Origin of the sequence: Alloprevotella sp. OH1205_COT-284, assembly GCF_003859795.1 — a bacterium.
Lineage (GTDB): Bacteria > Bacteroidota > Bacteroidia > Bacteroidales > Bacteroidaceae > Alloprevotella.
The window spans coordinates 1-54,109 of record NZ_RQYI01000014.1 but is presented as its reverse complement, the minus strand read 5'-3'; the positions used below and the strand labels follow the sequence as shown (position 1 = coordinate 54,109).

38 protein-coding genes and 3 tRNA genes are annotated in these 54,109 nt (G+C 49.1%); 9 read left to right on the top strand and 32 right to left on the bottom strand.

The window, feature by feature from the left end:
- Positions 1–1,051: 1,051 nt before the first annotated feature.
- From rpmA to EII14_RS05035, 10 genes are all read right to left on the bottom strand, one after another.
- Entirely contained in the window at positions 1,052–1,315 is a 264-nt protein-coding gene (rpmA, locus tag EII14_RS05080) for a 50S ribosomal protein L27 (protein ID WP_124931477.1), read from the bottom strand.
- A gap of 20 nt (positions 1,316–1,335) precedes the next feature.
- A complete protein-coding gene (rplU, locus tag EII14_RS05075; protein ID WP_124931476.1) occupies positions 1,336–1,653 on the bottom strand; it encodes a 50S ribosomal protein L21 in 318 nt (105 codons plus the stop codon).
- A 264-nt stretch (positions 1,654–1,917) separates the two neighbouring features.
- Positions 1,918–2,655: a hypothetical protein gene (locus tag EII14_RS05070; protein WP_124931475.1), complete on the bottom strand. Its 738-nt coding sequence runs from the start codon at positions 2,653–2,655 to the stop codon at positions 1,918–1,920.
- A 178-nt stretch (positions 2,656–2,833) separates the two neighbouring features.
- Positions 2,834–3,610 carry a response regulator transcription factor gene (locus EII14_RS05065; RefSeq protein ID WP_124931474.1) on the bottom strand — a complete coding sequence of 259 codons (777 nt, stop codon included), beginning with the start codon at positions 3,608–3,610 and terminating at the stop codon, positions 2,834–2,836.
- Positions 3,607–4,971 (bottom strand): sensor histidine kinase KdpD, encoded by a 1,365-nt coding sequence (locus EII14_RS05060; protein ID WP_124931473.1) that lies wholly within the window; start codon positions 4,969–4,971, stop codon positions 3,607–3,609. Before EII14_RS05060 ends, EII14_RS05065 begins: the two co-directional genes overlap by 4 nt.
- A gap of 87 nt (positions 4,972–5,058) precedes the next feature.
- Positions 5,059–5,502 (bottom strand): energy transducer TonB, encoded by a 444-nt coding sequence (locus tag EII14_RS05055; RefSeq protein ID WP_158608330.1) that lies wholly within the window; start codon positions 5,500–5,502, stop codon positions 5,059–5,061.
- A gap of 343 nt (positions 5,503–5,845) precedes the next feature.
- Positions 5,846–6,610: an ABC transporter ATP-binding protein gene (locus tag EII14_RS05050; protein ID WP_124931471.1), complete on the bottom strand. Its 765-nt coding sequence runs from the start codon at positions 6,608–6,610 to the stop codon at positions 5,846–5,848.
- Positions 6,611–6,671: 61 nt separating this feature from the next.
- Entirely contained in the window at positions 6,672–8,447 is a 1,776-nt protein-coding gene (locus tag EII14_RS05045) for a SulP family inorganic anion transporter (RefSeq protein ID WP_124931470.1), read from the bottom strand.
- Between the two features lie 970 nt (positions 8,448–9,417).
- Positions 9,418–10,233: a zinc transporter ZupT gene (gene zupT, locus EII14_RS05040; protein ID WP_124931469.1), complete on the bottom strand. Its 816-nt coding sequence runs from the start codon at positions 10,231–10,233 to the stop codon at positions 9,418–9,420.
- Between the two features lie 503 nt (positions 10,234–10,736).
- Complete coding sequence (locus EII14_RS05035; protein WP_233569374.1) at positions 10,737–11,738, bottom strand: helix-turn-helix transcriptional regulator; 1,002 nt, start codon at positions 11,736–11,738, stop codon at positions 10,737–10,739.
- Positions 11,739–12,232: 494 nt separating this feature from the next.
- Between EII14_RS05035 and EII14_RS05030 the strand changes: the two genes are divergently transcribed.
- Together EII14_RS05030 and ccsA are read left to right on the top strand one after the other, a co-directional pair.
- Positions 12,233–13,378 (top strand): Rid family hydrolase, encoded by a 1,146-nt coding sequence (locus EII14_RS05030; protein WP_124931468.1) that lies wholly within the window; start codon positions 12,233–12,235, stop codon positions 13,376–13,378.
- Positions 13,356–15,467: a cytochrome c biogenesis protein CcsA gene (gene ccsA, locus EII14_RS09620; RefSeq protein ID WP_305000283.1), complete on the top strand. Its 2,112-nt coding sequence runs from the start codon at positions 13,356–13,358 to the stop codon at positions 15,465–15,467. The genes EII14_RS05030 and ccsA overlap by 23 nt, the downstream gene beginning before the upstream one ends.
- A 934-nt stretch (positions 15,468–16,401) precedes the next feature.
- Here ccsA and EII14_RS05020 read toward each other — a convergent pair.
- From EII14_RS05020 to EII14_RS05000, 5 genes are all read right to left on the bottom strand, one after another.
- A complete protein-coding gene (locus tag EII14_RS05020; RefSeq protein WP_124931467.1) occupies positions 16,402–18,537 on the bottom strand; it encodes a GEVED domain-containing protein in 2,136 nt (711 codons plus the stop codon).
- A 21-nt stretch (positions 18,538–18,558) separates the two neighbouring features.
- Complete coding sequence (locus EII14_RS05015; protein ID WP_124931466.1) at positions 18,559–20,076, bottom strand: alpha-L-fucosidase; 1,518 nt, start codon at positions 20,074–20,076, stop codon at positions 18,559–18,561.
- A gap of 299 nt (positions 20,077–20,375) precedes the next feature.
- Complete coding sequence (locus tag EII14_RS05010; protein WP_124931465.1) at positions 20,376–20,864, bottom strand: metallophosphoesterase; 489 nt, start codon at positions 20,862–20,864, stop codon at positions 20,376–20,378.
- 8 nt (positions 20,865–20,872) lie between these two features.
- Complete coding sequence (locus tag EII14_RS05005) at positions 20,873–21,517, bottom strand: AAA family ATPase (protein WP_124931464.1); 645 nt, start codon at positions 21,515–21,517, stop codon at positions 20,873–20,875.
- A gap of 300 nt (positions 21,518–21,817) precedes the next feature.
- A tRNA-Thr gene (locus EII14_RS05000) sits at positions 21,818–21,890 on the bottom strand.
- A gap of 233 nt (positions 21,891–22,123) precedes the next feature.
- Between EII14_RS05000 and EII14_RS04995 the strand changes: the two genes are divergently transcribed.
- Positions 22,124–22,211: transfer RNA gene (locus EII14_RS04995), tRNA-Ser, on the top strand.
- Positions 22,212–22,303: 92 nt separating this feature from the next.
- Here EII14_RS04995 and EII14_RS04990 read toward each other — a convergent pair.
- From EII14_RS04990 to EII14_RS04980, 3 genes are all read right to left on the bottom strand, one after another.
- Positions 22,304–23,389 carry a hypothetical protein gene (locus tag EII14_RS04990; protein ID WP_124931463.1) on the bottom strand — a complete coding sequence of 362 codons (1,086 nt, stop codon included), beginning with the start codon at positions 23,387–23,389 and terminating at the stop codon, positions 22,304–22,306.
- The gene (locus EII14_RS04985) at positions 23,377–25,494 is read right to left on the bottom strand and encodes an ATP-binding protein (RefSeq protein WP_124931462.1); all 2,118 of its coding nucleotides are present in this window, start codon (positions 25,492–25,494) and stop codon (positions 23,377–23,379) included. Before EII14_RS04985 ends, EII14_RS04990 begins: the two co-directional genes overlap by 13 nt.
- Before the next feature lie 728 nt (positions 25,495–26,222).
- A tRNA-Met gene (locus EII14_RS04980) sits at positions 26,223–26,296 on the bottom strand.
- Between the two features lie 170 nt (positions 26,297–26,466).
- On the opposite strand from EII14_RS04980, the gene EII14_RS04975 reads away from it, so the two are divergent.
- Genes EII14_RS04975 through EII14_RS04965 form a run of 3 tightly spaced genes read left to right on the top strand, consistent with a single transcriptional unit; the run spans position 26,467 to position 29,650 of the window.
- Complete coding sequence (locus EII14_RS04975) at positions 26,467–27,750, top strand: O-acetylhomoserine aminocarboxypropyltransferase/cysteine synthase family protein (RefSeq protein WP_124931461.1); 1,284 nt, start codon at positions 26,467–26,469, stop codon at positions 27,748–27,750.
- 48 nt (positions 27,751–27,798) lie between these two features.
- Positions 27,799–28,731 (top strand): tRNA (adenosine(37)-N6)-dimethylallyltransferase MiaA, encoded by a 933-nt coding sequence (gene miaA, locus EII14_RS04970; protein ID WP_124931460.1) that lies wholly within the window; start codon positions 27,799–27,801, stop codon positions 28,729–28,731.
- Positions 28,721–29,650: a diacylglycerol kinase family protein gene (locus tag EII14_RS04965; protein WP_124931459.1), complete on the top strand. Its 930-nt coding sequence runs from the start codon at positions 28,721–28,723 to the stop codon at positions 29,648–29,650. The genes miaA and EII14_RS04965 overlap by 11 nt, the downstream gene beginning before the upstream one ends.
- A 272-nt stretch (positions 29,651–29,922) precedes the next feature.
- On the opposite strand, the gene EII14_RS04960 is transcribed toward EII14_RS04965, so the two are convergent.
- From EII14_RS04960 to EII14_RS04940, 5 genes are all read right to left on the bottom strand, one after another.
- Positions 29,923–31,113, bottom strand: coding sequence for a pyridoxal phosphate-dependent aminotransferase (locus tag EII14_RS04960; RefSeq protein ID WP_124931458.1), 1,191 nt, complete (start codon positions 31,111–31,113; stop codon positions 29,923–29,925).
- Between the two features lie 102 nt (positions 31,114–31,215).
- Positions 31,216–31,938, bottom strand: coding sequence for a Bax inhibitor-1/YccA family protein (locus EII14_RS04955; RefSeq protein ID WP_124931457.1), 723 nt, complete (start codon positions 31,936–31,938; stop codon positions 31,216–31,218).
- Between the two features lie 30 nt (positions 31,939–31,968).
- Positions 31,969–33,183, bottom strand: coding sequence for a bifunctional 3,4-dihydroxy-2-butanone-4-phosphate synthase/GTP cyclohydrolase II (locus tag EII14_RS04950; RefSeq protein ID WP_124931456.1), 1,215 nt, complete (start codon positions 33,181–33,183; stop codon positions 31,969–31,971).
- A gap of 62 nt (positions 33,184–33,245) precedes the next feature.
- Positions 33,246–35,180: an LptF/LptG family permease gene (locus EII14_RS04945; protein WP_124931455.1), complete on the bottom strand. Its 1,935-nt coding sequence runs from the start codon at positions 35,178–35,180 to the stop codon at positions 33,246–33,248.
- A gap of 559 nt (positions 35,181–35,739) precedes the next feature.
- Complete coding sequence (locus tag EII14_RS04940; protein WP_124931454.1) at positions 35,740–36,093, bottom strand: helix-turn-helix domain-containing protein; 354 nt, start codon at positions 36,091–36,093, stop codon at positions 35,740–35,742.
- A gap of 156 nt (positions 36,094–36,249) precedes the next feature.
- Here EII14_RS04940 and EII14_RS04935 point away from each other — a divergent pair, with 156 nt between their 5' ends.
- Positions 36,250–37,137: a radical SAM protein gene (locus EII14_RS04935; protein ID WP_124931453.1), complete on the top strand. Its 888-nt coding sequence runs from the start codon at positions 36,250–36,252 to the stop codon at positions 37,135–37,137.
- A 187-nt stretch (positions 37,138–37,324) separates the two neighbouring features.
- On the opposite strand, the gene EII14_RS09320 is transcribed toward EII14_RS04935, so the two are convergent.
- The 6 genes from EII14_RS09320 to EII14_RS04910 form a co-directional block, all read right to left on the bottom strand.
- A complete protein-coding gene (locus EII14_RS09320; RefSeq protein ID WP_158608329.1) occupies positions 37,325–37,474 on the bottom strand; it encodes a hypothetical protein in 150 nt (49 codons plus the stop codon).
- Between the two features lie 515 nt (positions 37,475–37,989).
- The gene (locus EII14_RS04930; protein ID WP_124931452.1) at positions 37,990–39,513 is read right to left on the bottom strand and encodes a PepSY-associated TM helix domain-containing protein; all 1,524 of its coding nucleotides are present in this window, start codon (positions 39,511–39,513) and stop codon (positions 37,990–37,992) included.
- Between the two features lie 77 nt (positions 39,514–39,590).
- Entirely contained in the window at positions 39,591–41,663 is a 2,073-nt protein-coding gene (locus EII14_RS04925) for a TonB-dependent siderophore receptor (protein WP_124931451.1), read from the bottom strand.
- Positions 41,641–42,396, bottom strand: coding sequence for an HmuY family protein (locus EII14_RS04920; protein ID WP_124931450.1), 756 nt, complete (start codon positions 42,394–42,396; stop codon positions 41,641–41,643). The genes EII14_RS04925 and EII14_RS04920 overlap by 23 nt, the downstream gene beginning before the upstream one ends.
- 12 nt (positions 42,397–42,408) lie before the next feature.
- Positions 42,409–42,990 (bottom strand): hypothetical protein, encoded by a 582-nt coding sequence (locus tag EII14_RS04915; protein ID WP_124931449.1) that lies wholly within the window; start codon positions 42,988–42,990, stop codon positions 42,409–42,411.
- 167 nt (positions 42,991–43,157) lie between these two features.
- Positions 43,158–43,964, bottom strand: a complete 807-nt coding sequence (locus EII14_RS04910; protein ID WP_124931478.1) for a DnaJ domain-containing protein — start codon at positions 43,962–43,964, stop codon at positions 43,158–43,160.
- Between the two features lie 393 nt (positions 43,965–44,357).
- Here EII14_RS04910 and htpG point away from each other — a divergent pair, with 393 nt between their 5' ends.
- Positions 44,358–46,415 carry a molecular chaperone HtpG gene (htpG, locus tag EII14_RS04905; RefSeq protein WP_124931448.1) on the top strand — a complete coding sequence of 686 codons (2,058 nt, stop codon included), beginning with the start codon at positions 44,358–44,360 and terminating at the stop codon, positions 46,413–46,415.
- Positions 46,416–46,475: 60 nt separating this feature from the next.
- Entirely contained in the window at positions 46,476–47,438 is a 963-nt protein-coding gene (locus tag EII14_RS04900) for an N-acetylmuramoyl-L-alanine amidase-like domain-containing protein (protein ID WP_124931447.1), read from the top strand.
- A 623-nt stretch (positions 47,439–48,061) separates the two neighbouring features.
- Here EII14_RS04900 and EII14_RS04895 read toward each other — a convergent pair.
- From EII14_RS04895 to EII14_RS04885, 3 genes are all read right to left on the bottom strand, one after another.
- The gene (locus tag EII14_RS04895) at positions 48,062–51,199 is read right to left on the bottom strand and encodes a M60 family metallopeptidase (protein ID WP_124931446.1); all 3,138 of its coding nucleotides are present in this window, start codon (positions 51,197–51,199) and stop codon (positions 48,062–48,064) included.
- A gap of 163 nt (positions 51,200–51,362) precedes the next feature.
- Positions 51,363–52,070: a response regulator transcription factor gene (locus EII14_RS04890; protein WP_124931445.1), complete on the bottom strand. Its 708-nt coding sequence runs from the start codon at positions 52,068–52,070 to the stop codon at positions 51,363–51,365.
- A 34-nt stretch (positions 52,071–52,104) separates the two neighbouring features.
- The gene (locus tag EII14_RS04885) at positions 52,105–53,610 is read right to left on the bottom strand and encodes a HAMP domain-containing sensor histidine kinase (RefSeq protein ID WP_124931444.1); all 1,506 of its coding nucleotides are present in this window, start codon (positions 53,608–53,610) and stop codon (positions 52,105–52,107) included.
- Positions 53,611–54,109 lie beyond the last annotated feature (499 nt).

The window sequence follows — 54,109 nt, the reverse complement described above, 5'->3', positions numbered from 1 at the left end:
TAGCTATATATAAAGGACTTTGAAAAAAGCATTTTAGCGAAATTCTTATTCGTTTATACCTCCATCACTCCAAATTCCGGATGAACCATTCTTATTCGTTTATACCTCCATCACTCCAAATTCCTGATGAACCTGATTTTCTCGCAAATCGTCGAAAAACATACACAATCCCTTCCATTCCACTGAATTTCAGCAAAATGCAAGTGTATATGGCAGTTTGCCGATCTACACGAAAAGAAGTTAAGTCGATGATAAACAGACCAAAAGGAATGTAGAGAGTTTTTCCCAAAACCTACACTGCCTACATGAGTGTGATTTCGGACATCTGCAAGCCTTCCCGATGCAGGGTGTAGGTTGTAGCGACGAATGTAGTTATTTCTCCGCATTGTCTACATTCGCAACGGCTTATATATCTGTGTTTTAATAGAGAGAGTGTAGACAATGTAGATAAAAAGAAGAAAAATCCTTGTAGAGGGGGGAAATTGCTTTTTTCACGAAGAATGGCCTCACCTTCTCTTCGGTTTGTCGGGATATACTTTCATACATCGGAACGCTTCTTAGTCAAGGAGTAGAGAAAACGGAGTAACGAGTAGAAAAATCTATCACAGACCTAAATTTCACAACTGCCCACCAAGTTCTCTTTTCAATGACTCGGACTTTCGACATTGTCCTACAAACTCCTTTCCGAAATATAAGTGCCCTTTGCCATTGAGAATGGCATGTCGTCGCGATTAAACACAGATCTTCTCGCTCCGGCCTCGCCTAAAACGGCCGACAGACAAGTTCGATGTTTTCAGCAGTGAATTTTGCAGCGTTTCGATCTGCGGGGTTATGAAATAGCAGATTATCCCGACGCAGTTCCTTTTGCAATCAGAAACAGAGGTTTCCCCAACCACAAAAAAAGACCCTCCGCAACGGAGAGTCTTTTTAGGTTCTTTACAGAGGCGTATGCGGGCATTTTCCACGAGGTGCGAAACTCGACATTGAGTTTGCACCCTTGACTTATGTCGCATCTGTCCCTCTTAACGAAAATGCGTTATTGAGATTGTGTTTAAGCCTCAGCCTTGGGTTCAACGGAAACCACGCTGCGATCGCGCTGACCGCGCTTAAAAGTCACAACTCCGTCGGCAAGGGCATAAAGCGTGTGATCGCTACCCATTCCGACATTTTTGCCGGGATAGTGAACTGTTCCGCGTTGGCGAACGATGATGTTGCCAGCGATGCAGGTTTGACCACCCCAAATCTTAACGCCCAATCGTTGTGAAGCCGATTCACGGCCGTTCTTAGAACTACCTACACCTTTTTTATGTGCCATTGTCTTCTACTTTTTAGGGGTTAAGCAATAACTTCCTTAACGGAAATCTGTGAATATTGATGGCGATAGCCATTGAGCTTGCGATAGCCTTTGCGACGCTTCTTGTGGAAGATGAGCACTTTGTCGCCCTTTACGAGGGGATCGATAACTTCGCAAACCACTTTTGCGCCGGCCACGGTGGGCGCGCCTACGGTGATTGCACCATTGTTGTCAATCAACAACACTTTTTCAAACTCAACAGTTTGGCCGCTTTCGGCGGATTGGATGTGGTTTACAAAGAGCTTCTTGCCTTGTTCCACCTTAAACTGCTGACCGTTAATCTCTACGATTGCGTACATTTTTATGGATATGTAAAACGGTTTTTTCCGGGAGGCGGACGAGTTTCCCGATTATTGCGCCAAACGCGGCTCGTCACTTATTTTGCCCCAACGGACTCTAAAATCGGCAACAAAGATAGCGTTTTATTCCCGACAAACAAAAGGTGGCGTGAGAATTATATAAAAAACAAGAGTTGCCGATTGGAAAATGCTACTTCCGCAGGGCAACTCACCGTTATTTTTCAAAATCACTCTTTTATTTATTCGGATCGACGTCACACGTTATCAATAACTTCCGCGCTTATACTTCGGCCGCTCCATGAGAGGCGTGATGTCGTCGGTGTCATACTTTTGCCAGTCTACACTGACATTGAGCAAAGCATGCTTTCCGAGTTTGATTTCGGCCGCCGCACCCACTCTCGTTTCGGGTGTTCTCATGCCATAGGGGTCGAAAAGGAAAGCCGTCAAGGGAGAAGAAGAGGAGGAAGTGATTTTTTGGGAGGCGTAGCCATACAGATTCAGCCACTCGTTGGCGCGATAGCGCACAACGGCCGAAACGCCGGCATCCTGCTGCGAAAACTGTCCCCAGTCGAGATTGTAGCCATAAACTCCGACCGCCACCGACCAACGGGTATTCAACGTCTTGGCATAGGCCAAGGCTATGTTTTGGCCGAAGCCGACGCGATTGGGAATATTTCGACCGGAGAAAGAAGACATGCTTAAATCGACCTTTGCATTAAAGCCCTCGTGAAGCTGCCAACCGCCGCTCCAACCGTATCCGTGCCACGGCAACAAACCATAGCCTCTCCAACCGTAAGGATAATACCAACACGCTGTCGGGGGCATGGGCAAGACAAGCGGCAACGATAGTGCGGACGACTTCATCTTGCAACTATCGACAGCATCGACTACGGCAATGGAATCGGCGTCAAACGAGGGTGCGGAAATTTCCTGCGCCAGCATTTGCTTGTTTCCCAAAATGCCGAAAGCCGTAATGATTATCCATGCAAAAAACATCTTCATGTCGCAAAAATAAAAAGTTATCTCCAAAGCTCCAACCCTTTTACGAAAATTCATCGGAGATTAGTCTTTCTTAAAAAGAGGAGATCCGACACCGGATGTCGGCAAACAGGAAGCGGTAGTGTACCGGTTTGTGATCGGCAGGTGCAAACAGACCTGCGGAAAGTTCCCTTCGTGCTCCTCAATGCTCGACACTGAGCTTGTAGCCCACACCATGAACATTGAAAATACGAATCGAAGGATCTTGCGACAATTTCGTTCGCAATTTTGAAATAAAAACATGGAGCGACCGCGCATTGCAAGCGGTGTCTTGCCCCCACAGTTCGAGCAGCAATTCGTGCGAAGTCACCACTTTTCCGGGAAACCGAAAGAGCCGATACAATATTTCGCTTTCGCGATAAGTAAGGGTCACGGAGTTGCCGCCGTTGAATGTCAGGTTCTGCCGATCGGCATGCAACACAAACCCACCGACACCGGCCACTCGATCTGTCGGCTCGGTGTTTTCGTCTGCCTCCGCCCCACTCTTTTTCTCCGTTTCGACCGGTTGTTTTTGCAGAGCATCGGGAGCCGGCCGACTGTCGGGAGCGTTGTCGCTTCGGGCGAGCAAGGCCTCTATGCGCACAATGAGTTCTCTCATCGAAAAGGGTTTCCGCAAATAGTCGTTCGCCCCCATTTTGAAGCCACTCACCACATCGTCCGTTTCCGTTCGGGCGGTGAGAAAGATAATGGGCGTGTTTTTGTCGAAAGCACGCAGCCGCCGCACAAATGTGAAACCATCCATGCGCGGCATCATGACATCGGTCACAACGATGTCCGGCCGATGTTCCCGATAGCATTTCAGAGCTTCCTCGCCGTCGGCGGCTATCAGCAAACGATAGTCGAGCATGGAGAGGGTGTCGCGAATGATAAAAGCGAGGTCGCTTTCATCTTCAACAAGGAGTATTACTTTTTTGTTCATGGCGAAAGAGGAGTTTCGGGCAATCCGAAAGTGAAAACAGAGCCTTTTCCCGGCGTGCTGTTCACCTCGATATGCCCACCATGTCGTTCGATCATCATGCGCACATAGAAAAGTCCGAGGCCGCACCCTTCGACGTCGTTCAGTTTTCCCTCGGATATCCGAAAGAACTTCTTGAAAATCCGTCGGCGGTCGCTCCGTTTGATACCCCGCCCTTTGTCGGCCACGGAAAAGACGATTTGTTTTCGTGCGGCATCGTGCCCAACGGAAATGTCTATTTCGGCACGCTCATGCGAATACTTCACTCCATTGTCCACAAGGTTGCCCAAAATATGATAGAGATGAGTGGCATCGGCCTCGACGGAGATCTTCGGCGACTCGACATGCAAAAAGATACTCACCGGCTTATCGGACTTCAACTCATGCTCGTCTTGCAGACGTTGGAGAAGGGGAAGGATTTCCACTTTTTCGTAGCGCAAAGCCACCGTTCCCGCCCTCCGCCACACAACCAACATTTGCTCCACGAGTTCGGAGAGCTTAACCAGTTGTCTGCGCGATGTCGCCAACAAAGTCGAGCGACGAGCCACATTGATATCGGCTCCGAAATCGACCAGCGACTCATAAGCCGCAAGGGCTACGGCGATAGGTGTTTTGAGTTCGTGCGCAATGTTGTGTGTAAATTCGGCAGACGCTCGTTCCGCCTCTTGTTGGCGCACCCAGAGCCGCAACACCACGGCCGACACGCCGATGATGACCGAAAACAGCAGCAAGGTCGGAGCGGACCGTTCGAGCAACAGCGGAACGACACTTTCGCGAGAAACGACATAGGCCATCGAATTGTCGGAATGGTGAAGCAACGTGTCGGCATGCACATGCCGCTGTATCTGCATGGCTCGCGGCTGCCACCAACGCCGCACGTCATGACGGATGCTGAAAACGGTGTCGCCCCGTTCGAGATCGACTTGCAAAAAGCGATAGTCCAACAAGATGCCTGCGGCGAGCAGTGCGGAGTGAAACAGGCTGTCGGCTCTCCTCGGCTCTACCTTCACCCACCAATCGAGGGTGCCGTGGAGGGAGCGTTGCATTTCGAGCGAGAGTTCGCGTGTCGGAGCCTGTTGTCGCAAAAGAGAATCCAACTCCGAGGTGGTGGGAAAATAGAAGAGCATATTGTCGGACGCACGACGGTGGGAGGTGCGCACGAATATCTCTTGCAGATCGGCCGCGATGAGTGCTTCAAGAATCTGACGCTCGGTTTGTTGCTTCTTTTCCGAAAAATCGCGCCACCACCACACGGCCAACAGGCTCGGCATCGCAAAGATACCGAGCACAAGAAAAAGCGTGAGTTGGCGAAGGGTGAATTTCATGACGGAGTGCAAGAGTCACGTTGAGGCAGATGAAGCAAAACCGGAAATTATTCAGGAGCACGCAGCAAACCTACATACGGCAGGCGATCATTGTATCATAAATCGGAAAGGCAAATTGAATGAGGTGGCAATTTTACGGCCTTTCTTGTCAAGACCGGGCTTCCACTTTCCGGGGATCGAAGAAGCCACGCGAACAGCCTCAGCATCCAAATCTTTATTGCCCGAAGACTTCAACACGTGCACTCCCCGGATGCGCCCTTTCGTCGTGACGGTAAACCTTACCACCACCCTGCCCGTCACTTTCTTTTTGACACATGATGCGGGATAACGAGTGGCCTTTTGGACATAGGTCAACAGTTGCTTTTCTCCTCCGACATATTGGGGAGGCGTACCGACGACTTCGTTGTGGTGAGTATAAACAAGCGTGTCTTGTTCGATCTTTACGGTTTCGGAAGAAACGGGCGTACAAGTCGCCACCGACGGCAGATTAAGGGTGACGAAAAGAAAAGTAAAAGAAATCAAGAGTTTCATGGCTTTGCGTTTTAGGGGATTAAACTCTCTTGCATGCAAGGTGGAAAATGAATCGATCGATGTCGAACGCGAACATTGTCGACACTGCGAAAGTAGACCTTTTCCCGTAGCACGCAAAGCTATCGTGTTTCTTTTTCCACGCTGTTCCTCAAAAAATAAGTTTTCGGCAAGCATTGATAAGCCTTGTTAGGCTTTGAAAAGGAAGGTTTCCTCGTTTTTCAAATCCGCAACAGCCGTTCGCACCGCAAAAGGAGGGGCATTCTCCCCTGTTTCCGCAGTCCGAACGGCTGTTGCCTCACCGCATCGTGCCCAATTCATCGACACGTCGGCGCAAAGGCTTGTTTTATGAAAATGCAGCATAATCAAATCGAAGCGTCGAGGCGTCAAGGCGTATCTGCGGCGTGGCCAACACCTGCTCGATGCTTCCGTCGGCCGCCAACTGCCCCGGCCGACCGTCGATGATCCGTTCGGGCGTGAGCAACCACAGCCGGTGGGCAAGCTGAAAAACGATTTCAAGATCGTGGGTGGAAAGGAGAATGGTTTTCTGTTCCTCCCGCGTCATTCGGAGCAAGAGCGAAAGGATGTCGATTTTGGCCGGAAAATCGAGAAAAGCGGTAGGTTCGTCGAGAAGGATGCACGGAGTGTCTTGTGCCAAGGCGCGGGCAATCATCACCCGCTGCCGTTCGCCGTCGCTCAAACTGCCGATCTCCCGTTTCCAAAAATCGCCGATCCGGCAAAACTCGGTCGCGCGTTCCACGGCCATTCGGTCGGTCGGCGAAAATGTGCCGACAAACGACGAGTAGGGCGTTCTGCCCATCTCCACCACCTCGCGCACCGTGAGGGAGGAAGCGACAAAACGGTCGGTGAGCACAACGGCCAAACGGCGGGCGCGACTGCGAGGAGAAAAGGCCGACAAATCACGACCCTTCATCAACACTTCACCCTCCAAAGGCGGATGCAACCCGGCCATGGTGCGCAAAAGCGTGCTCTTGCCCGCTCCGTTGCGACCGACAAGAGCGGTAAGACACCCCTCCGCAAGCGTTGCATGCAGTTGGGCGGCGAGCGGTTGGCGGCGATGCCCGATGGTGAGATGACGGAGTTCGATCATGGAATTGGGGTGGAAAAAAAGATGAAGGGGAAACGGAAATCGTCGGCGTGCTTCGACGCCCTCAACGATCGGACGCCGGCGCGTTCGGTTCTTGCTTCGCCAAATCGGCCGCCCGTTCGAGTGCCATGTTGATGTTGGGGCAAATGTTGGCCTCTCCGATGAGTTCGCAAAAGCCCGATTTCTCCAACACCACACGCACATCGGGCAACACGCCCGAAAGAATGATCTGCGTGCCCTCCTGATGACTCATTCGACAAAGGTTTTCGAGATTGTGTACACCGGTCGAATCGATAAACGGCACCTTGCGCATGCGTATCACGCGTATGGCCGGATGCGTCTGCATCTCGGCTGCCATTTCCTCAAAGCGATTGGCCACGCCGAAGAAGAAGGGGCCGTTGATTTCGTAGACCTCGACGCCTTCGGGAATAGAGAGTTTTTCCTCATGAAGTTCGAGATCGACGCTTTCGTCTTCATTGGGGTCGATCTCTTTGGTGAAAACGGAAAGGCGAGTGGCTTCGGTCATGCGCCGCATGAACAGCAGGCAGGCCAACAGCAGCCCGATCTCAATGGCTACGGTGAGGTCGAAAATGACGGTCAGCCCAAAAGTGAGCAACAAGACCGACACATCGCTCTTGGGACGGCGGATGAGCTCGCGAAACGTGCGCCAACCGCTCATGTGATAGCTCACCACCACCAACACGCCGGCCAAACAAGCCATCGGGATGTAGGCGGCCAACGGCATGGCAACCCAAAAGATGAGCAGCAGCACAACGGCGTGAACGATGCCTGCCACGCCCGTGGCCGCACCATTGTTGATGTTGGTCATCGTGCGGGCAATGGCTCCGGTGGCAGGGATACCGCCGAAAAAAGGAGAAACGATATTGGCAATGCCCTGCCCGACGAGTTCCTGATTGGAATCGTGATGTTCGCCCGTGACACCATCGGCCACCGTGGCCGACAACAAACTCTCAATCGCGCCAAGCACGGCAATCACCAACGCCGTGGGAATGAGCGAATTGATGGTGCTCATCGAAAAACGACCGGCAGAATCGGCAAACAGCCCTTGCCAATCGACGGAAAAGGCCGTGATCGGCGGCAGAGAGGCGGTGATGGCACCGAAACGGTCGCCAATGGTTTCGATGTGGGTCAAACCGGTGACATTGCCGATATAAACGCCGAGCGTCATCAGCACGATCGCCGCGAGCGAACCGGGAAGTTTTTTCCACAAACGAGGAGAAAAAACGATGATCAAAATCGTCAGCACTCCGACAGCGATCGTCTGCAAATCGAAAGTGTGCAGATGCTTGACGTAGCACACCCATTTATCCAAGAAATCGGCAGGAATACGCCCGTCGATGCGAAGCCCCAAGAGATCCTTGACCTGCGTGGTGAAGATGGTGACGGCGATGCCCGAAGTGAACCCCACGACAATGGGATAGGGAATGAACTTGATGATCGTGCCCAGACGAAACACGCCCAACAATACCAGAAACAAACCGGCCATGATCGTGGCGATGAGCAAACCCGACAGACCAAACTCGGCCATCACACCGTAAATAATGACGATGAAAGCTCCCGTCGGCCCGCCGATCTGCACACGGCTGCCGCCGAAAGCAGAAATCAAGGTGCCGGCCACAATGGCGGTGATGATACCGGCCACAGGGCCGATCGTGTGCTCGACATCGCCACCCGGAGAGGCGGCAATGGCAAAAGCAATGGCGAGAGGCAGGGCAACAATGCCCACGACCACACCGGCCAAGAGGTCGGCAGCAAACTTGGTTTTGGAATATCGGCGCAAATCGCGCGTCAAACGAGGAGCGAAGCGAAAGGATTCCATGCGGAAGATCTAAATAAAAAATTGGACAAAAACATTGCCGAAAACAATCGTCGGCCTCCCCAAAGGGAGAAAGATAAAAAGCAAAGTTAACACAGATATTCCGCGCCACAAAAGCATTGTTTGCCTTTTGGGCGAATTATGCGCATGCCTCCACACTTCGACAACCACAGATGACAAAAAGAGGTGCCTCTTCTTCGGAGAGCATGTTGATGAGAAGAAAGAGAAGAAAAAAGCGACGCTGCTTTTCGAGTTGCCGACAACACTCTGTTATCCGTCGGCAGAAAATCGGATAGAAAGAACAAGACCAAACTACCTCTGAGCTGAGAAATTCTACCTTTGAGGTAGAATTTCTCAGCTCAGAGGTAAGAATATCTGCCTCCTATCCGCGCGAAAAAACGGCCTTTCTCGCGCGCACGCGCGTATTCTATGATGATTGCATTTTGCTTTCACTGCCTTCGCAAAAACGTCTTATCAACTGAATATCAAATAGTTTCTTGCGAAGGCAAGTGAAGGCAAACTGAAAGAAGGAACCACAAACACCTGAATATCATGGCATTGTCTTGTATTTTTGCTTTCAGTCACTCTAAAAAGCCGTATTTCGTCTTTCGTCAGCGAAAGCAAGTGAAAGCAAACTCCGCCGTTTGCCTTCACCGTAAGTATTCTCATTTTCAAACGATTGAAAAACCACTTTAACCGTTTGCCTTCACTTGCCTTCGCAAGGAATGCGCTGAAATTCAGCTGACAAGGCGTTTTAGCGGAGGCAAAACGGCAAAAAATAAAATATAGGGGAAGAAAACGCCGAAAAAGAACGGTTTCATCGGAAACGCGACGGTGGGCGAAGCCGACACCGGCATGCGGACACTCAACGGGAAACGACGAGTTCGAAGAGGGAGGGCGGAGAAAAACCCCGAACGATCGGCGGCGACCATTCGGGGAAGTGGAAATCGGCTTTGGAAAAACGGCTCGCAGACTATCCCAAAAGCAGCAAACTGAACGCCATCACTGCCATGCCGGCCGTCAGCCCGAAAACGGCTTGGTGGTGTTTTCCGTATTTTTCGGCAGAGGGCAGCAACTCGTCGAGCGAGATGAAGACCATGATGCCGGCAATGACGCCGAAGATGATGCCAAACACGTTGTCGTTCAAATAGGGGGCTAACACCAAATAGCCGATGATTGCCCCGAAAGGTTCGGCCAGACCGGAGAGAAACGAAAGCCAAAAGGCTCGTTTACGGCTGCCGGTGGCGTAATAGATAGGCACCGAAACGGAGATGCCTTCGGGAATGTTGTGGAGAGCAATGGCCAAGGCAATGGGAACGGCAATGCTCACATCTTGAAGACCGGCCAAAAAGGTGACCATGCCTTCGGGAAAGTTGTGAATGCCCAACACCAAGGCCGTGGTCAGCCCCACGCGCATGAGATCGGGACGAAGATTGGACTTGGGACGGACCACTCCTTCCATTTCTTCCACACCATGGATTTCGTGGGGGTTGCCATAGTCGGGCACCAATTGGTCAATGAGCAAAGTGAGAAATATCCCTCCGAAAAAAGACAACACGGCATAGAGCGTGCCGTTTGAACGGCCGTGCAATGCGGTGAGCGAATCGACAGAGGAGGCAAACAACTCAACAAACGAAACGTAGATCATCACTCCTGCCGAAAAACCCAATGACACGGCAAGAAAGGTGGTGTTCGTTCGTTTGGCAAAAAAGGCGATCGCGCTCCCGATGCCGGTTGAAAAACCGGCAGAAAGGGTCAGTAAAAAGGCTATGAGGACGTCGTGAGACATGGTGGTTTCTGTTTATAAATCAATAAGAAAAAACGAAATTTGAAAGACGGTACACCTGCAACGCTTGAATGACGTTTCGCTCTCGATCTGTCTTCAAAAAACAGATGTCCGACACAGAAAATCGGGCTTCGGGGAGGACTTCGATTTTCATTCAGGCAAAGTTCGCTACTATTCCCCTCTGAAACAATACCTCGAAGTGATGATTTTCAAACATTTCCCTCACCGGGTATATGCCCTTTCGCCGATTTTCGACAATGTTTTTCCGATCTTTTTCAAATCGGCATTATTTTCTGCCTGCAAAGGTAATATATATGGGGAAAAAAGAAAACTTTTCTGAGATTTTTCTGCGACGAACGGTGATGTCGATGTATTGATTTTATGGAAGGTCCACACGTTCCACGGCCTTCTTTCGGAAAAATCCGACACCAAACGCATCAAAAAAACCGCAACCTCGAAACGGAGATTGCGGCAGAATGAGCAATAAGTCTGTGTTCCCCTCCCCTCTATTGCAAGGTGATTTCATCCAATTTGACAATACCGTTGACAATCGCATAAATGGTCAGCCCGCTGACGGAATGGATGTCGAGCTTCCGGGAGATGTTTTTGCGATGAGTGAGCACAGTGTTAATGGAGATATAAAGATTGGCGGCCACCTCCTTGTTGGTCATGCCTCGCACGATGCAGGAAACAATCTCTTTCTCGCGATCCGAAAGGCTCTCCTGAGGCGGATCGGACTTGGCGACGACACCTTGCTCGATGGCTTGAGCGGCCACTTTTTCTTCGAGCAACTCCACGGCAGGGAAAAACAAGGCATCCTCCATTTCGCAATGCGCACGCAAATCGGCCTCGCAGTTGTAGATGCTGAACAGCACATTGCAGAGCAAATCGGACGACGTGCCCTCGGAAGGGGTGTAGTATTTAATGATGATGTTTTTGAGCTCCTGCAACTTCCGATCCATGCCGTCGTGACTTTTTGAATACTGCTTGATGCGGAAGTCGGTGACATTCTCGCCGGCAATGAGCCGCTCGACATGCACAAAAATGCGGCGGTTCTCATATTCCATGTGCTTGCGCACCTCGCTCATGTATTCGTCATAGAATTTGAGTATCAGAAAAGCCACTTCGTTTTGCCTCGAACAATCTATGGCTTCAAGGAGCTTACGACGAATGTGCAACAACTGGAAATCGAGAAAAAACTCATGCGCCACTTTGAGATGTTTGACCATGGTGGTCATATCGATCTTTTCCACATAGAAAGGGGCAACGGCCATGCCTTGTTTCATCACATTGGCCACGGCTAAGAAAGTAGTGGTATCCACATTGGCCGCCTCACAAACTTCGCGGACGGTTTTATCTCCGACTCCCAATTGGATGCCGAAACGGCAAATCATTTGAAGCAGAGAGGGCTGGGACGAAATGACATCGCTGATCTTGTCATATTCGGTATAGCTGACGGACATATTCATCATAGGCAGAAGGGGCACAGCATAAAATTCTGCGCACATTTAACCGGAGTTTCTTACTCGAAAACAGGCACAATCAGGCAACAATCGGAGCGAGCAAAGAACTACTGACTGCAAAGTTACAATTTATTCTCATTCCGAAATATCACCACACGTGGGTATTTTCTCTTAAAAATACACTTTCCCCTACTTGAAAAGCAACCTTTTGCCCACTCAAAACTACCCAAAAGTAGTTATGGCAAAGCAAAAAAGAAGAATGCGCATCTGCAAGTGCTATCTTTATTCTCACGCCTCGAACGACGGCTATGAGCAAGAAATTCATTAACTTTGTCACCCAATAGCCAAGATTGGCAGCAGCGGCGTGCGACACCGCGAACAAACAACAACGAAAACGATCTGAAATATCCGCACCTTGCACAGTCATCGCCTTGACAACGGTGCTTCAAAATATTATGTCTTGCTTCCCGCAAGATACCCCCCTAAGAGTCGGGCACGGCCTTTCGGTTCGGCACGACCTTATATTCGTATGCACGACCATGACCTTTGACAAAATTCAGTACGACAACCTCGGCGTAACGGTCGAAATCTCCACTTTCGCCCCGGCAGGCGGCGTGGTCGAACACCACATGATGCTCCACGTTGCCCCACGCGGAGAGCATTTTGACCACCAATGGGCACGCTTGTCCGCTGCGAAAGAGGCGTTGCTGCAACGTCCTCTCTTTCGAGATGCTTCCGTGGTTTTCAAACGCTACTTCCTCAGCGATGCCGCCAATCAAGCCCCTCTCATGCAACCCTCGGAGAGCGGGGCGGTTTCCGTCATTCAGCAACCGCCGCTCGACGGCAGCAAAGTGGCCGCCTGGTTTTATCTTCAAACCGGCCCCCAAGTGAAAGGCAAGGCGGCAGGCACGACTTTTGTCGAGCACAACGGCTATCGGCATATTTGGCATGCCGGACTGCACGCTACCTCCGGAAATTCGGCCGAACAAACCGAACAGGTGCTCAACAGCTACGAAACGTTCTTGCGACAACAAGACGCCACCATTGCCGAACATTGCGTGCGCACATGGTTTTTCGTGCGCGATGTAGATACCCAATACGCCGGACTGGTGAAAGCCCGCCTTGACAACTTCCTGCAACAAGGCCTCACCCCCGACACACACTACATTGCTTCGACGGGCATCGGCGGCCTGCCTGCCGACAGACGCTCAATCGTATATCTCGACACCTACGCGCTCACCGGCTTTTCTCCCCAACAGCAACGCCACCTCCACGCCCTCACGCATCTCAATCCGACGATAGAATACGGAGTGACTTTCGAACGCGGAACGGTCATCGAATACGGCGACCGCGCCCATGCTTTCATCAGCGGAACTGCTTCCATTGACAACAAAGGGAAGGTGGTACACGTGGGCGACATCGAGAGGCAAACGCACCGCATGTGGGAAAACGTGGAAGCCCTGCTCAAAGAGGCCGACATGACTATCGGGCAGCATGCGATGCAAATCATCGTCTATCTCCGCGACATGGCCGACTATGCCACGGTGCGCGACCTTTTCGCCAAACGCTTCCCCCACATTCCTACCCTCATCACCCTTGCTCCCGTCTGTCGGCCGGAGTGGCTCATCGAAATGGAATGTATCACCGCTGCCCCTCGTCGTCATGAAAACTTCCGCGATTTCTAAACTTCCGTTTCTGCTGCTGTTCGTCATGACATCGGTGTTGATGACCGCCACCGTCGTCGAACACTTTCACGGCAGTTCCACCGCCTACGCGCATATCTACGGCTCGTGGGCTTTTCGTATTTTATGGGCATTCATATCGGTTTCGGGCATTGTGCTGCTCGTGCGTCGCCGCTTGTGGCGAAAACCGACAGTGTTCGCGTTGCATCTTTCATTTTTGTTCATTCTCTGCGGAGCACTCACCACGGCACTCACCGCCGTCAATGGCAGCATTCACTTGCGAAAAGGCACACCCGCCCGGTTCTTTCTCACCGACAACGGCGAGGTGCGAGAGTTGCCTTTTGAATTGACCCTGCACCGTTTTGAAGTGCAACACTATCCCGGCACTTCCGCTCCGTCCGACTACGTCAGCACTCTTTTTGCAGACGGAAAAGAACATACCGTTTCGATGAATTGCATCTTCAAACGCGACAACTATCGTTTTTACCAATCTTCTTTCGACGACGACTTTTCGGGTACCACGCTCTCCATTAATCACGACCCCTACGGCATCGCCCTCACCTACTCCGGCTACTTGATGCTTCTGCTCTCGATGTCAGCTTCTTTGTCGGTTCGCAACGGCACTTTCCGTCGTTTGCTGCGCCATCCGGCACTGCGCCGGTCGGCTTGGACGGCAAGCGTGTCGGCCGGATTGCTTATTCCATACGCTGCCCCGGCTCATTCCAATCAATCCAACCTTTCCCACCTTGCCGTTCATTTCAGTCATTCTGCTCATTCCGCCCTTTCCGTTCTTTCCTCCACTCAATCCCCCACTCATACCTCTTTGCCGACACTCCGACGAACATTTGCCGACAGCGTCGGTCGTCGGCAAATTGTCTACAACAACCGCGTCTGCCCGCTCAACACACTGGCCACGGATTTCGTCAAAAAACTATACGGCCGAGCCACATTTCGGGGATTGACTTCGGAACAGGTGCTGCTGTCGTGGCTCTCCTATCCGGAGGCATGGAACGACGTCCCGATAATAAAAATCAAACACGGAGAACTGCGCCGACGACTGGGCGTGAGCGGAGAATATGCCGCCCTCGGACAGCTCTACACAGGCAACGAGTATCGACTTCAACGACTACTCCAAGCCGACAACAACAATTCCGCTCTGACGCGTGCCATTCACGAAACGGACGAAAAAGTCGGCCTCATCCTCATGCTGCACAAGGGAACGCTGATACGCCCTCTATCGCCCGAAGACACCCACGCACGCCTTTCTCCCCGACGTGTCCGACTCGAAATCATCTACAACCGCCTGCCCATTGTTCGTGTAGCTTTCATGGGCAATCTGCTGCTGGGCATCATCGCCTTTTTTGCATTGACCATGAGGGTTCGCTCTCGTCGCTTGCAACTCGCATTTCGCACCGCCCTCTTTCTGTCGCTCCTGTTATTGGCAATTGCATTTTGTATTCGGTGGTATATCGGCGGTTTTATCCCGATGAGCAACGGTTTTGAAACGATGCTCTTCATGTCTTTGTGCTCGCTCTCTTTGAGTGCGCTGCTGATGCGCCGTTTTCCCTTTGCCGTTCCCTTTGGTTTTCTGTTGGCCGGTTTCTCATTGCTCGTGGCGCATCTGTCTGACATGAATCCGCAAATCACTCCTCTCATGCCGGTGCTTTCTTCTCCTCTGCTATGTCTTCACGTCACGATCGTCATGTTGTCTTATGCTCTTTTCGCTTTCATGTGCCTGAACAGCCTTTATGCCCTTTGGCTTCTCCGAGGCGACAACGCCGCCCAAGTGTCGCAGCTCTCCACCCTCAACCGTCTTCTGCTCCACCCGGCCGTTTTTCTGTTGGCCGGCGGCATTTTTGTGGGAGCGGTGTGGGCAAACATTTCATGGGGTCGCTATTGGGGCTGGGATCCGAAAGAAGTGTGGGCACTCATCACGATGCTCATCTATTCCTTCGCTCTTCACACCGTTTCGCTCCCTGTCTTTCGCCGCCCTCGTGTGTTCCACTGGTTCATGGCATTGGCTTTTCTCTGCGTCGTCATGACTTATTTCGGAGTAAACTTCCTGCTCGGCGGCCTGCACTCCTATGCCTAAACGAACGTGTTCGTGCGAAAACGTCCCCAAAGACCGTACGGCATCTCCGAAGGAAGACAAAGAGAAAGATTAAAAAGCGAAGCGCGACACATTCCGAAACCGCTGCAAATCCGCCCCTTATTTTCCCAGTAATGTACTCGAACGCACCTTTGGCTACTATCAAATGTTTTTAGGGGGCAGGATTGCCCGTTATGCGGGCTTTCCCAAGATTCTTTTCGTAAAAACGTCGAAAAACATACACTATGCCCTTCATATTGTTGAATTTCAGCGACATGTAAGTGTACATGACGATTTGACAACATACACAGGAAGCGGTTAAGTCCATGATACACAGATAAAAATGAATGTAGACAAATTTTCCCAAAACCTACACTGCCTACATGATCAGGGGGAGCGGACATCTGCACGCCTTCCCGATACGGCGTGTAGGTTGTAATGACGAATGTAGATAATTCCCCGTATTATCTACATTCGCAACAACCTATATATCTGCATTTTAATAGAGAAAGTGTAGAAAATGTAGATAAAAAGAAGAAAAAGTCCTTGTAAGGGGGGGGAAGTTGCTTTTTCACGAAAAGGCCTCATCTCCTCTTCGGTTTGTCGGGATATACTTTCATACATTGGAACGCATCTTACCCAAGGAGTAGAATAAACGGAGTAACGAGTAGAAAAATCTATCACTGACCTAAATTGCGCCAACCCTTCATTAGCCTCCTCCCGGTGATTTGGATTTTCGTAATCGTCTAAAAGGTCTTTTCCAATGTATGGATGCCCTTTACCGTCAAAAACGGAATGAAACGTTTGCAAAGGTTTCATTCTTGTTCTCCGCCAAACACAACAAACTCCGAATTCCGTTTGTCGGAGCGTATGCTTACCGCCAATCGAGAATTCGGAGTTTGTTTGTTCTCTCAAACCAAGGAGAGAGAGTGCCTTTTTATCGGCGCGATTTCAATAATTTCTTTCCGTCCTTAACACACACTCCTTGATACAAGGGAGCGGCAGGACGCCCGTCGAGATTATAGATTGTGGCGTCGGCAGCGGAATGTTGTGCCGAGATATTCGCTATGGCCGTAGGAGAGGTTTTTCGGGCAAAAGTGACGGTGAGCGTAGAACCGGCATCCGCTCCGCCGCTCCAAAAGGCGAGTTTCTTGTCACGATTGTTGATTTTGTGAGCAGGATACCCTTTCTGATAAAGATAGGCGTAGTTGCTTCCCGTTCCCAAATCTTCGGAGTCTTGAAACATCCACACGTCAATATAATCGTTGGGCACTTCGTCTGTGGAGTGCATAACCGGATAGGACTCTCCTCCTTTATTGCCCTTCATGGTGACGGGAGCTGCCAAAACTTTTCCGGCTCCGGCCTTGCAGTTGTAAATCCGATAACCTTCCGCCTCATCGCCAACGAAACACCAAAGTTGAGCCGCGTTATCGGTATCTATTTGCGTTCTGTTGAGCACGATGGGCTTAGTTTGATTTTCCGAAAGGACATAACCCTCCTTACCGATTTGCAAGGTGTACCACGGAGTATCCTTGGAGAATTGGCCGTCTATGATCTTGGTGGTTTCATAGCGAGTGGCTGCGGGAGTATACGTTCCTTTCTCAATAAACAAGCCTTCGATCTCAACATTGCCCTCCATGTATTTTCCGGGAATGACAAAAGTGTGATCATCTTCATTGAATTTACTTCTGGAAATACGCACTTTCTCCCACTGCACGTTGCCTTTGACAATGCTGTCGCCGGAGAGGTTGTAGCCGTATTTGACGATGATGCCGGAGTATTCAAAACCGTTTTCAGGATTCATCTTGATCTTGAAGGCTTTGCCGAAAGGCACTTTCATGCTGACAAGACGATTGCCCTCGGCATCCGATACATATCCGTTGCGGTTGGCATCATTGACCGTGACTTCATCGGTGTGTACGTTGAGTCTGACGTCTACAAATCCGCCGCCGTTTTTCAGCAAGTTGTTTTCCGACTTGACTTCTCCGGCAGGATCGGCATTATCCCAGTCCACCTTGTAGCGCAAACGATAGTAGCCGGGAGTGAGATTTTCGGGAATGGTGAATTCCGGCATGGCGAGAGTGTTTCGGGCATTTCCCGAAATAACCTGCCCCGCACTGTTCTTTCCGACCGTGGGATTAGAGGGATTGTCGGAAAGATAAGAATAAGACAACAATTCTTTGGGGTTATTCTCCGTGAACAAGCCGTCGTTGTCGGCATCAAGATAGCAATAAGCGTGCATCCAACTGCCTTTATACTTCACTGCGGCAGTAACTTTCTGACCGGCTTTTACGGGGAAAGTTTTTTGGACTTCCGTGTAGATCTTTTTGGTATCGGAGATGCCTGCCTCCTGTTTTCCGTCAGGAGTGGTCAGGCTCACCCCTTCGATATAACGGTCGTTTCTGACGTGGGTTTGTTTTTTGTCGAAATTAATGTAGTAGTAGTCATTGACCAGTTGGGGCGTGGGGCTCAGACTGACACTGACGTTGTCGATATAGGCAATGAAGTCTTCTTGGAGGTTGTGCGGGCTTTCGCAATCGGGCACAACGACCAGACTGTGAATGTCGATACCTCCGTTTCCTCTGAAAGGCAACACGACTTCTTTCCAACTTCCACCTTCGATTGCGCTCGTAGACATTGCCCAAAACTGTTCCGTTTCGGAACTTTGTCCGGCTCTGTCTTTTCGTTTTCCAAGACCGACAACCATCACCCTGCCCTTCTTGGGACGATGAATCCAAACGTGGACATATTGGGTGGTGGGCGTCAGCTCAAAGGTTTCTTTCAAATCAATACGCGCACCGAAAGTGTTGGAACCATAGCGTGAACGCTGAACGGCCAAGACCTTATCGGAGATATTGACATTCTTTTTGGTAATGGGATCGATTTCCGTTTTTGTAGGGTTGTTGATAACGGCCACGTTGCCTTTGAGCAATTTCTCGCGGAAAGGAGATTGCTCCCAAGTGTCATATACCCCGATTCCTGTCCAAGTCTGCGTTTCGAAATCGATGCTTTGTGCATGGTTTATTCCGGGCAGCAAAGCTACGGCTGCCAAGAGGATATGTTTGGCTTTCATTTTCTGAAAAGATTTGAGGCGTTAGTAGATGGAAATACGGTGAAGAAGCGGACAGGCTTTGGCGTCCATAATGGTGATGCGCAAGGCTTTGACATCATAAGCGTTGGAATAGCTGTGTTCCGTCGAACCGTTGAGCGGAATGATGCGCTTGTAGCCGATGGTGGTGGTTTCTTGGCGTTCGGCACGCTGTGTCCATTCGTTGCCATCGGCGGAAGTTTCGATCTTGAACTTCTTGACACGTTGTCCTTTGGCGATGTATTCCATCAAATCCACGTATCTCACCTTTTGAGGCGTATCCCACGTAAAGGTAATGGTTGCCGAGGTGGTACCGTCGGGTGCGGCCCAATAGGTATTTTTATCGTTGTCGGTGAGGTTTTCGGCAACATATTTTTTGTTCAAACCGGCCGTACGAGTGACACTTGCTTTGACCTTCGCATTTGGAGCAAGGTCTTTGGAAAGACGCTGTGTGATCAGCTCGCCCATGCGAGTCACGGCAGTGACTGTGGCCGGAGGCAATACTCCTGCTTTATTGGGGGGCAGGTTGAGAATGAGGGTGGAGTTTCGACCGACGGTTTCGAGATACATTTGGAAGAGGGTTTCCGGGCTGAGAGGTCTCTCGCCATCGTGATAGAACCAACCTCCGCTGGTACCCTTGGCATCACTCTCGCCGGGCAACCAGAACCATCCGTTTTCGTTGCCATACATTCCGTTGTTTTCGGGAGCATAACCTCTGTTTTCGGGGCTCCAATTGGTTTGTCCAGCCCAACCTTCCTCGTTGCCGATCCAGCGGGCTTCACCGCCGACACCCCACAACACGCAATCGGGACAAACCTTGTGTACGGTGTCGCGCAGATTGGGCACGTCATAGTAGGTTTCGCGATCTATGCTGCGATTTTCTTTCGCACCGCCATAGTAGCCGCCACCGCCGTTGGCACCGTCAAACCACATTTCAAACTGATCACTTCCATATTTGGCAAGTTCGGCCGATTGACGCAAAAAGACTTCTTTCACATAGCGATCCGTTCCGTAGAGAGCCGAGTTGCGATCCCACGGAGAAATGTAGAAGCCATACTTCATTTCCAGCTCCTTGGCCGCTTTGGCGAAAGCTTCGGGAATATTGAGTGTCTTGGCATACGTATTGTTGGAGTTTTGGCAATGGTGGTCGGTCGTTTCTGTCGGCCACAGACAAAAGCCATCGTGGTGCTTCACCACTGCGATGCCACCTTTCATACCCGCTTTTTTAGCCACTTCGAGCCATTGGTGAGGATTGGGAAGTGCAGTGGGGGCAAAAGTATTGAGGTTTTCGTCGCCGTATCCCCACTCCTTACCGGTGTAAGTGTTCATGCCATAGTGAAAAAAAGCATAAAACTCGGTTTCCTGCCATTTCAGTTGGCGCGGATGCGGCACGGGATGCACCGGTGCCGGTTCGTTTTCGGGATTGGGAAGATCTTCGTTGATCAACCGAAAGTCTTCTTGCGCCCATGTCATGACGGGCGATGCCAAAAGCAGCAGCGCAACAAAATGTTTGAGTGTTTTCATGATGAATAATGTGTTTGAAGACAGTGTCCTCCCAAAGGGAAGCGGACGCTCGACAATTAAATGTCCGAAATATAGAATGCGATTGAATATTAACGGGAGCAAATATAAATAAAACTTTTGACATCCACCTCATTTGTGGTGCAAAATATGGACAAATCGATCAAAAAATCATATTTTCAACAATCGTCGCGTTCCTTTCCTCTCTCATTCAAAATCAGCGTGAAACACCACCTCGTCGTCCACTCGCTCGTTTCGGACAGGTTGCCGACGATGTCGCACAGGGGAATATGCCGTTGCGGTCAAGCCAATTCTATGATTTCGACATCTTTGATTTTTGCGCCATCAATGGAAAATCGCACCAACGTACGCACTGCGTGCCAGCCATGCCGGCCGGCCGCTCCGGGATTAATGTGCAACAATCCCAACGACGGGTCACGCAAAATTTTGAGAATATGACTGTGTCCGCTGATAAAAAGATGCGGAGGGTTTTGTCGCAACATCCCGATCACAGAGCGGTCATAGGCTCCGGGATAGCCGCCGATGTGTTTGATGAGCACTTCCGTCTCTTCACATCGAAAACGGAGCGTTTCGGGAAAACGGCGGCGCAACACCCTGTCGTCAATATTCCCGAAGACGGCGCGCAATCGACCGATTTCCTCCAAACGGTCGGCCACCTCGGGAGTGCCGATGTCGCCGGCATGCCAAATTTCGTCGCATTGGGCAAAATGTTGCGCAAATCGCGGATCATAACATCCGTGTGTGTCGGAAAGAAGACCAATTCGAACCATTTGTCTTTTTAGCGTAGCTCCACCGGCTCAATGCCGAGTTTCTCAATGGCAAACTGTGCGATATAGTCGGCCGTCCGCTCAATACCAAGCACCGACGAATTGATGCAAAGATCATAGCTGTCGGCCGCTCCCCATATGCCGGAAGAGTAGAAATTGTAGTAGTCCGACCGCCGTTCGTCGCACTCTTCAAGAATGCTTTTTGCCGTTTTTCTATCCACCTTTTTACGCTCCATTATCCTTGCAGCTCGATCATCGAGATCCGCCGCCACAAACACATCGAGATGACGAGGATGATGACGAAGAATGTAGTCGGCCACCCGTCCCATGAAAATACACGAACGCTCGGAGGCCACTTTTTGTATGACACGACTTTGAAGAACAAAGAGATTTTCTTCGCTCAACTGATTGTTGTAAAAATCACCGCCGCCCCCGATAAAAGGCTGTACTACGCCGATGAAAGAACTAAAAAAGCCCTTGCGCCCCTCTTTTCGCTCAAACACATCGGGGCCGAGGCCACTTTCTTGTGCCGCCATCGAAAGAATTTCCTTATCATAGCAGGCTATGTCAAAGCGTTCGGCAAGAAGACGACCGATTTCGCGACCGCCACTGCCCGATTGGCGCCCGATCGTAATGACAAACGGAGTTTGGTTCATGTGCAGAGAGATTTTGAGGTTTCGGAAAAATAAAAAAATAAAGAAAGTTTGTCGTTGCAAATGTACAAAGAAAAAGCCGAAATACTTTGGCTTATCTCCCTATCTTCGTCATACGGACACACATTTATTCAAAACAAGAACCGGCGAAGCCCTCAAAACAAGGCAAAAAAGAGATTTATTTGCTATTCGGAAGCGCAAACATTGATTATCCCCATCGAAAAATCGGATCTACTTTATGGCATTCATCCATGAGAACATAAAAAACAAAGGATGCGTCTTTCTTGACACATCCTTTATTTGAGCCGAAAACGAGACTCGAACTCGTGACCTACGCATTACGAATGCGTCGCTCTACCAACTGAGCTATTTCGGCGAGGTTTTCTTTGTAAAAGCGGTGCAAAGATAGGAAGTTTTACGTAAAACTCCAAATTTTACTCGTTTTTTTACCTGCTTATTTCCAAAACAGGTAGAATTTATGGGGATCAGATGATTTTTCTCGCAAAAGGACTTCTCTATTCAAAAAAAAGACATACCTTTGCACTCGCATTCGGGAAAATACCCGTATAACATTGAGAGAAAACGTTCTCTCGACTTTAACCCCACCAAGGAGAGGTGCTCGAGTGGTTGAAGAGGCACGCCTGGAAAGCGTGTAAACGTCAAAAGCGTTTCGGGGGTTCGAATCCCCCTCTCTCCGCAATCAAAGGTGCAAATCGGCAAACAGCTTGATTTGCATCTTTCTATATAAAAACTTATGAGAAAAAAAACGACTTTTGCGGCATTGAAATATCAAATCCGTTCTGAGATAGAAGCCAAATCCACAAAATCAATATAACACCAATGCTGTCTTATTTTAATGTGTCCATTTTCAAGTACGCCAAGTTGAGTAAGGATATCGCGTTTTAATTTACTAAATGGTCTATTGAGATTTTCTTTCGGATCTAACTCTGTGCCAAAAAACATTCTATAGATAGAATGTTCTGTATAATCATATATTTTTAAGGTATCATTTAGTAAATGTGAGAGATATGAGCTTGTATTTTTCTCAAAGAATAGCAAAATATCTCTAACCTCAAGTTCTCCATGATACGCATAGAGTTTTTCAATTTCAAAAGCTTTGAGCATATTCTTTTCCTTTTCATCACTCACATTTTCACAAATCACCGAATATGTCATATCTTGTTCTAATTTATACTTAAACTTAAAAATTGGCTCTTGAGGGGTAGAATCAAGGTATGGATGTATATGGGTATCAAGTTTAAAAATAGCATTCCCTTTTATTGAACTGTTGCATATTGAACAGCAGGGAATTAAATTGTATATGTTTAGTGACAACAAAGGATATAATTCTTTGGAAAACCAATGATCTAATTGTGGACGGGCGATTCGTTCACTGTTGTTTTTCCCATCAATGGTGATAATATATTGACGATTACAATATGTACAGGTATTATGTCCCTGTTCTATTGACAGCTTATATGATCGTGATTTATTCCTTGATAGTTGGCCGTCGTACTCAAATACATCAAGTAGTTTTTTTAGCACATTGGAATATTTTCGGTATAAAGCGTCTTGTTCCTCATCGCGTCTGTCTCCTTTCTTTTTTGCTTCAAGATATGATTCGAATTCATTTTCATTGTAGCCAAGAACAATCTGTCCCATTAAATCATTACATAATTCATGTGACTCATCAGGCTTACCAATCAACAACTTTTCTAATATAGCTCTATCATGACTCTCTTCATTCGTAGGTATAAGAATATCTTTTATACGCTGTTCTAATGAAGAACCATTTATTCGACCATATAATCCTTCAAGCATCAAATCTTTATACCATGTGATTAGTTCGGATGACGGTGCTTTTAATTTCCACATATTAGTTCATCTATTTGACGTTGCAATTCTTTTATCTTCTGTTCTTTATCTGTTTCAGGAAAAACTCTGTGATATTCCTCTAAAAGAACATTCCTTATAATGGGCTCATCAATTAGCATAATCCTCTCATGAATCTTTTTATCATCAGCTTTTCTATTTTTCTTTTCATCTTCCATTTCTTTAATAATGCTTTTGATGATAAACTCCGCATATGCACCAATAGCCCCCTTCGTCAGAAAGAAACTATCTTTGAGTATATCATGAATATTGGCTCCAAATGTGCTTAAATGAGTTTTTTCTGTATCATCCGTATCATTAGAGTTTAATTTTAATGCTAAGATATTACGGCTCGGAATATCAGACAAAACGAAAGGAGAATGCGTAACAAAGCATATATGAATACTTCTGATATTAGAAATATGCATTTGTTTGATTCCTTCAAGAAGATTCTTGATATATGTTCGTTGTAATTCCGGATGGAAATATAATTCAATTTCCTCCATTACAACATTAATATGTTTATAGGCAACACGTTGTTTGTTTGTATCTTTCCATACAGAATCAAGATTGGAAAGATGATACAAGAGGGCACTAATAGAATATGTTTGTTGCCTTTCTCCAGAACTTAGAGTTTCAAATAGAACGGGATTCTTATTATATATATCTTGAAGTTCTATCTGAATGTCATAAAATGGAGGCGGAACTAATTCTTCTACAGAATAAATAAACTTCTTTCCTATACCAGTTTCTGCTTTCTGCTGTTCTTCTATATCCTTTATACCCTTAGAGATTTTATTGATAGCAAAGGTACAAGAATCTCTATCGTTATCATATATTCCATAAACAATATATGATAATGTCTGACGTATCTTTCTTGTAATATGAGAATGGTCTTTACTCATACGTATAATTAACTTGCGAAGAGCTTCCTCGTCAATTTTATATCTTATAGTATGATGCTTTCGAAAGAAATTATTGTATTGCTTATATTTTTTTGATATTTTCAAGGTTTTATATACCAAATAGCCAACAGCGGCTTCATAATGTTTACGCTCCTTGGAGAAGCCTTCTAATTTTTCAGCTATCATCTCGCCCCAATATTTCACTATGGAGGATTTGAATTTATCAAAACCTTTTTGCTGTAGCCGTAATCCAAGATGCCGGTTTAAGTATTTCGCATTATACTCTATTCCTCTATTGGACAACTTAAGTCCAGTAACTTTAAGATGACCATTAATAATGCGAAATTGAGATTTGGGCATTATCAATAGAGTGATTAATCGTTCTCTGGATAGTTTATTTTCGGTGTTAATATCAATATTTCCTTCAGTCCTAAAGGGTGATAATACAATAGGAGTTTGATAGCCATCGTTTTTATGAAATATGCCATTCAACCAATTTCGATACTCCACATCATATATCTTTTTCTTGTCCTGTCTGATTAATGCCTCTCTTTCATTACTATTACATTCTTGGTGGTAGTCGGTTGTATTATATGCGTAAATGCTATAGTTCGATATATAGGTGTAGAAAAAACTACCATATAAACCATTTAACGAATTATCATCCTTCGACTTTGATATACCCTTCATCGGTGATTCGCTCATTTCGCTATTTATATTTTTTTCATCAAGTAAGACATACTTACGCATCCCTTTTACCTCTTCCTTTATATCAGAATAGCGCCCCAATAGTACCTTTCGGCTTTTAATTGTTAATCTATATGGTATTCCATCCATCATATAATAGTATTCACCTGCAATATTATCTATGTAATGCAAATGTTGAGAGCCGGGGTTAGTTTGGTACTCTCCTAATGTGGCTGCTGCAAAGTTATTCACCAATCGCATATAAAATTCAACTAATGAACTTTTTCCTGAGCCATTCTCACCAACAATCGCAGAAATACTTATATCCGGACTACCTGGATCAGAGAATAATTTCTGAAAAACAATATCCTTTTCAAGACGATAGGGAGAAACGCATAAATCCCCTTCTCTTGTAATCTCAAAACCGTCTAACAAATAATATACTTTATTTGTTTTCAGTTTCCTTTTACCGACACTGTCGTCTGATAATACTCTAAGTGCTATAGGCGTCAACATATTTATTGTATTTTTCTCGCAAAGTTAACAATTATCTGTGATTCAAAATAATATTCACTTTCTTATTATAAAATCCCTGTAAAAGTTTCTTATAACACTGTCCATTCCATTTTTTTCGGATTGGATATTCTTTCTCTCGAAAAACATCTGTACATCAGTAAATTATCAGAATTTATACATTTTAATCCGCAAAACAATTTTCCGGATTTTAGGTTTGCCTTATGGGCGCACATTTCGCTTACAAAATCAGTATTATTGCTCTCCGATAATGGTTGATTTGTTTGAATATGCCTATTCGAACATCCATTGTTCGCAACGCATCCGCAATGTCAAAAATCGGGCTCCCCTCTCCACTATCGGCATCTGTCAGACACTGAAATTCCCATTAATCGATCTGCTCTATTACTTCCGTTTCTGCAGCCTCCGCACTTCCGATAAAATCGCTCTTTTTGCCCGTTTCCCTACCTCTATATTTTATTTTTGCCGTTTTGCCTCCGCTAAAACGCCTTATCATCTGAATGTCAGCGAATTCCTTGCGAAGGCAAGTGAAGGTAAAAATCGCTCATTAGGGTAACGCGTGAGCGCGTGAGAGATTGCAAGAAGACAGCGAAGCAGAGAATCGTCACGACCTCCTATGTGGAATTTTCTACTTCCCATGTAACGTTTTCCATCTCTGAGTTAAACAAAAAAAAGAACGTTCGAAGCTGTTGCTTTCGAACGTTCCAAAGTAGCGAGGCCGAGGATTGAACTCGGGACCTCAGGATTATGAATCCTGCGCTCTAACCATCTGAGCTACCTCGCCGTGGTTTTAATTTCGAGTGCAAAAGTAGGAAGTTTTTTCTAAACGGCAAAGCTCATGGGGAAAAAAGTTTTGAAAAATCCGTTTCATTGCGCATTTCCGGGCATCAGATGCAGTTGTTTCGACAAAATCAGCTATTTTTGCCATTGTAAAACCAACTCATACATATGACAATGACTAAACAACCCAATACCGGAACACTTTGTGTTCAAGCAGGGTGGACTCCCAAAAATGGAGAAGCACGGCAACTGCCGATATATCAAAGTACGACTTTCAAATATGACAGCAGCGAACAGATGGCGCGCTTGTTTGATTTGGCCGAAAGCGGTTATTTCTACTCTCGTCTGCAAAATCCCACCTGCGACTCCGTGGCCGCCAAAATCGCCACGCTCGAAGGGGGAGTGGCGGCCATGCTCACGTCGAGCGGACAAGCTGCCAGCTTTTTTGCCGTATTCAACATTGCCGAAGCCGGCGACCACATCATCGCTTCCAACACCATCTATGGCGGAACGTTCAATCTTTTTGGCGTGACGCTGAAAAAAATGGGTGTGGAGTGTACGTTTATCGACCCCGAATGGAGCGACGAGCAAATTCAAGCCTGTTTTCGTCCCAACACGAAATTGCTGTTCGGCGAAACAATCTCCAACCCTGCCGGGCATGTTTGCGACATTGAGCGGTTTGCCCGCATTGCGCATGAAAACGGCGTGCCGTTGATCATCGACAACACTTTTGCCACTCCCGCACAGTGTCGTCCTTTTGAATGGGGGGCAGACATCATTGTGCATTCCACCACGAAATACATGGACGGACATGGTGCTGCCGTCGGCGGATGCGTTGTGGACAGCGGTCGTTTCGATTGGGAGGCCTACGCCCATAAATTCCCCGGACTTTGCACGCCCGACGAGAGCTACCACGGACTGACCTATACGAAGGCTTTCGGGCAGGCGGCCTACATCGTGAAAGCCACGGCGCAGCTCATGCGCGATTTGGGTTGCTGCCAAAGTCCTCAAAATGCTTATCTCCTCAACTTGGGGCTCGAATCTCTTCATCTGCGCATGAACCGCCATGCCGCCAACGCTCAGGCCGTGGCCGATTTCTTGGCTGCCGATTCGCGTGTGGCATGGGTGAACTATGGCGGACTGCGTGACAACAAGAACTATGCGCTGTCGCAAAAATATCTTGCAAATGGCGGATGTGGCGTTGTATCTTTCGGATTGAAAGGCTCTCGCGAAGACGCCGTGCGCTTCATGGATGCATTGCGTTTGATCAGCATCGCAACCCATGTGGCCGATGCAAGAAGTTGTGTACTCCACCCGGCCAGCCACACTCATCGACAACTGACGGACGAACAGCTGAGTGCAGCAGGCATTGCGCCCGATCTGATCCGTTTGAGCGTCGGCATTGAAGATGCGGACGACATCATTGCCGACATCCGACAAGCCCTCGACGCCAAATAATCGGGAACTGTTCCGCCCCCGAAACCACCATTGCTTTTCAAACAACGTATGGATCTCATCACCATTCTCGGCCCTACGGCTTGCGGAAAAACAAGTTTTGCCGTTTCGCTCGCCCAACGGTTGGAGGCCGAAATCATCAGTGCCGACTCACGCCAAGTGTATCGTCGCATGGACTTGGGCACGGGAAAGGATCTTTCCGAATATTTGTTGCCCGACGGAGGAAGCGTGCCTTATCATCTCATCGACATTGTCGAACCGGGCACGAAATATAACCTTTATCGGTATCAACAGGATTTTCTTGAAGCCTACCGGAAAATTCGGGCGGTCGGAAAGAGGGTGCTGGTGTGTGGCGGAACGGGCTTGTATTTGGAAAGCATCATCAGAAGCTACAACATCAGCCATGTGCCGCAAAATCCGGAGTTGAGAGCCGAACTCGAAGAAAAAAATCTCGAAGAACTCACCGCCATGCTGGCCGAACTGAAAGCGCGAGCGGGAATGGAAATGCACAACTCGACGGACGTGGATTCGTGCAAACGTGCCATTAGAGCCATTGAGATCGAAACCCACAACCTGCAAAAAAATGCAGGAGAAAGAGCGTTTCCCACCTTTTCATCTTTCAATATCGGGCTGAGCATCGATCGCGAAACCCGACGTTCGAGAATTTCAAAACGTCTGCGCGAACGACTTGATCAAGGCATGGTTGAAGAGGTGGAAGGATTGCTCGACGAGGGGATTTCGGCAGACGACCTCATCTACTACGGCCTCGAATATAAATATCTCACGCTTCATGCCACCGGAAAATTGAGCCGTGACGAGATGTTCGTGCAACTCGAAACGGCCATCCACCAATTTGCCAAACGGCAAATGACGTGGTTTCGAGGCATGGAGAAACGCGGTTGTACCATTCACTGGATAGACGCCCTGCTGCCGATGGAAGAAAAAGTGGAACTTGCGCTAAACATGATTGCCTATGAAACATGAACGCTGGGGCGTGATTTATTGCCCGACGGAGGGCAACCGCAAACGGCAACGACGCTGGAAACGCATTCGAGATTATCTCGAACACAGCGGGCAGGCCTTCGACTTCGTGCAGAGCGACGGAGCAGACAGCGTGGAGCGGTTGTCCGGTATGTTTACCCTCAACGGCTACGACACGATCGTCGTCGTTGGAGGAGATGCGGCTTTGTGCGAAGCACTCAACGGGATGCTCAAAGCAACTCCGAAAGGAGGAGAATATCCGAAGTTGGGTGTCATTCCGAATGGTTTGATCAACGACTTTGCACGCTATTGGGGCTTTCGCCCGTCTGCGCCCGAAACCACGATCGACGCCCTTCAAAAAGGACGCACGCGACTGGTGGATGTCGGACGCGTGCGGTTGCAAACGATCAACGGAGAGATCATCGAGCGCAGTTTTCTCAACTGTGTCAATGTCGGTTTGGCGGCTTCCATTATCAAGCTCCGCCGCCGTGCGCATAGTTTTTGGCGCGGCATCGGGTGGCTTCGGGAGTTGAGCAGTGCTTTCATGCTGTTGCTGCATCGGCACTCCACCCGAATGACACTGCATATCGGGAGCGGGGATTATTCGCAGCGCATCACCACGCTGTGCATCGGTTCTTGCACGGGCTATGGGCAAACGCCGTCGGCCGTTCCTTACAATGGTTTGTTGGATGTTTCGGCCGTGAGGCGTCCCGAATTGTTACAGGCTTTTGCTGCGCTTGTTTTGCTGTTTCGGCGGCGGTTTCTTTCTCAAAAAGGCATCAGCGTTTGGAGAGCGGCGGCCGTGGAGGTGAAGCGCATCGGACGCGTTGCGGTAAGCGTGGACGGACGGGCGATACACCGACATATCACCGCCCTCTCTGTGGATATACGACAAGAGGTCATACCGTTTCTTATTCCTTGACAGATCCGCAAAACAACTTGCGTGCCTTGTTGATTTACAGCTTCCGCAAAAATGTTGCAGCCGTCGAAAACATTGTGTTTTCGGCGGCTGCAACGATTTGTCGGGACGATGATACCTCGAATGGACGAGGTGAGTTTTCAGTCGGAAGAAAGATGGCGGGCAAACGAGGTGAAAAATATGGCTTTCGCCTGACATCGCACCACTTCTTTCGGAATTTATAGTTTTGCCTCTTTCTTTCAGACTTTATTTTGCCCACGCTTCTTTTAGAGCGTTTATTGGAGTTTTTCACACGCTTCTTTGATGCGGCGCATGGCCTCTACGATGTTTTCATCGCTTGTGGCATAGCTCATGCGAAAGCATTCGGGACTTCCGAACGAATCGCCGCCCACGGTGGCAACGTGCGCTTCTTCGAGCAGATAGAGTGCGAAATCGTCGGCCGTGCGAATGGTTCGTGTGCCACAGCTTTTGCCGAAATAAGAAGAGCATTTCGGGAAAAGATAGAACGCGCCTTCGGGATCGTTCACCTCAAATCCCGAAATCTCTTTGGCCAGTTGCACAATGAGATTCTTGCGACGGAGGAAAGCCTGACGCATTTCTTCGACGGGGCGTTGGTCGCCGACAAAGGCCTCTACCGCTGCTTTTTGAGAAACGGAGCACGGTCCCGAAGTGTATTGGCCTTGCAACTTGTTCACCCCTTTGGCCAAGTCGAGAGGAGCGGCCACGAAACCGATGCGCCAGCCCGTCATGGCATAGGCTTTCGACACGCCGTTGATGAGAGCGGTGCGCTCTTTCATGCCTTCGCAAGAGGCAATGGAGGCATGGCGACCGACGTAGTTGATGTGTTCGTAGATTTCGTCGGCAATCACAACCACCTGTGGGTGTTTGCGAAGCACGGCGGCCAAACCTTCCAATTCCGCTGCGCTGTATACCGAGCCTGTGGGGTTGGAAGGAGAGCAGAGAATGAGGGCGCGGGTGCGGGGGGTGATGGCGGCGGCGAGTTGTTCGGGAGTGATTTTGAAGTTTTGCTCAATGCCGGCTTCGACGATGACGGGAGTGCCGTCGGCCAAACGCACCATGTCGGGGTAGCTTACCCAATAGGGGGCGGGAATGATGACTTCGTCGCCTTCATTGACAAGGGCAAGAATGACATTGCAAACCGCTTGTTTCGCGCCATTGCCGACAACGATCTGCGTGGGGGCGTATTCCAAATCGTTTTCGCGTTTGAGCTTGTCGCAGATGGCTTGTCGCAGATCGAGATAACCGGGGACGGGACTGTAACGCGACCAGTTTTCGTCCACTGCCTTTTTGGCAGCTTCTTTGATGTGGTCGGGCGTGTTGAAGTCGGGTTCTCCTACGCTGAGATTGATGATGTCTATGCCTTGCGCTTTGAGTTCGGCACTTTTTTGAGACATGGCAAGCGTGGCGGAAGGTGCCAATCGGTTGAGGCGAGCGGAAAGTTGCATAAGAAAAGGTTTAGAAATGTTGATAGTCGATGTGGATGAACCAAGGCCAAAGGCAGAGCGTCGAATATCTCTGCCCTTGGCCTTGGCGGTCGGGAGCTTGGGTTAGTCACGGCTGCTGCCGAAGAAACGGAGCAAATAGAGGAAGAGGTTGATGAAATCGAGATAGAGCATAAGACTTCCGAGAAGTGCAAGTTTCATAGTGGTTTCGCTTTGCTCTTCGCCGTATTGTTGGAGCATGTTTTTTATTCTCTGCGTGTCGTAGGCGGTCAATCCGGTGAAGATGAGCACGCCGGCATAGTTGCAGAGCATCATAATGGTCGAATTCTTAAAAAACATATTGACAACCGTGGCGATGATCAACCCGATGAGTGCCATAAACAAGATGCGCCCGATGGCCGAAAGGTCTTTTTTGATGAATAAGCCGACGGCACCCATTGCGCCGAACGTTCCGGCCGTCACAAAAAAGGTTTGGGCGATGCTCTCCATGGTGTAAGCCAGAAAAATGCCCGAAAGCGTAATGCCGTTTAACACGGCGTAAATGCCGAAAGCCAAACCGGCCGAAGCAAAGGACATCTTCATGATGCGTGCCGACAGATAGAACACCAAGCCCAGCTCTGCCAAGATCAGACCGAAAAAGAGGGCTTTGTTGCCGAAGATCGTTGCGACGAGTTGTGGCTGTGTGGCCACGGCCATGGCCGTCAGGCCGGTCATGGCGAGCGCCAGTGCCATCCAAATATATACGTTTTTCATCACGGCGGGAAAGGAGAGGGAACGTCCCTGCCCGGGAATGGTGTAGGTGCGATTGTATTGCTCTTGTGAATACATGGTGAAAAAGGATTAAGGGTGTAACTTCTTTTATTTCAAATTATGGAGCGAATGGTGCATACGGTCTTTTTTCGTACGAAGATACTTTTCGTTTTCTTTTGTAGGACAGATTTCCATAGGCACATTCTCCACGATTTCAAGACCATAGGCTTCGAGGCCGACACGTTTTACGGGATTGTTGGTGATAAGGCGCATCTTTGTCACACCGAGCGAACGGAGGATTTGTGCCCCCACTCCATAGTCGCGCTCGTCGGGGTCATAGCCGAGGTGCACGTTGGCGTCAACGGTGTCATAACCCTCTTCTTGCAATTTGTATGCCGCAATTTTGGCCATCAGCCCGATGCCGCGCCCTTCTTGGTTGAGATAGAGGATGAGCCCTTTTCCCTCGCGTTCTATCAGTTTCATGGACTGATGCAGCTGTTCGCCACAATCGCACCGGCGACTGCCGAAAATGTCGCCCGTCACGCAGCTCGAATGTACACGCACGAGCAACGGTTCGCCCGGCTCCCAGCTTCCTTTGAAGAGCGCCACATGTTCGAGACCATTGCTTTTCTGCCGAAAGGGGATGAGGCGGAACGAGCCATGATCGGTCGGCATATTAACCTCTTCACCTCTTTCTATAAGGCTTTCTTCTTTCAGACGATGGGCGATGAGGTCTTTGATGGTGATGATGTTGAGCCCCTCGCGGCGTGCAAACTCTATGAGCTGGGGCATGCGTGCCATGGTGCCATCTTCGTTGAGGATTTCGATGAGGCAGGCCACGGGTTGCAGTCCGGCCATTCGTGCGAGATCGACAGCAGCCTCCGTGTGTCCGGCTCTTGCCAAAACGCCGCGATCTTGGGCATAAAGCGGATTGATGTGTCCGGGGCGGCCGAACCATTCGGGGCGTGCGTCGGGGTTGGCCAAGGCACGAATGGTGGCGGCACGGTCGTGGGTGGACACTCCCGTCGTGCAGCCTTCCAAAAGGTCGATGGTCACGGTGAACGGTGTACCCAACACTGAGGTGTTGCTTTGCACCTGATGATCAAGTTTGAGTTGTCGGCAGCGTTCTTTGGTAATCGGAGCGCAAAGTACGCCGCGCCCATGACTGAGCATGTAGTTGATCTTTTCGGGGGTGATGAGTTCGGCGGCAGTGATGAGGTCGCCTTCGTTTTCTCTGTCTTCGTCATCGACGACGACAACGAACTTTCCCTCTCTGAAATCGGCGAGGGCTTGGTCTATGGTGGCTAATTGAAGTTTTTTCATGATGAAACGTTGATTAAGAAAAGTTCCACAAGAGGATTGGCGCGATCTCTTCCCATATTTTTTCAGTCGGAGACAGCCGAAGTGTGTGGTTGTATTTGTTGGCGGATTTGCTGTTCGAGTCGCTCGCCCGATTTCACTATCTGTCGTAAGTCTTTAAGCAGACGCAAACGGAAACGCCAAATGCGCAACCACAACAACACACCCAAGGGGAAAAGCAGGCCGAACGTCCAGTTGTAGCGTTTTCGCGAGAAAGGCGTGGTGTGTGAATGGACATGAATGAGTGGCAGCTCGTTGAGGGTTTGCAACACATGGAAGTCGGCAGTGTTGGCCAAATCCTCCACGAGATTTTCGAGGTTTTCGCTCAGTTGCTCCACCTGCTCATCGGGGCGTGTCCGGAAGAAGATGCGGAAGTAGTTGGGGGCGAGCCAAAGGCGGTTTTCCTTGGTGTAGGCTTCGGCCTGTCGGATGAGCGTATGCAGATGTTGAAGATCGTTTTCGTAGTCGGGGGGGGTGATGATCACTTCTTTGCGGTGCAGATGTCGTTTCGTGCGCAAACCCAAGACCTTGCGGAAGAACGCCTTATAGGCATCCAGATTGAACACCACCGAATCTCGGTTGGCCATAAACGTGAGATAAGCTCCGGCGGGAGTAAGCACGGCGGTCGAAATCCACATGCCCAAAGTCATGTTGATCGTGCCGTCGCGTGCGGTTTTCATTCCCGATGTGTTGATGATGTAGTAAAGAATGAAAATTCCCACTGAAATGACGGTCGGCATTCCCAAACCGCCCTTGCGAATGATTGCGCCCAAGGGAGCACCGACAAAGAAAAATAACAAACAAGCCAGTGAAAGCGTGAGTTTCTGATGCCACTCGATTTGGTGACGGCGGATTTGATATTCCTGTTCTTTGATACTCTCGCTTCGCCAATCGTATTCGGCACTTTGCATTTGCAGCCGGGAAGCCGCCTGCGCTTCGGCCTGCTTGCGCTGTTCGGCAGAAAACCGTTTCAAAATTCGGTCGAAGGTGATCGGGCGGGCTTTGAACTTTTTCAGTACGGCCATCGAATCTTTCTTACTCAACGATTGCCCGTCCCACGTCGAACGATCCACCAAACTTTTGTGGAAATCAAGAGCGGAAGAGTCGATCGCACGGTTCATCGAGTCGATGTCGTGTACGATCTGTCTCATGTTTTTGGCCTGCGGCATAGAACGGAGCTGGTCGGCTTCGAGCTGATTGAAGTTGGAGTCGAAGTCGATGAGCAACTGCTTGTAGGAGAACGTTTCGCGGTCGTAAGGCACGCTTTGCGAATTGAACACCGACATGTTGTCGGATTTCAGGTTTTGAAACTGCTCTCCCGACCAAAGCGTCAGTCGCAAGTGCAGTTTGTCGGCCGTCAGTTCGAGGCGTGCCGAGTCGGCCAACACGATTTGCGCACGGTCAAAACCTTGATCGGTCTTGTAGATAATGGTGCGATACAACATGCCCGTTTCCGCATTCTTGCGCTCTACAAAAAGATTGAGGTTTTCCACCCCTCCGTAAAAAACGCCTTCGGGGATTTGCAAAGCCGGTTGCGATATTTTGATCGAAGTGGCCAGCGTGCGAAGCGCACGGTGAGCATTGGGGGCAATCGAGTTTTGAAAATGAAACGAAACCGCCACAAGCGGCACAACGATCCACAAAATCGGAAGCATGACGCGCACCAACGGTACCCCGGCTGCCTTCATGGAGAGCAGTTCGAGATTTTCGCCCATGTTTCCAAACGTGATCAGCGACGCCAGCAGCACAGCCAATGGCAACGACATCGGCACCAACGTGATGCCCATGTGCCAAAAGAACTGTGCCAGAATATCCGGAGTCAGTCCTTTGCCCACAAGGTCGTTGATCCAACGCCATGTGAATTGCATCATGAAGACAAACAGACATATGAAAAATGCCCCCACAAAAAGTTGCAGGAACTTGCCGAGGATGAATGTATCAAGACGCTTGACGATCAGCATGCGGAGAAAGGACTTATTCCGTGCAAATGTACGACTTTTTTTTCACCTTTCCGATACTCCTTGTCAAAAATGAAGAGATGCGTCGGAGCAACCATTCCGAAACGATTGGTGTCGAATAAAATAAGGGTTGCCCTTTGAATGGCTTTGTGATAAAGTTTCTTGCTTCCGAATCGTGCCTTGAAAGTCCTCACTCTGCTTTTCGCGGTCAATATCGGCACCCTCCTCTTCTTTTCCCCCTGTCTGTTCCGATTGTGTCGAAGGCATTTGGGAGGGAGCAGGCGTTTTCCCCGAAAATATCACCGCCATTTCTCTGCCGATCCTCCTCCGTCATTCTTTTCCCCTGAGAGTTTTTTATCACTATATCAAAGCCTTAGGGGTACAACTGAGGTTACAAGAATAACGTTTTTCTGCCATCTTTTGGCTGTTCCTTGTCTGCCTAAAATACGGTTCTAAGATACAGCTTTCTTTTGACATAGGCAAATCATTGAAAACAAGCCTTCTGCGGTTATTGCAAGATGCAAGTTATATATAGATATATACTTGCGCCTTGCACTAAATTTCAATACTTATTTTTCCGTCTGTTCTCCATTATCGTTTCAAAATTTTCCTGTCCCCATTGTTTCAACTGCTCTAAATGAGGGATTAAAGTTTCTCCAAATTCTGATACATGATATTCCACTTTGGGTGGAACTGATGGATATATTTTTCTATTTACCAATCCGTCCGTAACCAATGACCGTAAAACAGCAGATAGCATCTTTTCCGATATAGAGGGGATTGTTTTATATAGTTCATTGAAACGTATTACTCCATTCTCGTGTAGCTTCAATAAAACGACCAAAGCCCATTTGTCACCCATCCATTCCAGTATAGGGGAAGCAGAACAATAATTATAATCTAACTTTTTTCGCATTTTTCCGTCTTTGAATACATTGATATAGAGAAAAACTAACTCCAACGTAAGTAACTGACAGATAGCGCAGTTCTTCTTTATTCAAAAAGAACGCCCTAACTTTGTATCACAAAAATACATAAAAGAATCAATTCCAAGTGCTTAATTTGCAATTATATGAAACTATTACATTTTACGGGACAAGTATGGCGACCACCCTACGAGGCAAATTCCCAACTCTTACAGGTAACTGCCGGATGTACTCACAACAAGTGCAAATTTTGTAGTTTGTATTACGGAACAAAGTTTCGTCTATCTCCTATTACGGAAATCGAAGAAGATTTGAAAGTGATACAAAGTTACCAGTCCAAAGCTCGGCGAGTGTTTTTAACGGGGGGAAATCCATTTGTATTAAGTTATAACAGGTTGCTGGATTTAGGTCTTTTAATTAGGAAATATCTTCGCTATTGTGAAAGCATCGGTATGTTTGCCCGTATTTCAGATATTAAATCGAAAACAATAGAGGAATTGAAAAACCTGCGTCATTTAGGTTTCGACAGTATCAGTATCGGAACTGAATCGGGTGATGATGAAACATTGGCCGTCATGAACAAGGGATATACGGCTAATGATATTGTCGAGCAATGCAAGAAGTTGGAAGAAGCTAATATCAGATATAACTTCGTATATCTGACAGGACTTGCAGGCAAAGACAAGGGTGAGCAGAACGCTATCAATACTGCAAATGTCTTCAATCAGTTGCACCCTTTTACCATAAACTTTGTATCGCTAACAGTATTTCCCGAATCAGACTTATACATAGAAATACAGCGTGGCAATTTTATAGAGGCGACTGAACACGAACGGTTGTTAGAACTACGGACTTTCATTTCAAAGCTCTGTATAGAAACAACTTTGTTAGGAAATACGGTATCAAACACAGTCCCGTTTATCGGAATGATACCTAATGATAAAACTCGACTACTTAATGAATTAGATTTGGCAATAAAAAATATTGGAGAGGAAGAATTAAGACGATATAGAGATAGCATTAAATCACTGTAACAGTTCATTACATAAAAGAATTATGTAAGTCATTTAATAGCTATCTGATTTATCTTTGGGGCTTTTGCAGAGGTTTCCTCACTCTGCTTTCCGCGGTCAATATCGGTACCCTCCTCTTCTTTTCCCCCTGTCGGTTCCGATTGTGTCGAAGGCATTTGGGAGGGAGCAGGCGTTTTCCCCGAAAATATCACCGCCATTTCTCTACCGAATCTCCGTCATTCTTTTCCATTGCCGTTCGGTCGGGCATTGGCGTCATGCGGAAAAACACGCCTGCCTGAGAGGTGGGCATTTCTACCTTGGGAGTAGAAATTTCTATCTCAAAGGTAGTGAAAGCCATCTCCCGTCGAAACGAGAAAAGCAACCTTTCTCGCGCGCACGCGCGCGTTCCATAGAATTATGTTTTTGCCTTCACTGCCTTCGCAAAACGACCCAACGACATGGTTTTCAGAGATTTCCGGTGAAGGCAAGTGAAGGCAAACCGAAAGACGAAATTGCAAACACCTGAATTTCATGATGTTGGGGCGGATTTTTGCTTTCACCCACTCGAAAAAGCCATTTTTCGTCTTTCGTCAGCGGAAGTAAGTGAAGGCAAACCCCGCCGTTTGCCTTCACCGTAAGAGTACTGATTTTCAAACGATTGAAAAATCACTTTGACGGTTTGCCTTCACTTGCCTTCGCAACAAACACGCTGACAATCAAACAGAAAAGGCATTTTGCGAAGGCAAAACGGCAAAAAACAAAATATTGGGGTGAGAAACGGCTCAAAAGGGCGGTTTCATCGGAAATGCGACGAAGCCGGAAGCGGAAATCATGGGACAGCTCCCTTCAATGGAAAACGGCGCAACGGAGGGTTCACTTTCGAGAAGCCTCGGAGCAAGAACGACGACGAAATCTGATTGCCCAACCGCTCCACAACACGAGAATAGAAAGCAAGCCGGCCAAGAAGATGTAAAATCCGGCCGATTTGCCCAAGAAGGTATAGAGGCGGCCGTTGTGCAGTTCGAGAGCGGCATGCCACAAAGACATCGGCAAGAAACGGAAAGATTCGGGCATGGCTATGAGAGAAGTGCCGGCACGGTGCTGCACGACGCAATCTATCGGTGTGCCGTCGGCAGCGCAGAAATCACGACTGTATCCCGACACGGGCATTCCGCCGAAAGGCTTTGGCGAAGCCGCCTTTGCCACGGTCGCTCCGGTGGTGTAATCGTAGGCTTTTCCGCCGGCTCTGTCCCACTCGTAAAATCCGCTGAACGAACCGACCTGCCATTTCCCTTGGGGCGTTTGAGCAAGCACATTGAGCCCCATGACACTCACGGGAGGGGCATCGGCAATGGGGCGTGGCACGTCGGCAAAGTCTTTGAGGGAATAAAAGCCGTCGGAGGCAGACAGCAACCAGTCGCCCATCCGTTCGTCGTAGCGCAACATTCTCAGCCGTTCGTGCCAAGGGTTGGGTTGATCGAGCGCGGTGTAGGGAATGGGCGGTGTTTCCAATGAAAACAAAGCGATGAGCAACGGCGGACGAAGACACCAACCGGTGAAAACGAGGAGAAGGGTGAGCACAATGGTCTTGCGCCCGAAGAGGTCGTGATAGCGTATGTTTTGCTTCATTCGGCGGGCAGCGGTGCGACGGCGGTGCAACGGCAATCGGCGCAGATATTTCGGAAACAGCCAGTGCATGATGCCCGTGAGCGAAAGTGCGATGAGCACCAACGCCACGGCGTCCATGAGCAAACGGCCGGGCAACCCGAAAAGCTCTCCGCTGTGCAAGAGCCAAACGGTGCGAAAGAGAGAAACCTTTCCGGTGTGATCGGAGGGCGCGGGGAGCACAACGCGTTTGAAATGCCGATAGGGCGGACGCGACACGTAGAGGGAAGAACGGCCGACGGCGATGAGCGTATCGCCGTGCAACACAAGGTCGCTCCAACGCTCTTCTTCAAAATCGAATTTCACTTGTTGCCATTGGCGCGTCTGTCCGTGGCACACGTCTTCGGGAGGAAGAAGGACATAGAGGTGAAACAAGCCCATGGCATAGAGCCGTCCGTCGGGCAGCGAAACGACAGAGCGGATGTTGCGGTGATCGCCATGGGGCAGACCGGCGTTGAAATCGACAACGGAAGTGCCCATGGTGTCGGCCTGAAAAATGCCGCCGCTGCCATAGACAATGATGCTGTCGCCATGTCGCAAAGTGCCCCGCAAGAGGCCTTGGTTCCAGTCTTTATATCGGAAAGTTTCGGGAAGATAACGACGCGAAACGGTGCTGTCGGCAAAAAACGAACGATGATTGAGCACGATGCCCGAAAAGCAAAACATCAGCAGGAAGAAGCAAAAGAGCAATCCGATCCATTTGTGACATTTTCTCCAAGCGGAAAGTTTCATAGCCTAACAAGAGTTTTGGGAAGTGAGCGGTTGAGAGAGGGTTGAACGAAGCAGTCGGCGACGGGGAGGCGAACGGTTCAAAAACGCAGGGCGTGGAGATCAAGACGCACCCCGGCGGTGAGGGTGATGCCGGTTGTGGGCGGCGAGTTGTAGAGATAGACCCGAGGGCGATAGTCGAGCAGGTTGTCGATCGTGGCATAGAGTTGCACACCGCGGCCGAATTGCTGACGGAGAGAGAGTTTGAGCAGGAAATAGGCCGGATAGCGAAACGGGCGCGCCTCATGGGTGAGAGCGTTGTATTCTTCGCCCCGAATGGCAGAAAGAAACCGACCGCTCAACACGCCGTCGAAGGCATTGGTCGAGGCATGCCGATAGTCAAGACGAGCGGTCAGACTGTGTGGGCGCGCAGGCATATAGGGCGTGAGAGTTTCTCTCTCACGGGCTTTTTCGTGGGTAAAGGCATAGGCCAAACGTGCCGTGACGATATGGTTGCGGTGGCGGCGGCGATGTTGTGCAGTCGTTTCAACATTAAACACTTCAAAACGCGGCACATTGACATAGTCCACATACGGAAGTCGGCTTTTGGGATCACGCTCGTCGGAAGGGCGGGTAGTAGTGATGCGTCGGGCTATGCGCTGATAGTCGGTTGAGGTTTCAAGCGACCAACCGTTTTTTGCCCATTCGGCCGAGAGATGCAAACCGCGGCTCTTTTCGGGACGCAGATTTTCGTTGCCGCGTATGATGAACAGGTCGCGCAAGTGAAAGTGCATAAATCGCTCTTTGAGCGTCGGCACACGATACCCGCTGCCGCAACCGGCTCGCAGCGTGAAAGCACCGCGCCGATAGCGCGCCGACAGTTTTCCCGTGGGGTGTCCTTGCTTTGTGTCGGTGAGATAGTCGTAGCGCGTGGCGGCCACAACACTCCAATGGCGGCCGAGCGTCCAATCGAGTTCCGCAAAGACATCGGCCGAATAGCGATGACGGATGCCGTTTTCTCCCAACTGACGGGAGGAGAGATAGTCGCGCTGCCCATCGCCGCCGAGCAGGAGAAGGGCATGGGAGTGTTCTTTGGAAAGAGCGTTCAACGGCCGGGCATAAAGGACACGGAAGGCGTGCAACACGTTGCTGTAATCACGCAGGTCAAGCCGCTTCTCACGATGAAAATCGCTTTTGTCATATTGGTCAAAAGCATAGGACAGTTCCAAACGTCGCTCGTCGGAAGGAGTCCATTCCGCTTTCAAACCACCCGAAAAGTCCCGATAGCGTTGGTCTTCGCCGGCGTCGTGGGCATGTTGCCGAAAGAAATAACCGGCGCGTGCCGACAGACGGAGTTGATCGGTGGGGCGAAAGACGAAACGCTCATTCATGTTCCATGTTTTTTCGCCGGAAATGCGATGAAGCACGTATTTCCCATAGAGGGCGGCATCGGGCGGATTGGGCAAGAAGTAGGTGTCGTGAGCGGTGTGGTGCAACTGCACGGTGTGCGCCCAACGGCGGCGGTTGAGGGTGTGGGAGGTGCCGACTTTTCGGTCGTTGTGAGCAGATTTTCTCCAATCGATCTGCCATGTCCACGGTTGAGGACGCTGTTGTCGCGTGATGACGTTGATCACCCCGCCGGCAGCGTCACTGCCATAGAGGGCGGAGACGCCTTTGACTATCTCGATGCGCTCGACATCGGCCAGATTGATGCGGGAGAAATCGACGTTGCCCATGTTTTCACCTGCCAACCGCTCGCCGTTGATCAAAAACAGCAGTTGTTGTCCGCCGAAACCCGAAAAGTTCAAGACGGTGTGTTGGCTGAGGGCTTTGCTGAACTCCACTCCCGGCAGTTCGTGTTGCAGCAGTTGGCGCAGATCGAAGGCATCGCTTTTTTTGATGTCGTCGGCCGTAATAAGACGTGTGCGGACAGGCGTGTCAGCCAGTGTTTTCCGAGTTCCGGTGCCCGTCACGACGGCCGTTTCGAGCTGCACTCCGTTTTCCACGGATTCGACCCAAAGGCTGTCGGGCGACGAATGCCGAACAGCGGCAACGGAAAAAGCCGCGGCCGCACTGAACGACAAAACGAAAAAGAGGAATCGGAAGACGAACATAAAAACGACGGAGCGGCAACGGAGGTATTCCAAACAATCAATAGGGATAAATATAGTCAATGGTCACATGCCCTTTGTTGCCGGAGGGGCTGATGTGATCGGGAAAATGGAGAGCGGCCATGCTGCCGTCGGCAAAACGCACGAGATAGACACGACGGCTGAGGGTATAGGTGGGAGGAGGCTGACTGACGTTCATGTCCATCCACCGCGAAAGCACGAGATTGCACCACGAATGCCGGTAGCCGATGTAGTATTCGTAGATGCCGGTCAGATCGTAGTAGCAATGGTGCGTCGTCCATGTGTCGGGCGTGAAGGGTTGTGCCGACAGTTGCGCCCGGTTGCCTTCTCTCAACAGCTGTTCGAGCGAGGTGTATGGTGTTTCGAAAGCCGCTCCTCCGTTGGTGCGCACGTCGTAGTGATGCAACGCGATGTCCCATTTTTCGGGAGTGGGCATGCTGTCGGTGGGAAGGGTGCGGTGGTGTTTGAAAGTGGAGGGCAGGGTCACTTGATAGTAGCTGTATCCCGAACGCCCGTCCCACTCTCCGCTGAGGGTTTCGGGAATGGAGAGTGTAGTCGCACGGAGTTGTGCGAAGTCGAGATAAGTCCATGCCCCATAACTTTTCATGTCGAGCGAAATGCGACCGCGACCTGTGGTTTCATCGTGGGAGACGAAACCGTGAGAGGCGACGAATTGCTCGGAGGGCGTGTCGTAGATGTCACTCAAAATACCATTGCATGCCGAAACTCCGAAAAGAAGTCCCGGCATGCAAAGGAAGAACAAAAACTTGTTCATTCTCGTATGGATTTAGCGTTTGGCGCGGATGGTGTAAACGATAGGCATAGGCATCGAACCGGGTTGAAACGAAATGGTGAGCGAAAGCTCTCTGTCTTTACCCATGGTTCCTGTGACAGATCCGTTGCTCACTTCATATTCGCGGAAATCAGTTTCGTTGGCATTGCCTTTTCTGCCGACAAGTTTCATGGAAACATTGCCTTTCACGGCTCCGGAGATGGAAATATCACCATTGGATTCGAGGGTTGTTTTGATATTTTTCAGTTCAAACGCCTTGGAAGCGACAAGCGAATAAGGAGCGGAAGCCTCGTTGATCGGCAGGGCATATTCAGCAAGTTTAATTGTGATATGATCTGCTCCATCGGGCGTAATGAGCAATTGCTGATCTTTCATCGTGCCCAGTTCAAGCTTTGTACGAAGAGATTGCACACCGATGATGTTTTGTGCTTTGTAGTTTCCGGATACTTTGAGCGACGTCCATCGGGTGAGATCGACATTCGACGTGTCGTCGTTATCGCAAGAAGTGAAAGTGGCGGGAAGAGTAGCAAGCGTGCCTGCGGCAAGGGCGATCGAAAAGAAGTGTTTGATATTCATGGAATGAAGTTTTAAGATTCGTGTGCAAAGGTACAAGTAATGAAGAAAACCGACAATCCTAAAAAATGAGGATTTGGGTTTGTCAAATCGATGCCATGCCGCCACAGACAGAATAAGAAGAGGTCGGCAGAACGACGGCGGCAACTCTGATCTTTGCTCGAAACCGTTCATTTCATGCCGCGTGCTTTGTATATTTTCTCTTTGGCTTCGCCCAATTCTTGAAATTTTCGTTCGGCAGCTTTTCGGACATCTTCACCCAATGCTGCCACTCGGTCGGGATGATGTTTGAGGGCAAGACGTCGATAAGCCTTTCTGACTTCTTCGTCGGAGGCGTCGGGATCTGTTTCCAACACTTTGTAAGCATCCTCCAAAGAATCTCCACCCATGTAGAGCATCGATTCGGCTTCGGCAGCAGTCAGCCCCATTGCCACAGCCATTTCCCGAAGTGCTCCGGCCTCGGCAGCGTCTATGCGGCCGTCGGCTTTGGCGATTTCGGCCAGCAGTGCCAACAACTGCAAGCGTTGCTCGTAGGACATTGCCGCACCCATCTGCCTGCAACTGTCACTGATCAGACGCTCATAAGCCATGCGGCCTTGGGCATCGACCGTTTTCTTGCGCAGCCGAAACAGGTTGTGCAATATCTCCTCGCCTTCGATCACGGCGCTCTCTCCGAAATTGGAGCGCAGAAAACGACGAACAAATTCCATTTCGCTGTGCATAATTCTGCCGTCGGCCTGAATCATATAGGAGGCCAGCACCAAAAGCGAAAACAGAAAATCGTTGCGCTGTTCTTGTTGGGAATATGCGTGAGGATTTCCGGCCTTTTCGTCATAATATCGAGTTGCCGCTTCGTTACCCTTGTCGGAAAATAAGTTTTCGACCAATCCTCCCAAAACCGCTCCGGCTATCACGCCGAGAGGTCCGGGAGCTACGACGAAGCCCAAGGCTCCGCCAATCCAGTGTCCTAAGCCCATGGTGGTAGTGTTGTGAAGTGATGTCGTGAAATAAGAATTGCAAGAAACATGCGACGGAAGAATTGGAACGCGCACGAGGAGAAAAGAAAGATACTCCTCTTGGCTTTGCCCTACTTTCGGACGAGGCCACAATGCCGACGACCGCAGTTTCGGAGTGGCAAAGATAATCATAAAAACAAAAGCATTCGTATCTTTTGACGACTTTTTACGGAAGAACATGTCCCAACGCAGGAAGAACGAAAGAGCGACACGCCGGCGGCATTTTGAGCGGAAAGCGTTTCTCTCTTCTTGTCATTCGAAGGATCGGAAACGGCAGGCGGAGAAGATTGGCACGGAAGTTGCAGAGAAAACAGGGTAAAAACAATTATCAACAAACACCTTAATTATATCATTATGGTTTCACAAAAAGGACATATCGGCATCACTACCGAGAATATCTTTCCCGTCATCAAAAAGTTTTTGTATAGCGACCACGAAATCTTCCTCCGCGAAATCGTGGCCAACGCCGTAGACGCCACCCAAAAACTCAAAACACTTGCCGCCAAAGGCGAAGTGAAAGGCGAATTGGGAGAGTTGAACGTGGAAGTGAAAATCGACGCCGAGGCCGGCACACTCACCGTGAGCGACCGGGGTATCGGTATGACGGCCGAGGAAATCGACCGCTACATCAACCAAATCGCTTTCTCGGGAGCTACGGACTTCCTTGAAAAATACAAAGACGACGCAGCCACCATCATCGGACATTTCGGACTGGGCTTCTACTCCACTTTCATGGTGGCCAAACAAGTGGACATCGTCACTCGCAGCCACCAAGAAGGGGCGCAGGCAGTGAAATGGAGCTGCGACGGAACGCCGGAATTTACTATCGAAGACGCCGAGCGCGCCGAACGCGGAACGGACATCATTCTCCATATCGACGATGACAACAAGGAGTTTCTCGAAAAAGGACGCATCGAAACGCTCCTCAACAAATATTGCCGTTTCCTCCCCATTCCCGTCGTGTTCGGACGGAAAACGGAATGGAAAGACGGCACACAGGTGGAGACGGAAGAGCCGAACCAAGTGAACGACACGACACCGCTTTGGACAAAGACGCCTTCGTCCCTCAAAGACGAGGACTACCAAAAATTCTACCGCGACCTCTACCCTATGCAGGACGAACCGCTCTTCTGGATTCACCTCAACGTGGACTACCCCTTCAACCTGACGGGGGTGCTCTACTTCCCCAAAATCAAGAACAACATCGAGGTACATCGCAACAAAATCCAGTTGTATTGCAATCAGGTGTTCGTGACGGATTCGGTGGAAAACATCGTGCCCGACTTCCTCACCCTGCTCCACGGCGTGATCGACAGCCCCGACATTCCGCTCAACGTGAGCCGTTCGTACTTGCAGAGCGACCGCAACGTGAAGAAGATTTCGCAATACATCACCAAAAAAGCGGCCGACCGCCTGAGCGGCATCTTCAAAAACGACCGCGAACAATTTGAACGGAAGTGGGACGACCTGAAACTCTTCATCCACTACGGCATTCTCTCCGAACCCGACTTCTACGACAAAGCCAAATCTTTCGCCCTGCTCAAAGACATCGACGGTAAGTGCTACACTTACGACGAATACAAGGAAGCCGTGAAAGAAGCGCAAACCGACAAAGACGGCAACCTCATCTGCCTCTATACCAACAACCGGGAAGCGCAGTTTGCCCACGTCGAGGCAGCCACGGCAAAGGGCTACAACGTGCTCTTGCTCGACGGACAACTCGATGCGCCGCTGGTGAGCGAACTCGAACGGAAATGGGAAAAGACCCGCTTCGTGCGCGTGGACGGCGACACGGTGGAGCGACTCATTCAAAAAGCCGACTCGAAAGTGAACGAAGCCGACGAAGCCGTGCGCGAAAATCTGAGCCAAGTGTTCAAAGCCGTGTTGCCCAAAGTGGAAAAGGTAGATTTCCACGTTGAAGCCACCGCCATGGGCGAAGAGGCACAACCCGTTGTGATCACCCAAAGCGAATATATGCGCCGCATGAAAGAAATGGCACAACTGCAACAGGGCATGTCGTTCTACGGCGAAATGCCCGACATGTACAGCCTCGTGCTCAACACCGATCACCGCCTTGTCAAAAGTGTGAACGAAGAGCTCAACGGCAACCTCGCCGAACGCCTCGCACCCATTGACGCCGAACTGCGCGGACTCGAAGCACGCCGTCAGGCCATCGAAACGACTCAGCAGGCCATGAAGGCGGAAGAGATCACCGAAGACGAAAAGGCCGAACTGAAAAAGGTGAACGACGACATCGCCGCACAACGCAACCTGCGCGAAACGGCCTTGGCCGACTACGCCCGCACAAACAAAATCGTGCCGCAACTCATTGACTTGGCTTTGCTGCAAAACGGACTGCTCCGCGGAGAAGCACTCAACGCTTTCGTGAAACGTTCCGTCGAACTCATCTGACGACACTGTGCCGCAGACTTTCGACAGATCGAAAGCTGATGCGGCGGTAAATTCAACGCAATGTATATTTCTCTCTTACTGCTGTCGCTCTTGGCAACGGGAGGTCGGTCGAACACCGAGCCTCCCGCCGCCGGGAGCGACGGCCTTTTCTGCCTCTCGCTCCATGCCGAGATCGAGCCGACAGGCAGCACACAAACCAAGGAAAGTGCGGAGGCAAAGGAACGCGTGGAAACGAAGGTAAGTGTGAGAGCAGTGTTTGACAGACGCGATTCGGTGGAAGTGGAAAAACTACTGGCCGACAGAAGTTTGAATACATCGCTCGATTTTGCCCGTAAGCTGAAAGGACGCCCCTATGTGGCGCACACGCTTGAAGCGGCCGATCCGGAGCGAGTCGTCGTAAATCTCCGAGGTTTGGACTGCGCCACGTTGGTGGAAACGGCATCGGCACTTGCACTGACACGCCGCGAAGGTGGAAGTTCCTTTTCCGACTATTGCCGCCGTTTGGAGCGGATCCGATATCGCAACGGCAAGTGCGCCGGCTACGTTTCCCGACTGCATTATCTCACCTTTTGGATAGACGACCACTTGAAACGAGGGACGATAGAAGAAGTTCGGCTTCCTCAAAAACTAACACGGCCGCTCCATGTGAAATTGCACTACATGAGCCGACACGCCGAGGCCTACAAGATGTTGAAAAACCGCCCCGAACGAGTGGCCGAAATAGCGGCATGGGAGCGCAAACACAGCGGGGCGGCGGGGCGTTTTCTGCCGAAACGACACACAGGAGGTTCTCGCCAAGAGTTGGGCAGCATCCGCGACGGCGACATCATTGTGATCGTGACCGACAAAAGCGGGCTCGACTACTCGCACCAAGGATTCGCCGCGTGGGGGAAAGACGGCAAACTCCACATGCTACATGCCTCGACCGACTTCAAACGAGTGATCGAAGACGAACGGCCGCTTCACGACTATCTGCAACGCATCCCTCACAATAGGGGCATTCGCGTCTTTCGCATGAAATAGTTTAGCAAAATCTTTACCTCTGAGATAGAAATTTCTACTCGTTACTCCGTTTATTCTACTCCTTTGGTAAGTTGCGTTCCGACGCATTAAAATCTATTCGGAAAAACGGAGAGAAAGTGAGGCCGTTCTTCGTAAGAACATACAATTTCCGGCTTCTACCAAGAGTTTTTCTTCTTTTTATCTACATTGTCTACACTGCATGGGTTAAACCACAGAGTAACAACCCGTTGCGTATGTAGACAACACGGGAAATTATCTACATTCGTTTCTACAACCTACACGCTGCATCGGGAAGGTGTGAAGATGTCCGAAACCACAACCATGTAGACAGTGTAGGTTTTGCAAAGAACTGCCTACATTCATTTTCATCTGTATATCATCGACTTAACCTACCGCCGTGTATACAAAAGAACTGCCGCATACACTCCCATTTCACTGAAATTCAGCAATATTCAAAGCAAAGTGTATGTTTTTCGGCGATTTACAAAATAATCATTGGGGACACACCGACAGTATTGACCACACTACGCCGATTGAGCATTCCCTCTTTCTCCTGTTTACACAAAAAGCTCTCTATCGACGGACAGAGAGCTTTTTGTATGACGAGAAAAATTGCGCCAAAATTAGCGTACTTGAAGTTTTCCGTTCACAATGTAAACACCATGTTTCGGGTTATGGGTGCGACGGCCGGAAAGGTCATAGATCACGGCAAATTGGTCGGCAGGCTCAACAACGGTCTCTCCGATTGAAGCGACATTAGTGGCGTTGTAGATAGATTGCTGTTTGCCATTGCCATAGGCCACACAGATGTAATAGCCGGCCTTACGAATACTTTCGGGCAAGTTGAACGTCCAAGTGTTGGAAACATAGACCAGCTTGCGGTTGGTGTCATACACTTTGAAGCCGACAGCTCCTTTACCGTCTTTTTGGATAGTCACCTTTCCCGTTGCGGAAACCGTACACGTGTAAGGGGCCACCTCGATGTCGTTGCGATAGTCGAGATACATGCCCACATCGCCCACTTTCGAGGCTTGGGCAGGATGCACGTCTCTGGTCGTAGCCCAACGCATGGCACCGGCAGGAGCTCCGGGATAGGTGGCAGGCACTTTGCGAATGCGCTCGTCGATGAAGAGCAAACCTTCGGGACCCTTGGGGTATTTCTGCATATAGGCAATCGCTTCGTCGATGTCTTTCTGCGTTGTAGAGAAGTAGGTATTGGTGTAATCGCCGACAGTATAGTTTTTGGTCGGTTGGAACATGCCATAGAATTGGAAGAATTCGGAGAGATCCATTTTTGCCACGTCACAGCAGTGTTTGGCAAATCTGAGGAAGTCGGTTTTTCCGCTGCCGGGAGCGTGTTCTTGGGTAGAAGCGGTCATCGGTTCGCGACGCAGTCTTTCAAACAATTCCTGATAGAACGTGGGCTTATGTCCCATTTCATGGAAATAGAGCCAAAGTTGGAAATAGAAACGCGTGCGAATCCAAAGATCATATTCGTGCCAGTTGTTGCCTTTGTGGAAGTGATTCATGGCAACGGAGAGCGGGCCGCCGCGACCAACGTGGGAACCCTGCTTCCAAGCCGTCACCTGAGAGTAGAAGTTGTTGGAGATTTCGGTGCAACCGGCCATATTGATGTAACGCTGGTGAATGTGTCCGATTTCGTGTGCCAACATCCAAAGATTTCCTCCTTCGTCGGTATCTCGACCGATAGTGATGTCGTAGTAATCAACAATACCTCCGGCATCGGGATAATACGTTCCGAAAGAAGAGGCGTGGGGATTTCCCGAAGCATTGGAACTGGCGGAAAGCATTCCTTTGAATCGGTCTTGGTAGAGCTTCACATTCATCAAATCATACTGAATGGCAACAATCGAATCCCAACGTTGAAGCACCCCTTGGATCCCCTTGGGCACGCCGTCGGCATCCACACGATTGGCACGCATGTCGGCATACATGGTGGGATATTTGTTCAGATAGCTCTGTCCCATTCTTTTCTTGACCCGATCAAGGTGGAAGAGATAGTGCGTGTACTTGGACTGCATGTGGATCACCTTATCCTTGAAAAGCGTCTTCTCCATGTCGAGCCAGTCGGCATTGGTGTGTCCGCGAGTGATGTCGAAATATCCATTCACGCGGCCGCCTTCGATGTGTATGGGAATGGCAGGATAGTCTGCCACTTTCTTCAACTTGTTTTTCAGATGATAGTTGATGAAAATGAAACCGTCGCGGGCGGCGGTGTACACGTTAAAACCTTTTTGCAACGGGGTGACTTCTCCATTTACCGCAAAATCGGAAGTAAGCATCACGCCGATTGATGCGCCATACTTGGGCGTTGCACCCACATAAATGGTCAAGACATCGCCACGTTTCACACTGATGCCGGTGGGACCGGTCTGAACACCGAAGCAGAAATTCGTACCGATGATGTCGCGATAGCCGCCGTCACTGTATCCGCCCGCGGTAAACACATCGTAGTTGTGAATGCGGAATTCTTTTTCGCGATGTCCCCAAGACTCGTTCTTGACTTTTACAGCCATATCTTGAATGAAAAGCGGAATGGCAATTTTGACCGGATCGGCGGGATCGGTCGGCTCTTCGCTCATCTTCGCTCTGAGCTGGTCATCGCTCATGTTTTGAAATTCGGGTTTCAGGCGAGTGCAAGCCTCGTCTTCAAAATAGTGTCTGAGAGTTGTGCGAATTTTGATGATATTGATGGGAGTAAGCACACTGTAAACTGCCAATTCGTCTTGTTTGGCTTTCAGAGCCGCTTCGTCCACGGTCACCGTCTTTAAGCCCCACTGTGAGGCTTCTGCCGAAATATCCCATCCTACCAACAGATGGTCTTGCGAAGAAGCATCGTGCAAACCCACACCGCCTGCATCTTCGATGCTATACTGAATCACATAAGGATCCGTTCCCTCCGAAAAGGTATAAGATTGCTTGGCAGTCGTCGTTTTATAACCGCTTGAACGCTTACCGTTTTGCTTTTGGATATAGCGGCCGGTAAGGGCGTTCTTCAAAGCCCACTGGCTGTCTGATATTTTCTCCAACTTCCACACCTGCGAAAAATCGCCGGCGTCGGGTGCGATGCAGAAAAGACTGTTGTTGCCCGGAGATTCGGTGATGACATTGCCATAGGCCGCACTCACGATATGCACATAGGCATTTTCGGTGGGCTTCGTGAAATGGTTTTGCTGTGTGATTTGCGCTTTGATTTCATCATCCGTCACATCCTTGGCCGGTTCGAGAACCCAGTCTGAGAATTTATCGTTTACCGACGGCGAATTGGCCTTCCAACCCAAAATGTATCTCGTTCCATTGTTCTCGTTCAAGCATTTTTCGCCTTCATATTTGGCGTCCCATGAAATGGTGACATACGAGGTGGTTGTACCATTGTTTGCGGCACTGTATTTTATGTAGAGTTTGCTTGCCCCCAAGGTCGTTTTCATCGGTTTTCCGTTTTCGGCCGGAATGTAACGCCCCGTGTAAGCGTTGCGGAGGCTGTAAGAACCGTCATTTTTTTTTAGGATCCAAATTTGCGACAAAGCTCCGGGCTTTACCGTCTGTTGGGTCACACCGGTCAAGCCATGATCGGTTTTGTTTTCGGTGATGTAACGACCGGAACCACGGTTTTTCAGACGAAAAAGACCTCCGTTGGCCAAATGAGCGTCAACCACCGTTTTTTGAGCGACAGCCAGGTCGGGAGATAACATGCCGACGGCCACCACAAGGAGGAACAGACTTCTTGAAAAAATGTTCATAATAAAGAAAGGATAAAATTAATGGAAAATTAACCGCAAATATAAGTACTATTTCTTTATTCTCCAAAACAACCGCACATATTGAAACGATATGGAACAAAAAAACGACACAAATATCATTTTGTGTCGTTTTTTATTGCATTCGTAATCTTCCAAGAAGGGTTTATGCTTTTTCTTCCTCTTCGGGGCAGATGAGCTTATATCCCTTACCGTGAATATTGATGATTTCCACTTCGGGGTCATCTTTGAGATGCTTGCGCAATTTGGTGATATACACATCCATTGAGCGAGCATTGAAGTAGTTGTCGTCGATCCAAATCTTTTTGAGCGCGAAATCGCGTTGCAAAATCTCATTGGTGTGAGCACAGAGCAATCCGAGCAACTCGCTCTCTTTGGTGGTGAGTTTGCGGCTTTCTTCTCCGCGCGAAAGTGTTTGTTTTTGCGTATCAAACACGTAAGAACCAATATTATAAACAGTACGTTCGCGATTTTTCTTGCCACGAACACGACGCAAAATAGCTTCAATGCGGAACGTCAGCTCTTCCATCGAGAAGGGTTTCGTCAAATAGTCGTCGGCACCGATTTTGAAGCCTTCAAAAATATCTTCCTTCAACGTCTTTGCCGTGAGGAACACGATAGGCACTTCGGTGTTGGTCATGCGAATTTCCTTGGCCAATGTAAATCCGTCCTTTTTCGGCATCATCACATCGAATACGCAGAGATTAAATTTGCTGCGCAGAAACTCGCGATAGCCTTCTTCTCCGTCGGAGCAAAGCACGGTTTCATAGCCTTTGGCTTGAAGATATTCGCGAAGAAGCATTCCGAGATTTTCATCGTCTTCGCATAAGAGAATTCTCATTTTTTCGTCCATGGTTGTAAGTATTTGGGAGTTATTATTATTTTATTCATGCCTCCAAAAGAGGGATAGTAATGGTAAACGTAGTGCCAATGCCATATTCGCTGTCTACATGTATGGTTCCGTTGTGCGCCCTAACCACCGAAGAGACGTATGCCAATCCGATGCCCACTCCTTTTACGTTGTGCACGTTTCCGGTGGGAACGCGGTAGAAGCGGTCGAAGATACGTTTCAAATCCTCCTTTCTGATACCGATACCATTGTCTTTAATGGTAATTTTCAGTTTTCCGGATTCATTAAAAGTAGAAACAAGCAATTTCACTTCCACTTCGGGTTTTCGATATTTCAAAGCATTTTCCAATAAGTTGTAAATCAGATTGGTAAAATGCATCGGGTCGGCCAAGATAATCGGATCTTCCGCTTCGATGTAACTGTCAATACTTCCGCCGGTACTTTCGACTTTAAGCCGAAACGTCGAAACTACTTCCTCCACGATACCATTGGCATCGGCTTCTTGAAACTTGAACGTCGTGGTGTCATCACGGTCAAACATCGCCATCTGCAACACTTTCTCCACTTGAAAACGCAACCTCTTTGTTTCGTCAATGATGACACTCGACAACTGTTTCAACATCGCCTCATTCTTGGGGAGCGCAGTGTCTGCCAACATTTGAGAGGCGAGAGAAATGGAGGAGATCGGGGTCTTGAACTCGTGGGTCATGTTGTTGATGAAATCATTCTTGATCTCCGTCAGACGCTTTTGTCGGAATATCGTGTAAATAGTATATATGAACACAAACAGCAAGACAAAAGTAAAGATGATCGCCGGAAGCACAAATTTCACCGATTCGAAGATATAGTAACCGACTTCGGGAAATCTCACTTGTATGATTCCCATCTGTGCCGGTGCGTCATTGGCAAAGATCTCCTGACGAAAGACAGCATCTCCAAAACTCTCCTCGTAGTCTTGACAACGCATCACCTCGCGACCGTCGACCGTGAACACCTGAAAATGATAGTGCATCTTTTTCAGATCAATACCATTGTGTTGGAGTTCCGTTTTCAAGGCATAGTCCAAAGCATTACGGCTGATCCGTTGTTCTATGGGCTTGTCGAGAGGCTTGTAAAGGATCGAATAAATCACCTCATTGAGCAAATCTTTCTGATAAAGGAAACGCTTTCTCACCTTTTCACTCAATCTCGGCGTATATCCTCTTGTTTCTCCAATCCTAATATTCGGGCGACGAACAAAACTTTCGGAATCAAGCGGCGCAGCATACACATGCGGCAAAGCCATTCCTTCATCTTCCATTTCGCTGTGCCGCTGTTTGGAATGGTTTTCCTCTCCTGCTGCAATTTCCGTTTCGATCGTAGCTTGGGTTTCTTGAAGTTCCAACGAGTGCACGGCCTGATAGAGAGCACGTTTGACATTTTCGTCAAATTGCGTGCGCCGCATCTCGACAATCTCGTTGAAGTAATATACCTGCAAGAATATCAGGACAGTAAACGAGATCCCCATGACTATGGCAATGCCCCAGATGGTTTTCTTTTTCATACGGCAAATATATCATAATATTATCATGAAGAAAAGAATAGATGCTATATTTCCTTAATCATATAACGTGTTTTAAGAGTTTATTCAAATTAGCTCCTCATTTTAGCAACTTTCATTAAGTCGCCCGCAACATAATTACTCCAAACTTCTTGTGCAGATGTAGCTTCTCAAACAATTTCCGAAGATCATAGTTTACTTCTTTCTCATACAAATTCTACAAAAATTCTTCGATAGATGCAGAACCACACAAAACGCAAATATTACCAAACGAGCATACGATAAGGACCAACATGCACCCATGATAAGCAAAAAGGAAGGAGAAGAGGAAGAAAGGGAAAAGGAGGAAAAGGAGGGACGATAAATGAGTCACAAGATAAAAAGACAAAATAAAAGAGCCTTGTTTCTTATTTTGAAACAAGGCTCTGAAAATGGCGGCGACCTACTCTCCCACAAATAGCAGTACCATCGGCGCGGGCGGGCTTAACTTCTCTGTTCGGAA

What these genes read in the sequence shown, in the direction of transcription:
- EII14_RS04940 (WP_124931454.1), bottom strand. Translation starts at nt 36,093, where the DNA reads ATGCGAAAAAAGTTAGATTATAATTATTGTTCTGCTTCCCCTATACTG.
- EII14_RS05055 (WP_158608330.1), bottom strand. Translation starts at nt 5,502, where the DNA reads ATGAAACTCTTGATTTCTTTTACTTTTCTTTTCGTCACCCTTAATCTG.
- EII14_RS04920 (WP_124931450.1), bottom strand. Translation starts at nt 42,396, where the DNA reads ATGAACAAGTTTTTGTTCTTCCTTTGCATGCCGGGACTTCTTTTCGGA.
- EII14_RS04960 (WP_124931458.1), bottom strand. Translation starts at nt 31,113, where the DNA reads ATGCAACTTTCCGCTCGCCTCAACCGATTGGCACCTTCCGCCACGCTT.
- EII14_RS05005 (WP_124931464.1), bottom strand. Translation starts at nt 21,517, where the DNA reads ATGAACCAAACTCCGTTTGTCATTACGATCGGGCGCCAATCGGGCAGT.
- EII14_RS04885 (WP_124931444.1), bottom strand. Translation starts at nt 53,610, where the DNA reads ATGAAAAAGAAAACCATCTGGGGCATTGCCATAGTCATGGGGATCTCG.
- EII14_RS04935 (WP_124931453.1), top strand. Translation starts at nt 36,250, where the DNA reads ATGAAACTATTACATTTTACGGGACAAGTATGGCGACCACCCTACGAG.
- rplU (WP_124931476.1), bottom strand. Translation starts at nt 1,653, where the DNA reads ATGTACGCAATCGTAGAGATTAACGGTCAGCAGTTTAAGGTGGAACAA.
- EII14_RS04975 (WP_124931461.1), top strand. Translation starts at nt 26,467, where the DNA reads ATGACTAAACAACCCAATACCGGAACACTTTGTGTTCAAGCAGGGTGG.
- EII14_RS05045 (WP_124931470.1), bottom strand. Translation starts at nt 8,447, where the DNA reads ATGGAATCCTTTCGCTTCGCTCCTCGTTTGACGCGCGATTTGCGCCGA.
- EII14_RS04950 (WP_124931456.1), bottom strand. Translation starts at nt 33,183, where the DNA reads ATGAAAAAACTTCAATTAGCCACCATAGACCAAGCCCTCGCCGATTTC.
- EII14_RS04890 (WP_124931445.1), bottom strand. Translation starts at nt 52,070, where the DNA reads ATGGACGAAAAAATGAGAATTCTCTTATGCGAAGACGATGAAAATCTC.
- EII14_RS04945 (WP_124931455.1), bottom strand. Translation starts at nt 35,180, where the DNA reads ATGCTGATCGTCAAGCGTCTTGATACATTCATCCTCGGCAAGTTCCTG.
- EII14_RS04985 (WP_124931462.1), bottom strand. Translation starts at nt 25,494, where the DNA reads ATGTTGACGCCTATAGCACTTAGAGTATTATCAGACGACAGTGTCGGT.
- miaA (WP_124931460.1), top strand. Translation starts at nt 27,799, where the DNA reads ATGGATCTCATCACCATTCTCGGCCCTACGGCTTGCGGAAAAACAAGT.
- EII14_RS04910 (WP_124931478.1), bottom strand. Translation starts at nt 43,964, where the DNA reads ATGGGCTTAGGACACTGGATTGGCGGAGCCTTGGGCTTCGTCGTAGCT.
- EII14_RS05030 (WP_124931468.1), top strand. Translation starts at nt 12,233, where the DNA reads ATGACCTTTGACAAAATTCAGTACGACAACCTCGGCGTAACGGTCGAA.
- EII14_RS05035 (WP_233569374.1), bottom strand. Translation starts at nt 11,738, where the DNA reads ATGTGCGCAGAATTTTATGCTGTGCCCCTTCTGCCTATGATGAATATG.
- EII14_RS05020 (WP_124931467.1), bottom strand. Translation starts at nt 18,537, where the DNA reads ATGAAAGCCAAACATATCCTCTTGGCAGCCGTAGCTTTGCTGCCCGGA.
- EII14_RS04895 (WP_124931446.1), bottom strand. Translation starts at nt 51,199, where the DNA reads ATGAACATTTTTTCAAGAAGTCTGTTCCTCCTTGTGGTGGCCGTCGGC.
- EII14_RS04990 (WP_124931463.1), bottom strand. Translation starts at nt 23,389, where the DNA reads ATGTGGAAATTAAAAGCACCGTCATCCGAACTAATCACATGGTATAAA.
- EII14_RS05065 (WP_124931474.1), bottom strand. Translation starts at nt 3,610, where the DNA reads ATGAACAAAAAAGTAATACTCCTTGTTGAAGATGAAAGCGACCTCGCT.
- htpG (WP_124931448.1), top strand. Translation starts at nt 44,358, where the DNA reads ATGGTTTCACAAAAAGGACATATCGGCATCACTACCGAGAATATCTTT.
- EII14_RS09320 (WP_158608329.1), bottom strand. Translation starts at nt 37,474, where the DNA reads ATGGCTTTCACTACCTTTGAGATAGAAATTTCTACTCCCAAGGTAGAA.
- EII14_RS05050 (WP_124931471.1), bottom strand. Translation starts at nt 6,610, where the DNA reads ATGATCGAACTCCGTCATCTCACCATCGGGCATCGCCGCCAACCGCTC.
- ccsA (WP_305000283.1), top strand. Translation starts at nt 13,356, where the DNA reads ATGAAAACTTCCGCGATTTCTAAACTTCCGTTTCTGCTGCTGTTCGTC.
- EII14_RS04965 (WP_124931459.1), top strand. Translation starts at nt 28,721, where the DNA reads ATGAAACATGAACGCTGGGGCGTGATTTATTGCCCGACGGAGGGCAAC.
- EII14_RS05010 (WP_124931465.1), bottom strand. Translation starts at nt 20,864, where the DNA reads ATGGTTCGAATTGGTCTTCTTTCCGACACACACGGATGTTATGATCCG.
- EII14_RS05060 (WP_124931473.1), bottom strand. Translation starts at nt 4,971, where the DNA reads ATGAAATTCACCCTTCGCCAACTCACGCTTTTTCTTGTGCTCGGTATC.
- EII14_RS04915 (WP_124931449.1), bottom strand. Translation starts at nt 42,990, where the DNA reads ATGAATATCAAACACTTCTTTTCGATCGCCCTTGCCGCAGGCACGCTT.
- zupT (WP_124931469.1), bottom strand. Translation starts at nt 10,233, where the DNA reads ATGTCTCACGACGTCCTCATAGCCTTTTTACTGACCCTTTCTGCCGGT.
- rpmA (WP_124931477.1), bottom strand. Translation starts at nt 1,315, where the DNA reads ATGGCACATAAAAAAGGTGTAGGTAGTTCTAAGAACGGCCGTGAATCG.
- EII14_RS04955 (WP_124931457.1), bottom strand. Translation starts at nt 31,938, where the DNA reads ATGTATTCACAAGAGCAATACAATCGCACCTACACCATTCCCGGGCAG.
- EII14_RS04900 (WP_124931447.1), top strand. Translation starts at nt 46,476, where the DNA reads ATGTATATTTCTCTCTTACTGCTGTCGCTCTTGGCAACGGGAGGTCGG.
- EII14_RS05070 (WP_124931475.1), bottom strand. Translation starts at nt 2,655, where the DNA reads ATGAAGATGTTTTTTGCATGGATAATCATTACGGCTTTCGGCATTTTG.
- EII14_RS04930 (WP_124931452.1), bottom strand. Translation starts at nt 39,513, where the DNA reads ATGAAACTTTCCGCTTGGAGAAAATGTCACAAATGGATCGGATTGCTC.
- EII14_RS05015 (WP_124931466.1), bottom strand. Translation starts at nt 20,076, where the DNA reads ATGAAAACACTCAAACATTTTGTTGCGCTGCTGCTTTTGGCATCGCCC.